Raw genomic sequence first — 53994 nt, 5'->3', positions numbered from 1 at the left:
ACGGATTTTGATATCATCGTGCTGGATCTGGTTCTGGAAACCGGAAGCGCATTGGCTGTGGCAGATTTTGCCAGCTATCGCCGCCCCGAGGCGCGGGTGATTTTTGTCACCAACACCACCTTCTTTTCCGACGGGTCGATTTTTGCGCACAGTCCCAATGCCTGTGCCTATGTTCAAAGCGAAACGCCGCCAGAGGATCTGGCGGCGATGGTCGAACATTACGCTGCGGGGCGCTGACCGCGTCCATGCGGCTCCATGTAATCCAGTACCGGGTTCACCGGAATGATCCGGTGCGGATTGATGCTGTCATGGCTGTAGTGATAGTGGCGCACAATGTGGGCCATGTTCACGGTCTCGGCGACACCGGGCCATTGATACAGCTCACGCGTATAGGCCCATAGGTTCGGGTAATCGACCAGGCGCCGCCGGTTGCACTTGAAATGCAGGTGATAGACCGGGTCGAAGCGGATCAGGGTTGTGAACAACCGCCAATCGGCTTCGGTGATCCGATCCCCCATCAGGTAACGGTTCCGGGCCAGACGCTCCTCCAGCCAGTCCAGCGTGTCGAACAATGGGTGTACGGCAGCGTCATAGGCGTCCTGCGTGGTGGCAAAGCCCGACTTGTAGACGCCGTTGTTGACGTCTGAATAGATGCGCGCGTTGACCTCTTCGATCTCGTCCCGCATCGCCTCGGGCCAGTAATCGTCCGTATTGCCAGTGATATCGTTGAAGGCCGAATTGAACATGCGGATGATTTCCGAACTTTCGTTCGAAACGATGGTCTCCTGCGCCTTGTCCCACAGGATCGGAACCGTGACGCGACCGGAATAGGACGGATCCGCCTTGGTATAGATCTGATGTGCGTGGCTCAGCCCGTAAAGACGGTCACCCGTGGCACCGTGATCATCCGCCTCAAAAGTCCAGCCGTGATCCAGCATGTCGGGATGCACGACCGAAACCGAAACCAGATCGCTCAGCCCCTTCAACGCGCGAAAGATCAAGGTGCGATGCGCCCAGGGGCAGGCGTGGCTGACATACAGGTGATACCGCCCGGCTTCGGCCCGGAACCCGCTTTTGCCCGACGGTCCCGCGCGGCCATCGGCGGTCAGCCAGTTGCGAAACTGCGCCGCGCTGCGTTTGAATGCGCCACCCGTGGATTTGGTATCATACCACGTGTCTTGCCATTTTCCATCGACCAGCAGGCCCATATCTCATCCTCCGCACAGGCGTTTGGCCAAAGATAGGTCCAAGCCCCGCCTGTTCCTATGCATTTGCCCGCGCACAAGACCTGCATGCGCGCACAGGCAATGATGGGATTTCTGTGCAACAAACCGCAGGCACAGCCCGTTGCGTGAACGCGTTCACTGGATTTTTACAACAGTTCCCGCACAATAGAGGTCATTAGCGGGGGAATGATTTAATGAGTACTTATGTTTCAAAGGAAATACGCGCCGAGTTGGACGCCGCCCGAATCGCCACATTGAAAAAGGCCAGTCGCCTTCGTGTCCAGATGGGCGACAATACCTATAAAATTCTCAAATTGTGGAAAGATGGTTTCACGGTTGAGGCGGAAACAACACCGCGCCTGCGCGGGTTGGTCGATATCTATGACGGGGCCAACCTTCTGTATCAATGCCTGATCATTGCCGATCAGGATGAAGGCGGCGAGATGCGGTATGAATTCAAACGCAGCACCGCTGCCCATGACAAGGCGCCGCTGGATTTCTACCGCGCCCCGGATGCGCCCATCGCGTTGCTGGGCTACGAAGACTAAGCTCGGAGTTCTATCGTAGTACCGGGTTAGGTCAGGGTAACGCCCAACAGGCCGTTAGGCTGGCTATCGCTATGGATTTCGCCATTCAGGTCCAAGCCCGGCCAACAGGCGCGGTCCATCGTAGGGTCAGCCACCCCAGCCACCGCCTGGATTATTGCAGGTCACCAAAGGCCCGTTTCAGTCGCGCGCAGGCGTCCTCGACCCGCGCCCGTTGTGTGGCCAGGTTGAACCGTTCAAACGTTTCTCCGCCAGTGCCAAAACCCGGACCTGACGAGGTTGCAATCCGCGCGTCCTCGCGCAATCGGCGGACAAACTCGGTGTGATCCATGCCGGTGCCGGAAAAGTCGACCCAGGCCAGATAGGTCGCCTGCAAGGGCATCGACCACAGGCCCGGAATCTCGGCGATGGTCTGGTCGAACAGACGCCTGTTTCCATCCAGATGCGCGATCTGGGCATCTGCCCATTCCGCGCCGGTCGGGCTGTAGGCGGCGGTGATCATCGCCACACCCAACGCACTGGGGCCATAATCCAGCGTTGTCAGCCGATGCTTCATCGCCTCGCGCAGTTTGGGGTCGGGAATGATCATGTTGCCGGTGCGCTGCCCGGCAATGTTAAAGGTCTTCGAAGCCGCGGTCAGCGTCACCGTCCATGGCCGCGCATCCGGGGCTGCCACATCCATCGGCACAAATTTGGCACCGGGATAGACCAGATCGTGGTGGATCTCGTCCGAGACAAGGATCAACCCGTTGCGCTCGGCAAATGCGGCCACAGCGCGCAGTTCCTCTGGCGTCCAGACCCGGCCCGACGGGTTCTGCGGCGAACACCACAGCAACATCTTCTCGGACCCGTCCAGCCGCGACTGCGCGTCTTCCAGATCAAGCCCATAGCTGTCGCCGTCACGCACCAGCGGGCATTCCACAATCCGGCGGCCCGCCTTGTTCACCTTATGGGCAAACTCATGGTAGACAGGGGTGAAGGTCACGATGCGATCGCCCGGCTCGGTCCAGACATCCAGCGACAGGGCGATTGCATTGCCCAAGCCCTGGGTGGTCAGAATCCAATCCGTGTCGATTTCCCAATCGTGGCGGGTTTTCATCCACCACTGGACCGAGGCCAGATACTTCGGGTGCGCCCAGGAATACCCGAACACGCCGTGATCTGCGGCCTTGCGCAACGCGTCAATCACGCAGGGGGCCGTCGGGTAATCTGAATCGGCTGTCCACATGGCCAGCCCGTCCTCGGGCGAGACACCGTACAGCATCTCCATCTTGTCCCATTTGGTACTGTTGGTGCCCCGGCGGTCGATCTGGTCGTTGAAAGTCATGTCAGCTCCATTCTGATGGTCGAAAGCTAACCGCAATTCAGGCAGGTGCAAGGGGGGCGTTGCGGCGCGGGTCACGATGCCCTAAATCAGCCTCATGAAACGTAACATCCTGATCTATCCCGACCCCCGTCTCAAGAAGGTCTGCGCGCCCGTGGCCGACCTTACGGACGACCTGCGCGCGCTGGCCGATGACATGCTGGAAACGATGTATGACGCCCCCGGTGTTGGCCTTGCCGCGCCACAGATCGGCGTGCTGGATCGCTTGATCGTGCTGGATTGCGTCAAGGAAGAAGGCGAGGCGCCGCGCCCGCTGATCATGTTCAACCCGCAGGTCATCGCGTCCTCGGAAGAAACCAATGTCTACGAGGAAGGCTGCCTGTCGATCCCTGATCAATACGCCGAGGTGACGCGCCCCAAAGTGGTCGATGTGACTTGGATGGACCGCGACGGAAACCTGCAACAGGAAACCTTTGACGGGCTTTGGGCCACCTGCGTTCAGCACGAGATCGATCATTTGGACGGCAAGCTGTTCATCGACTATCTCAAGCCGCTGAAACGGCAGATGATCACCCGCAAGATGCAAAAGCTCAAACGCGAACGGGCCCGTGCATGACCGTTCGTACCTGCCTGCCATGGCCTGACAAACGCCTGCGCACCAAGGCGGATGATGTGCCCGAGATCACCGATGAGATCCGCGCCATCTGGGACGACATGATCGACACGATGGAGGCGATGCCCGGCGTCGGTCTTGCCGCGCCACAGATCGGGGTGATGCTGCGCCTGGCCGTTGTTGACGGCTCAGCCGAACGGGGCCGGGCCGTGCGTCTGGCAAACCCGGAAATCCTGCACAGTTCGATCGAGCTGCGCGAACATGAAGAGGCCAGCCCGAACCTGCCCGGCGTCTCGGCCACAATCAAACGCCCGCGCGCGGTGACCGTGAAGTTCCTGAACGAACATGGCATGCTGGACCGCCGCGATTTCGTCGGGATCGACGCGACAAGCGTGCAGCATCAGATCGACCACCTGAACGGGCGGATGTATTTCGACCGGCTCAGCAAGGTCAAACGTGACATGCTGCTGCGCAAGGCACGCAAACAAACCTGACGTCTGTAGGCCGGGCTTCAGCCCCGCACCCGTCCCAACTGCCGGAGCCAACGATGCGCATCATCTTCATGGGAACCCCTGATTTTTCGGTCCCGGTGCTGGACGCACTCGTCAGGGCCGGGCACGACATAGCCGCCGTCTACTGTCAGCCCCCGCGCCCCGCCGGGCGTGGCAAGAAAGACCGCCCGACGCCGGTTCACGCCCGGGCCGAGGCGCTGGGCCTGTCCGTTCGCCACCCAACCTCTCTGAAATCCGCTGACGAACAGACCGCATTTGCCGCGCTGAACGCCGATATCGCCGTCGTCGTCGCGTATGGCCTGATCCTGCCGCAACCCATTCTGGACGCGCCGCGACACGGCTGCCTGAACATCCACGCCAGCCTGCTGCCGCGCTGGCGCGGTGCCGCCCCGATCCACCGGGCGATCATGTCCGGCGATGCCGAAACCGGGATCTGTATCATGCAGATGGAGGCCGGTCTGGACACCGGCCCGGTCCTGCTGCGACAGGCAACCGCGATTGAGGCTGAAGAAACCACCGCGCACCTGCATGACCGGCTCTCGGCCATGGGGGCCGCGCTGATCGTCGAGGCGCTGGCCAAGCTGCCGGATCTCACACCGGAACCGCAGCCCGAGGATGGCGTGACCTATGCCGCCAAGATCGACAAGTCCGAGGCCCGCATCGACTGGACGCGCCCGGCGGTTGAGGTCGACAGGCAAATTCGCGGGCTGTCACCCTTTCCCGGCGCGTGGACCGAAATGAATGGCGAACGCATCAAGCTGCTGGCATCGCGGCTGGCAGACGGGCAGGGCGCAGCGGGTGAGGTTCTGAACGACGACCTGCACGTGGCCTGCGGTCGGGGCGCGGTCGAACTGCTGCGCTTGCAACGGGCGGGTAAAGGCGCGCAGGATAGGGAAACCTTCCTGCGGGGCTGGCCCATTCCCACCGGCACCCGCCTGACCTAGGAGAAGCCCGATGTTCATGGTGATGATGGGGACCGTCGTGATTGCCGGGATCGTCGGATATCTGTCCGAACAGACCGGGTTCACCCATAACGGCTATCTTCAGTCGATCATCATCTGCGTGGGTGGGGCGTTCCTGTTCTACTTCATCCGCATCATGTTCGGTATCAGCTTTGGCCCTCCGGGTTTGGATGCGGTGATCTCGTCTATCGGCGCGCTGATCATCGTGCCGACCCATTGGCGAAAATGACATGCCCGTCGTCGCCCTGATCATCATCGGCGCTGCCGCGGGGTTCCTCGCCACCCGCCTGATGCGGATCGAGGCGGACATTCCAACCACCATGCTGATCGGTGTTTTCGGGGCCCTGATCGGAGGGTTCGTTCTGCGGTTTCTGATAACCGTCATGGGCTGGATGTCGGGCTTTGTGGGCGCGGTTCTGGGCGCATTGCTGGTGATCTGGATCTGGCAGACCTACCTGCGCCGCTAGCATATTCCTTGGCCGCGCATTCCGTCCTGGAAACCTTCACTCGACAAGATAGTGCAGCAGATCAGCGCTCGTCGCACTCCAGCGCTGAACCAAGCGCCGGGGCGGCTTTCGTCGTCATATCGAACCGGTTCGCCTCGGCGGCGGTCATCCAGTGGATGCTGTCGGCCGGGGCCGCATACAGCGTGTACCAGTAAAACGCCTCATCCACACCAATGTCCCTGAAATAATCCAGATAGCGGTCATGTTCCGGGTCATCTTTGGGCAACTCCGTCGCCACCAGCCCCGATCCGGCCCAGCTGTGAACACCGACACAGGCCCCCGGTTGCAAAACGCGGCGATGTCCGGCCAGAAACAGATCTGTGCCGCCGCTGGCAACCAGACCGTCCGATGGCACAACGGTATCGAACCCGGCCTTGCGCACCTCTCGGCTGAAGATGACATTGGCGTCGTCATCCACCGACCCCTCGATATATTGCAGCACCAGCGTGCGCGCTTTGGGGTTTTCGGCGGTGACGTCTTCGAAAGCGGACAGCGTTGTTTCGTCAATCGTGCCCGAGGCGATGATCCGGTCACCCTCAGCAACAAAGCGGACGGGTGCATAATATGCGCCGCATGAGGCCAGCAAAGCCAGTGAGACCGCAATCGATGTAAGTCTGAACGGCATTTGGCCTCCGGGCTGCGCGTTCCAAACAGCTATCAGCCCGCCCCGGTCGCGTCCACCGACAGGTTCAGTTTCGGGGCGGGCGGCTTTTGTAGACGGGCAACTGCCATCCAAACACCAGCGACCCGGCCCGCAAGGCCCAGCACACAAGGGCGCACAGACCCAGCACAAAGGCGGGCTCCAGCCCCAGCCTGACCGCAAGTACCGCCGTCAACGCCCCCACAAATGCGCACGAGACGTAAAGTTCGCCCTGTTTCAGCACCAGCGGCACCTCGTTGCAGACCACGTCGCGCATCAGCCCGCCCAGACACCCGGTCGTCACTCCCATCAGCACGACGATGATACCGGGCTGATCCAGTGACAACGCGGCTCCGGTTCCGGCCGCAACGGCGACTGACAGCGCGAAACTGTCCAGCCAGACCAGCCAGTTATAGCGGCTTTCCACCAGATGCGCGGTAAAGAACACAAACACCGCCGCCGCGACGGCGATCAGGATGTAATCTGGCTGGCCGACCCAGAAGATCGGGTGCCGGTCCAGCAACAGGTCGCGTACCGTGCCGCCGCCAACTGCGGTCAAGCAGGCCATGAAGGCAAAACCCACCAGATCCAGCTGCGCCCGGCTGGCCACCAGCGCCCCGGTCAGCGCAAAGATCAGAACCGAGGCATAATCCAGCAGCGTCAGCGCGCTCACGCCTGCGCCTTTTTCGGCTTGAAGGGCGCCATGCCTGCGCGGGCCAGTTCATCGGCCTTTTCGTTTTCGGGATGGCCCGCATGGCCCTTGACCCATTCCCATGTCACATCATGTCGTTCCTGCGCCTCGTCCAGACGCTGCCACAGATCGACATTCTTGACCGGCTTCTTGTTCGAGGTTTTCCAGCCATTCCGCTTCCAGCCGAATATCCAGCCGGTGACGCCGTTCTTCACATAGGCGCTGTCGGTGACAATGGTGATCTTCGACGGGCGCTCCAGCGTCTCAAGCGCGCTGATGGCAGCCAGCAACTCCATCCGGTTGTTGGTCGTCTCGGCCTCGCCCCCGTTCAGTTCCCGCTCTTTCAGAACCCTGTCCCCGTTCTTCGCGCGCAGCAGCACGCCCCAGCCTCCGGGGCCGGGATTGCCGGAACAGGCGCCATCTGTATAGGCAAACAACTCAGGCATGGGCGAACACCAGAATAAACCCGTCGTACGACCCGGCCAGACCCTTGCCCATTCCTTCGACCGCGCGGTCAACCGTGAACCCGGCCTGGGTCAGCGCCTCTCGGATTTCGGCTTCCGAGTAATAGGTGTAATAGCGGTCCAGATCGTCACGATGCTCGCCCGAGCCCAGCTTCATGCCCAGAAACAGCTGGCCTCCGGGCTTCAGGGCCGTGTGGATCGCTTTCAGGTGACGCGGAAAATCCGCACGCGGCGCGTGCAGCAGGGAAAAACTGGCGTAGACGCCATCATATTCGGCGGTTTCGGTAACGTCGTCGAACGTGCCCAGATGCGCGTCCACCCCGTTCCGGCGGGCATGTTCGACAAAGGCGGGGGTGGCATCCAGCGCCCGCACCTTCAGCCCCTGACGCATCAGGAAACCGCTGTCCGATCCGGGTCCTGACCCCAGATCCAGCACATAGCCGCCCGCACCGACCGCATCGGCAAAATCCTGACGGGTCTTGAGCTGTTCGGCTGGCAAAGGAATGGCCAGATATTCGTTTACTCTCTTCGTATAGGCATCAATTGTGCGTTTGTCGCTCACAAGTACACTCCGACGGCTAGGCTGGCCAGAACGACTGCGGTCAGCAGGATACGCAGCTGCATCCACCAGACCGGCGTCAGCCGCCAGTATGAAAACAGGGCGTCCAGCAGCAGCAAGCCGGTGAACCCGTAGATCAGATTGGTGCCCGCAGTGACCGGCCCGCCGCCCGTCATGGCAAAGGCCCACAGCGCAGGCAGGACCGACAGCGCATAACACAGCGCCGCCTTGCTGCCCGAGGTTTTGGTGGCAAACCCCCACAGCACACCTGACATAAAGCTCAGGATGACCGAGCCATAAAACAGCTGCACATAAGGCCCGACAAAGCGCGGGCCAAATGTATGCGTGCCCCAGTCGTTCAGATCACCGTTCAGATATGTCAGCGCGCCCCAGACAAACGGGACCAGTCCCGCCAACCCCAGATAAAGCGGCGCCTTCGGCACGCCGGTCACGCCGGTTGCCTCAACACGCGCGGTACTTTGAACTCGACGTTTTCGGTTGCGGTCTCGACCGGCTCGACAGTGACATCGTAATGGTCGCGGAAGGCGTCGATCACCTCGTTCACCAGCAATTCCGGGGCCGATGCGCCTGCGGTCACCGCAACGCTTTCGATGCCCTGCAAAGCGCGCCAGTCGATCTCGGTCGCACGCTGGACCAGCTGCGCGTATTTGCACCCCTCGCGTGAGGCAACCTCGACCAGACGGCGGGAGTTTGACGAGTTCGGAGCTCCCACAACCAGCAGCGCATCGGCCTTGGGGGCCACGGCCTTCACGGCCTCCTGCCGGTTGGTGGTGGCATAACAGATGTCTTCCTTATGCGGCCCGACAATGGCCGGGAACCGGTCCTGAAGGGCTGCGATGATGTCCTTGGTATCATCCACCGACAGGGTGGTCTGGGTGACAAAGGCCAGCTTGTCGGGGTCGCGCACCTGCACGGTGCTCACATCCTCGACCGTTTCGACCAGCAGCACATCACCCTTTGGCAGCTGTCCCATCGTGCCAACGGTTTCGGGATGGCCCTTGTGGCCGATCATGATCATCTGCAATCCCGCATCCGCATGACGCTGCGCCTCGACATGAACCTTCGACACCAGGGGACAGGTGGCATCCACATAGATCATCTCACGTTGCGCGGCTTCGGCGGGTACCGATTTCGGAACACCATGGGCGGAAAAGATCACCGGGCGGTCATCGGGGCATTCATGCAGTTCTTCGACAAACACAGCCCCTTTGGCCCGCAACCCGTCGACCACGAATTTGTTATGCACGATCTCGTGGCGCACATAGACCGGCGGCCCCCATTTCTGCAGGGCCATTTCAACGATCTTGATGGCGCGGTCCACACCGGCGCAGAACCCGCGGGGGGCGGCCAGGTAAAGTGTCAGTGGCGGCTTGGTCATTCGGCTGTCTCCTTAGGGCACAGGTAAGTCTTTTCCCGGCCTTGGTCCAGACAGGACATTGTCATTCATCTGACACGAATCGTTGTTAGTCAGAGGATGTTTCAGCACCAATCCTTAGTTAAAGAAGCGCGGCCAGGACCCCGGTCCTGACCGCGCGAATTTTTCCCATCAACAGGCAGTGGTGCCGGATCAGCTGCCGCCTGCAACCGCGACGCTGCGATGCTCTGCCGGCATTTCACGCGGCGGGCGACCGATTACGTCGCGCAGGTCTTCCAACTCGATGAAGTTGTCGGCCTGGCGGCGCAGTTCGTCCGAAATCATCGGCGGCTGACTGCGGATGGTCGACACGACTGATACGCGAACGCCCTGACGTTGCAGGCTGGCGATCAGCGGGCGGAAATCCCCGTCACCCGAGAACAGCACGATATGATCCACACGCGGTGCCAGTTCCATGGCATCGACCGTCAGCTCGATATCCATGTTTCCTTTGACTTTCCGACGCCCCATGCTGTCGGTGTATTCCTTGGCCGGTTTTGTGACCATGGTGAAGCCGTTGTAATGAAGCCAGTCAACCAATGGGCGGATCGGTGAATACTCGTCGTTTTCAAGCAGCGCTGTATAGTAGAAAGCCCGAAGCAACTTGCCACGGCGCATGAATTCCTGCCGCAGAAGTTTGTAGTCTATGTCAAAACCGAGTGCTTTTGCCGCGGCATAAAGATTCGAGCCGTCGATGAACAGCGCTAGCCGTTCGTCCTTATAAAACATAAATAGGTCCTTCCGGTATAATCCAGATTGCGCCGCGTTACGTGAGTGAGTGGGTGTGTGAGTTATAATATGGCGCACTCTGGTGGGCTTATAATTAGAACTTTTGTCGGTTATCGCAAGTATGCAATGTGTCGAATATAGGGTAGCATATGTACAATTCTTTGCCAAATGCGGTTGTGGCATTGGGCGCAAATCTCGATCTGAGAGGAAATGGGCCCGCTGTAACGCTACAGCGCGCAATTGACGCACTTTCGCAGCAGGGCGTAGTGATTCGCTCTGTCAGCCGGTTTTTTGCGACACCCTGCTTCCCCGCTGGCGCTGGTCCGGACTACGTGAATGCGGCTGTGCTGATCGAAACTGACAAATCCCCGGCCGAGCTTTTGCGCCTGCTGCACGAGGTCGAGCACCAGTTCGGCCGTGAACGGGTGCAGCGCTGGGGAATGCGGACGCTGGATCTGGATCTTGTGTGCTATAGCGATCAGATTCTGCCCGACCGCGCCCTGTTCGACCGCTGGCTGACCCTGCCGCCCGAGGCACAGCGACAAGAAGCACCGCAACAGCTGATCCTGCCGCATCCGCGCCTTCAGGACCGCGCTTTTGTACTTGTGCCGATGGCGGATATTGTGCCCGACTGGCGCCACCCCGTGCTTGATCGCACGGTTTTCCAGATGGTCGCCGACCTGCCCCCATCCGAGGTTGCAGCGGTTACGCCGCTGTGATCCCTGCAAATGCAGCATTTCCTGCTTGTCAAGGCGCGGAATCGCGCTTAGATAAACCTCTTCCTGACATGGACTCAGAAACGGAGAGCGCCCAATGGCCCGCGTGACGGTTGAAGATTGCGTAGACAAGGTTCCAAACCGGTTCGAACTGGTGATGCTGGCCGCCCATCGGGCGCGCGAGATTTCTGCCGGTGCCGCGATTACCGTTGACCGCGACAACGACAAGAACCCTGTCGTGTCCTTGCGCGAAATCGCCGACGAGACCCAAGGCGCGGACGCCCTGCGCGAACGCCTGATCGAGGCCAACCAGACCCAGATCGAGGTTGATGAGCCGGAAGAAGATCAGATGGCGCTGCTGATGGGTGCCGAGTCGGACAAGCCTGCGATGGACGACATGTCCGAAGAAAAGCTCCTGCGCGCTCTGATGGAGGCTCAAGGGCAGGGGTAAGCTCCAAAGACGAAGGTGCGGACCGGATGATTTCTGCTGACGATCTGATTGCGCTGGTCCGCAACTACAATCCCAAGACTAATGCCGAACGTCTCGCGCTGGCCTATGAGTTTGGCCAGCAGATGCACGCAGGGCAATTCCGCCACTCTGGCGAACCCTATTTTACCCACCCTGTTGCCGTTGCCGCCATCCTGACCGAACAGCGTCTGGATGATGCGACGATCATTACGGCTTTGCTGCATGACACGATAGAAGACACCAAGGCCAATTACGGCAAGGTGTCCGACCTGTTCGGTGATGAGGTCGCCAAGCTGGTCGATGGCGTCACCAAGCTGACCAACCTGCAACTGTCCAGCCGCGAAACCAAGCAGGCCGAGAATTTCCGCAAGCTATTCATGGCCATGTCCAAGGACCTGCGGGTCATTCTGGTCAAGCTGGCCGACCGTCTGCACAACATGCGCACCATCAAGGCGATGCGGCCCGAAAAGCAGGTTCAGAAAGCGCGCGAGACGATGGATATCTACGCGCCGCTTGCGGGCCGCATGGGGATGCAATGGATGCGCGAGGAGCTTGAAGACCTCGCGTTCCGCGTCCTGAACCCCGAAGGCCGCCAGTCGATCATCCGTCGCTTTATCACGCTGCAACGCGAAACCGGCGATGTGATCCACCGCATCACCGGCGACATGCGTCACGAGCTGGAAAAGGCAGGCATTGAGGCCGAAGTCTTCGGCCGCGCCAAGAAACCCTATTCGATCTGGCGCAAGATGCAGGAAAAGGATCAGGGCTTCTCGCGCCTCTCGGATATCTACGGGTTCCGCATCATCACGCAGACGGAAGAAGACTGCTATCGCACGCTTGGGGCCATCCATCAGCGCTGGCGCGCGGTGCCGGGGCGGTTCAAGGACTATATCAGCCAGCCGAAATCGAACGGCTACCGTTCAATCCATACCACGGTTTCAGGGCGCGACGGCAAACGGGTCGAGGTTCAGATCCGCACCCGCCAGATGCACGATGTGGCCGAAACCGGCGTTGCGGCGCACTGGTCCTACCGGGACGGGGTGCGCACGGAAAACCCCTTTGCCGTCGACCCGGCGAAATGGATATCCAACCTGACCGAGCAATTCGACAACGAGGATGATCACGAGGATTTTCTCGAAGCCGTCAAGCTCGAGATGTATTCGGACCAGGTCTTCTGCTTCACCCCCAAGGGCGACGTGGTGAAACTGCCGCGGGGTGCGACCCCGATCGATTTCGCCTATGCCATCCACACGCGGATCGGCCATGCCTGTGTGGGGGCCAAGGTCGATGGCATTCGCGTGCCGCTCTGGACGCGGATGAAGAACGGCCAGTCGGTCGATATCATCACCGCTGACGGGCAGACACCGCAGGTCACATGGCTTGAGATCGCTGTCACCGGCAAGGCCCGCACCGCCATCCGCCGCGCCCTGCGCGAGGTGGATCGCGAACGGTTCATCAAGCTGGGCAAGGAACTGGCGCGCTCGGGCTTTGACCATGTGGGGCGCAAGGCCACCGACAAGGCGCTTGATACCGCCGCCAAGCACCTGCGCCTGAAAGACCGGCATGAATTGCTGGCCCGTCTGGGCAGTGCCGAATTGACCGCTCATGAGGTGGTTCAGGCCGTTTATCCCGAACTGGCTCAGGATGACGGCGACGCCATTCCGCTGCGGCGCGCCGTGATCGGTCTTGAACCCGGCCAGAAATTCGACCGCGCGCCCTGCTGTCAGCCGCTGCCGGGCGAACGGATCGTCGGCATCACCTACCGGGGCAAGGGTGTTGTGGTGCACGCCATCGACTGCGACAAGCTCAGCCAATATGAAAGCGAACCGGAACGCTGGGTCGATCTGCACTGGCATTCGGGTACGCACCCGGCCGTCTATGGGGCGACACTGGATCTGACCATCGGCAACGATGCCGGGGTTCTGGGGCGCATTTGCACATTGATCGGCGAGAAAAAGGCCAATATCTCGAACCTGGAATTTGTGGACCGCAAACCGGATTTTTACCGCCTGCTGATCAATGTCGAACTGCGCGACCTTGAACAGTTGCATTCGCTGATGCTGATGCTTGAGGCTGAAAGCGACGTTGCGGCGGTCGAGCGTTATCGGGACCGGACCAAAACCGCGACCGCGGCTGGCTGAGAAGGGGTGATCACGGGTGGTATTCAAGCGCCGAGACCGACGCTCTCCTGTTCAGGTCGCTTCGGAACTCGTCTATCCGCGTGGCGGATGGACCCGCGCCTTCCACTATGTCAAACACCGTGTCCGCCGCCTGCCGGATTCCCCTGACCGGATTGCCCGCGGCATCGGGGCGGGCGTTTTCGCATCCTTTACGCCGTTTTATGGGCTGCACTTTCTGGTCGCCGCAATTGGTGCGCGGCTGATCAAGGGCAATATTCTGGCCGCGCTCAGCGGTACGTTCTTCGGCAACCCCCTGACCTATGTCCCGATTGGGGTGATCTGCCTGCAAACCGGGCATTTCTTGCTGGGCACCGAATATGAAGAAGGCGACACGCAGGGGCTGATGGGCAAGTTTGCCGACGCCATCGGCGACCTCAAGGACAATCTTCTTGCCCTGTTCACGGACCGCGTGGCCGACTGGCACGGGCTGGGTCAGTTCTACGATGACGTTTTCTATCCCTACATGATTGGCGGCATCATTCCCGGTATCGTGGCGGGCATCATCTGCTACTACCTCAGCCTGCCGCTGATCCTGACCTACCAGCTGCGCCGCCGCGCCAAGATCAAGGCAAAGTTTGAAGAAATCAAACGCCGGGCCGAAGAAACACCTGCCGGTCCCGCGCCAAGATCGCTAAGGTCGGGGCGAAAATCTGCAAAAGGAACCAAATGATGTCCGAAAGCCGTCTGCGTCTGGGTGTGAATATCGATCATGTCGCCACCGTGCGCAACGCGCGCGGCGGGGCCTATCCTGACCCGCTGCGCGCCGCCAAGCTGGCAGAGGAGGCCGGCGCCGACGGCATCACCGCGCATCTGCGCGAAGACCGCCGCCATATCTCGGACGCCGATATCGACGGGCTGATGGAGGTTCTGTCGGTGCCTCTGAACTTTGAAATGGCCGCCACCGAAGAGATGCAGAAAATCGCCCTGCGCCACAAACCGCACGCCGTCTGTATCGTTCCCGAAAAGCGCGAGGAACGCACCACCGAAGGCGGGCTCGAAGTCGCGCGCGAGGAAAACAAGCTGGCCCATTTCATCGCCCCCCTGCGCGAGGCCGGGTGCCGCGTGTCGATCTTCATCGCCGCGGATCAGCGTCAGATCGAGGCCGCGCACCGCATCGGTGCCGAGGTGATCGAACTGCACACCGGTGCCTATTGCGACGCCCATGCCGAAGGACGTATGGACGCCGCCGCGCGCGAGCTTGAATCGCTGCGCCAGATGTCCACCTTTGCCCATTCGCTGGGGCTCGAGGTCCATGCAGGCCATGGCCTGACCTATGACTCCGTAAAGCCGGTTGCCGCTTTCCCCGAGGTCATGGAATTGAACATCGGGCATTTCCTGATTGGTGAGGCGATCTTCCTGGGTCTCACCCCCGCCATTCGGGAGATGCGCCGCCTGATGGACGAGGCGCGCGCGTGATCACCTCCGGCTTTATCGCCATCTGGTTCGCCTGGCTCATGGCCGGGGGATCTCCGGGCCCGGCCACGATGGGCATTGCCGGAACCGCCATGACCGAAGGCCGCACCGCCGGGCTGGCCTTTGCCCTTGGCATCTGCGCTGGATCGGCCGCCTGGGGCATTGCCGCGGCGCTGGGCTTGTCGGCGGTCATGCTGGCCAATGTCTGGCTGTTCGAGGTGATCCGCTATGTCGGCGTGGCCTATCTGGGCTGGCTGGCGCTGAAGGCCCTGAAACGCGCGATGACCTCGGATGATGAGGTCGCCCTTGGTAAACCGGTCACCGGCACGCTGCCCACGGTTTTTGCCAAAGGCGCGGCGATCCACCTGACCAACCCCAAGGCAATCCTCAGCTGGGGGTCGATCTATGCCATCGTCGCGCCAAGCGATGCCAACCTGCCGATGCTGCTGGGCTATTTCGCCATGCTGTACGCAGGATCGCTGCTGATCTTCATCGGCTATGCGTTTTTGTTCTCATCCGCCCGCATGGTCCGCACCTACCGCCGCGCCCGCCGCTGGTTCGATTTCGCCTTTGCCGGGTTTTTTGGCCTGGCGAGTTACAAGATTTTGACGGTGCGGTTGTCGTAAAGCAGGCAAGTTGATTTCGGCAAATGCCGGTGGAGGCGCTAGGGCGCGCTCGAGATTTCCAGAAACCATTCCGCAACAGCATTTGCCCAACCGGGTTGCCTGCCGTGACCATGTGGCCCCAGCGACAGGGTGACAGAGCCGTCCAGACACTCGGTCCACTTCTTTCGCCAGGTTGCACCTTCTGTTGAAACGCTGTTCGCCATCTGCCCGCATCCATTGGTTCTGGTCAGAATTTCAATGGATTTCAAAACGCTACCCTGTTCGAAATCATAGTCCCCAAAGGTCACAAAACGCCCTTCCAGCGGGACGGTCCGGTCTGCAAATCCGTGGGAATGATGCATGTGAACTGGGCCGCTGCACCGCCGCCACATCGGCTCCCAAAAGGCCCCTGATGCCGAGGCATAGGCAAAGGCAAAGGAATGATCCGTGCAGGCCTTGTCCCAAACCAGTGATCCGCCGCGTGAATACCCCGCCAGCATAATGCGATCTGCGTTCAGGTCGAAACGGGCAATGGCGTCTTCCTTGATCTGCTCCAGCGCGGCCAGATCATCCCGCGGCCAGCGATAGCCATCATGCACCCCCCAATCCAGCGCCTTGGGATTTCCAATGTCGACCTGACCGTTCGGCGCGATAAAGGCGATGCCGCGGTCGGTAAAGGCCGCCGCGAGGCCGGAAAGATTTACGGCTGAATTCGCCGTTGCCCCATAGCCATGCAGATAGATAACAGCTGGCGGCTTGGGCGCGGCATCCGGCAGAACCACCCGATAGGACACCTCTCCAACCTGACAGGGGGTTTCCCCGGTTCCGCAATCCTGTGCAAAAGCGTGTAAAACGGTGCTTACGACAATGCCAGCCACCGCAATCGCCATGAACGGAATTTTCGACATTGCGTCCCCCGCACAAACGTAAAAATTGAACATTCCGGTAAAGTATATCACGGAATGCGGCAACCAACCGCTTGCGTGTGGTCATCAATTGCCGTTGATTGGCCCGACCAGAGAAATGAGAGCCATATGATCCTCGGCATCGGCACAGACCTTGCAAACATCGACCGCATTCAGGGTACGCTCGACCGGTTCGGCGACCGGTTCCGCAACCGTGTCTTTACTGACACCGAACAGCGCAAGGCCGAACGCCGCGCGGATACCGCAGGCACTTATGCCAAACGCTGGGCCGCGAAAGAGGCATGTTCCAAGGCGCTCGGCACCGGCCTGCGCATGGGCATTTCGTGGAAAGACATGGCCGTCACCAACCTGCGCACCGGGCAGCCGGTGATGCATGTCACCGGCTGGGCCGCCGAACGCCTGAACGAACTGACCCCCGCAGGTCACGAGGCGATCATCCACGTCACCCTGACCGATGACCACCCCTGGGCACAGGCCTTTGTCGTGATCGAGGCGCGCCCCCTGCAAGATCACGTCACACAGCCTTGACTTGACCCCATCCCCCCCGCATGTAGCAGCGAAGCCAAGCACAGAGAACTGGAGAGAGCAGTATGGCCGAGGAAGCCAAAACCGGAAGCGGCGTCTGGGAAACGATCAAGACCATCGTCTATGCCCTGCTGATCGCGGGCGTGTTCCGGACCCTCTTCTTTCAACCGTTCTGGATTCCGTCCGGTTCGATGAAGCAGACGCTGCTGATCGGCGATTTCCTCTTCGTCAACAAGATGGCCTACGGCTATTCCTACGCCTCATGTCCCAGCCTGATCATCCCCAGTGTCGGCCTGAATATCGACGCCGAAGATCTCTGTGGCTGGATGCAGGGCGACGACGGAAGCCGCATCTGGGGCGGCGATCCCGTGCGCGGCGACGTCATTGTCTTCCGCCACCCGGTCAGCGGGCGTGACTATATCAAGCGCCTGATCGGCCTGCCGGGTGACCGCATTCAGGTCCGCGAGGGGCAGATCATCCTCAACGGCACACCGGTTCCGCAACAGCCTGACGGCATATTCACCGAAATCGCCGAACCACAGGGCCCGCAACGACTGCGCCCACGCTGTGAAAACGGCCCCGTCGGTGTTGGCGGCGCCTGTGAAAAGTCGCGCCTGATCGAAACCCTGCCCAACGGCGTCACCTATTACGTGCTGAATATCGGCAATCAGGGCTCGGACAATACCGGCATCTATACAGTGCCCGAGGGCCACTATTTCTTCATGGGCGACAACCGCGACAACTCTGCTGACAGCCGCCTGCCGCAATCCGCTGGCGGGGTTGGCTATGTGCCCTACGAAAACCTGATCGGCCGTGCCGACCGGATCATGTTCTCGTCCGCCGGGCGGTCCATGCTGTTCTTCTGGACCTGGCGTGGGGATCGGTTCTTCAAGGCTGTGAATTGAAGCTCTCAGCCGAGATAAAGGCCTTCCAGCAGCGTTTGGGGTATGAATTTGCCAACCCCGAGCTGCTGGTGCGTGCGCTGACCCACGGCTCGGTCTCATCGTCGACCCGGCCCGACAATCAGCGGCTTGAATTTCTGGGCGACCGGGTGCTGGGTCTTGTCATGGCCACCGCGCTGCTTGAGGCCGACAAGAAAGCCTCCGAAGGCCAGCTTGCGCCCCGGTTCAACGCTCTGGTCCGCAAAGAGGCCTGCGCAGATGTCGCCCGCCAGATCGATCTGGGGGCGGTGCTGAAACTGGGCCGGTCCGAGATGCTCTCGGGTGGGCGCCGCAAACAGGCGCTGCTGGGCGACGCGATGGAGGCGGTGATTGCCGCCATCTACCGCGACGCCGGGTTCGAAGCCGCCCGCGATGTCATCCTCGCCCTCTGGGGCGACCGCATCCACAAGGTCGAGGCCGACGCCCGCGACGCCAAAACCGCGCTTCAGGAATGGGCGCAGGCGCGCGGCCAGAAACCACCCAGCTATGTCGAGGTCAAACGCAGCGGCCCCGACCACGCCCCCGTCTTCACAATCGCCGCCCGCCTTCAGGACGGAACCGAGGCACAAGCCACCGCAGGCTCCAAGCGCCAGGCCGAACAGGCGGCCGCCAAGGCGTTGCTGGATCGGGTCAGCTGATCGGTGCTGCCGCCCGGCCTGTCACAAGTTTCAATCAAACTTGAAGACTATAGCCGCCACGACCCGAGATATGTATCTGGGTGTTAACTGCTTTGGCATCAGTCTGACTGCGACAGGTCAAAGCACTTGAGAAACAACGGATAAAGGCAATCCAATGCAACGTGCAAAACTCTCGCTCGTCAATATCGGCTTTCTGTTCATTGCCGGGTTTGTGGCAACCATGGCCTTCGATTTCTGGGGGCAGGTCGTCAGCCCAGGCATCGGCTGGGCCAACCTGTCACCCGAAGGTCTGGCGCAGAGTTTGCTGTCCAGTCTGGGCCTTCCCAGCAACGCTTTTCTGGGTTTCTTCGTGCATTTCTACATTGTCGGCCTGATTGCCTATCCTTTGGGCTGGTTCCTTGTTTTCCAGCCAATCTGGGTCAAGGTTCTGGGCCCGGTCCACATGTTTGTTGCCTCGGCAATCTATGGTTTCGGTCTGTGGGTATTTGCTATCGGAGGTGTCACGACCTTTGCAGGTCTGCCGCCGTTCCTGAACTTTGTCGGCATCACATGGGTCGCGCTGATCGGACACGTTTTGTACGGCATCGTGTTTGTGGCCGTGCTGAACCCCATCCTGCGCCGTCACCCGTGATCTGATCCGTTCAACCCGCCGGTCCGGTGTCGGGCCGACGGGTTTCATCGTTCAAACCACCCGGATGAACCCGGTCAGCCCGGTTTTCTGATGTTCGATCACATGGCAATGAAACGCCCAGTCGCCGGGGTTGTCCGCCACCAGCGCTATATCCGCCACCTCATCCTTCAACAGCAGCATCGTGTCCGTCATCAGTGGTGGCAGGGTGCGCAGGTTGGATCGCAGCGGCACGAAGGCCAGCCCGTGCAGGTGGATCGGATGCAGGTTGGGCGACTCGTTGCGCAACCGCAGGACATAGCTTTTGCCCTGTTCCAATACCGCCAGCGGCCCGGTGCCCTGCGCCGCATCGCCCGGCCAGGGTTTGCGGTTGATCGACCAGAAACTATACCCCAGCGTGCCGCAGAACCCGTCATTCGGGGCACCGCCCTCCGGCGTCCAGCCAAAGACGAACTCATGCAAATCCGCACGGTCCGGATCGGGGCGCGCAACGGGATTTGCACGCAGCGGGCGCAGCTCTCTCAGATCGCGCGCCGCTGATGTGCCAGTCGCCCGCAAGCGCGCCATGGCGCGGTGCGGCTGGCCGGGAAACTTGGCCATCAGGTCCGCCGTCTGCCCTTCGCCCTCGGGCATCCGGACGGCAAAATCCACCCGCTGACCGGGGCCCAGCAACAGCGGTTCATCCGCCGTTGGCACCGGCAGGTCGATCTCGACCGGATGCCCGTCCCACGCGATGATCCGGGTCTCGGCCCCCTCGGGATGCAGCTTATAGATGCGGGTCGTGTCCGTGTTGACCACCCGCAGCCGCACCAGACTGCCCGCCGCATGCTCATAGACCGCCGCGCTCTGCCAGTTGGCGGTCTGCACTGTACCAAACGTGCCCGCCCGCGCCGCACCCCGCGCCGTATAGGCAGGCAGGAACGCGTCATCCTCGTCCAGACGGAAATCCCGCAGATTGATCACCTGTTCGCTGTCGAACCCCTGCTCTTCCGGCTCGGCAATCACCATCACGCCGGTCAGCCCGCGCGCCATCTGCTCCATCGTCATGCAATGGGGGTGGTACCAGTAGGTCCCCGCATCCGGTGGCGTGAACTCATAGGTAAAGCGCTCACCCTCGCCGATGGGCATCTGGGTCAGGTAAGGCACCCCGTCCATCTCGTTGCGAATGCGCAGCCCGTGCCAGTGCATCGAAGTGTAATCCGGCAGCGTATTGCGCACACTCAGCCGCATAGGCTCGCCCTGTCGCCCAAACAGAACCGGCGGCGGCGCATCGGGCGAGAGGCTGACCATCCCCGCGGTAAGCTGTTCTCGCAGCCGGTAACTGGCGGGTTGCAGCACCAGTTCCTGTGCTGCATCACCTGCCGCCAGCGACCATCCGCCCAACCCAAACGCACCTGCGGCGGCGCCGCTTCCAAGAAGAAACTCGCGACGTTTCATGACAACCTCATTGAAAGGATTTGCGGCCGGGCTGGAACTGGCTGGGCACCTGCGCCTGTCCTGCCACCGCAGACGCAGGGCTGCAATGCGACAAATCCCTCTGGCCCGCCGCCCCTTTCTGCTATAGGGGGGCGCAGTTGCAGACAGGATTGCCAGACACATGACCACACGCGCCGGATTTATCGCCCTGATCGGAGAGCCCAACGCAGGCAAATCCACCCTCCTGAACCGCATGGTCGGGGCCAAGGTCTCGATCGTGACCCATAAGGTGCAGACCACACGCGCCCGTATCCGGGGCGTTGCGATGGAAGGCGATGCGCAACTGGTGTTTGTGGACACGCCGGGTCTGTTCAAACCGCGTCGCCGTCTGGACCGTGCCATGGTCGCCGCCGCCTGGGGCGGGGCCGCCGATGCCGATATCGTCGTGCTGATGGTCGAGGCCCATCGCGGCATCACCGAAGGGGTTGAACGCATCCTCGAAGGGCTGGCCGAGATCGGGCAGGGCCGCACCATCGCGCTCGCCATCAACAAGATCGACAAGGTGCCGTCCGAGAAACTGCTGGCCCTGACCAGCGACCTGAACGCGCGCTACCCCTTTGCCGAAACTTTCATGATCTCGGCCGAAAAAGGCCACGGCGTCGACGACCTGCGCAAATGGCTGGCGGGCGAATTGCCCGAAGGCCCGTGGTTGTATCCCGAAGATCAGATCGCCGATCTGCCCCTGCGCATGATCGCCGCTGAAATGACGCGCGAGAAGCTGACCCTGCGCCTGCATCAGGAACTGCCCTACCAACTGACGGTCGAGACCGAAAACTGGGAAGAACGCAAGGACGGCTCGGCCAGAATCGATCAGGTCATCTATGTCATGCGCGACGGTCACAAGGGCATCGTTCTGGGCAAGAAGGGCGAGACGATCAAGGCGGTCAGTCAGGCCGCGCGGGCGGAACTGGAAGAATTCCTCGACCGCAAGATCCACCTGTTCCTGCAAGTGAAAGTCCGGCCCAACTGGCTTGAGGAATCCGAGCGCTATTCGGAAATGGGTCTGGATTTCAAAGACGGCAACGCATGACCCGCCTGACCGCCGATTTCTGGGTTCACGCCTATCTGGCGCGGCTCCGGTTTCAGGAAATCCCCGCCTTTGTTGTGGCCCATGGCGACGACACCGCGGGCGCGGTTCTGGTCAAGCTCAACACGCTCGACGGGCAGGCCACCGCCTTTCAACGCAGCTTTGATCTGATGAGCGGCGAACGCACATGGGTCGAACTTTCCTCTGGCCCCGAGGGCGACGTGGATCATGCCATCCAGCGCCAGCGCAGCTTTGACCCCGACCTCTGGGTGATCGAGGTTGAAGACCGGCAAGGCCGACACCTGCTGGGCGAAGAGGGGCTGGAGTAGCGGGCCAGACGCATGTCGGCTTTGAGGCCAGAGCGGACTTAAGCGACGGCATGTGCTATACTATCGTGGTTGAATCAGGGGAGGGCGAATGTGAATAGACTGCTGCCCGCTATCGCGAAAATTACTGTTATTCTGACACTTGGCACGTCGGTAACTTCAGCGCAGGACACTTCTGGTGAGCGCGCCGAAATGATACGGACTCAAAATGCGCTCCGGCTTTTTCGCGAAGCGGAACATGATAGTCGTCACCTGCATTTCTTGATGACAACGGCAATAATTTCATTTGAAGGCGGATGGATGGCCAGAGAAATCGCAGTGGGCCTGTCATACGCTGAAAACCTCAGAGAGGTTGCCAAAAACCAGTATTTGCCGAAGGCAAACCGGCTTCTCGCACGACTTCAATCGAACAAAGACCTTAGCGACGAGGAAAAGGCAAGGATGGCCGATAACGCGCAGCAGATGCTGGGTCTTATTGCCTTGTCCAAGGCCATAGCGGATCTACTTGACGACGGTGACGGTGGCGCTGCCCACACGCTGTTCCACGAAGAGGCGTTTCCTGTTTTCAAATCAATCTGGGCAACAAACCATACGCTAATAAGCAATGCCGAAAGGCGGTTTCCCCGTCGGTGAAACGCTGTTGACTCAGGTGACAAATCCCATCGTGTCGCATTTAACGGTGTCCGGGTTGTCCGCATAAATGCCCAGTCCCCTGCCGTCGGACCAAGCGTTTCACCTATCTTTCCGCGTTTGATGCGCAAAACCATTGCAGAACGGAACCCTTCACGATTTTCTGGGAACACCACAACTTATCACGGACAGGACCCCGAATTGGACTGGCGCGATCACGGCATCCTACTGACCTCTCGCCGCCACGGCGAAACCTCGGCGATTATCGAGGTCTTTACCGAATCCCACGGGCGTCATGCCGGTGTGGTGCGGGGCGGGACCAGCCGCAAGATCGCACCCATCCTGCAACCCGGCGCGCAGCTGGACGTGCTGTGGCGCGCGCGGCTGGAAGAACATATCGGCACCTTTCAGGTCGAACCCCTGCGCTCGCGCGCGGCGGCGGCGTTTTCCGGGCGGCTGGCCCTGTCCGGGCTGAACGCCGTCGTGTCGCTTTTGTCCTTCTGCCTGCCCGAACGGGAGGCGCACCCGGCGCTCTATACCCGGACCGAGCGGTTGATGGACCTGTTGGGACAGGATGAGATCTGGCCGCTGGCCTACCTGCGATGGGAACTGGCGCTGCTGGACGAGCTTGGCTTTGGCCTTGATCTGACCGCCTGCGCCGCGACCGGCACGACCGAGGGGCTGGTCTATGTGTCGCCCAAGACCGGGCGCGCTGTCAGTGTCAAAGGAGCGGGGGAATGGGCAGACAAGCTGTTGCCGCTGCCGCCCTGCCTGCGGGGTGAAGGCACCGCGCCGGATGCCGAGATTGCCGAAGCTTTGCGCACAACCGGATATTTCCTGAACCACCGCGTCGCCCCCGCGCTGGGGCATAACCCACTGCCCGAGGCGCGCGCGCGGTTCGTGGATCAGGTCACTCGGCGGCTGTGAACACCATCTCGTGCCCGTCCTCATTGCGCAAGATCAGCACATCACCCGACACTTCGGATTGGGTCATGGCCAAAAGGGCGGCGAAATAGACCCCTTCGGCCTCAAGCCCGGCGCAGGCGGCCCGCGTTGCTCTCAGGTCCTGAATTTCGAACCACGGGTAGGGCGCGTTCAGCGTGCCGTCATAGCTGTTGCAGGGGGCATTTCCGGTTATCCTGCCCTCTTCTGGGAACCGCAGCAGGGCGCTGGCGGCAAAGGGCTGTCCGTCGATTTCCTGCAGCGCCCATGTCCGGTCTGCTGCGCCATAGGCGGCAACGGATTCATCCCTGTCGCATTGAAACAGGGCCATCAAAGGCAGGGTCAGGATCAGGCGTGTCATGGCAGGGTTCTAGCGTATCAGCCGTATCTGCGGAACCGGGTCAGTAGGGCAAAGACCCGTTCAGAAGCCGCTCGCGCACTTCCAGCCGGGGTGCCCAGTTGTATCGCGTATCCTCGCGCACCGGCGCCCAGAACAAGGCACCGCTGTTGCGCCAGGGGTCCAGGATAATGCCATCATACATCGTGTCCCCCTTGGCGCTGATCGATGCCGAATGGTGGATGATGCGAAACGGGGTCGGCGGTGACGTGGCCCAGTGCAGATCCAGCGTCCGGAAATTCTCCTGCCGCAGGCGTTTGGTCATCGCTTCGGCCCAGTCATTGCACAGGCCCTTTTCGCGGAACCCGTTGATGATCTTGGCGTTGTGGATGATCGCCGGGTCGGTGACATTCCAGTCCTGCTTCAGCTGCTGCGAATAGGCATAGGCAATCGTGGCCGCTTGCTGTGCCTCGGCCGGATCGACCTCCGCCCCAAGCCCCCGGATCGATTGCGCCAGCGCGTCCACATCACTCCGGCTCACCGTCGGCTGCGAGGTGGTGCAAGCCGCCAGAGCAAGAGCCGCAAGAACAGCACACATAGCAAGGAAAGGTCGGGTCATGCGTTATCCCAAAAGTTAATTGCGACGTCTCGTGTTCGGCTGATGCTCTACCGGTGAAAGGGGTGGGATCAAAGGGGGAAGTTTTGAAACACGTGGGTCATTTGTGACCGTCACGCGGGCCACGAGGGGCGATGGTTTGCTTTGTACAAAACGTACTCTGCATGGTTCGGACCGCGTACAGATTGTACAAAACAGGAAAAAGACCCGGCGCAAGCGCCGGGCCAGTCGGGGAAACAGGACTGCCGGAATGGGTCACCCGAGCAGACGTCGTGCGATGACCTGTGCCTGAATTTCAGCAGCCCCTTCGAAAATGTTAAGGATACGCGCGTCACACAGAACGCGGCTGATCTTGTATTCCAGCGCAAAGCCGTTGCCGCCATGAATCTGCAACCCGTTGTCCGCCGCAGCCCAGGCCACACGCGCACCAAGCAGCTTGGCCATACCGGCCTCAAGGTCACAGCGCTGGCCGTGATCTTTTTCCCATGCGCTGAAATAGGTCAGCTGACGCGCGATCATGATCTCGACCGCCATCATCGCCAGCTTGCCGGCCACGCGCGGGAAATTGATCAGGGATTTTCCGAACTGCTTGCGGTCGATCGCATATTGCATGGCGATGTCCAGCGCACACTGTGCAACGCCGATGGCGCGGGCGGCGGTCTGGATGCGCGCACTTTCGAAGGTTTCCATCAACTGCTTGAAACCTTTACCTTCTTCTCCGCCCAGCAGGTTCTCACCCTTGACATGGAAGCCGTCAAAACCCAGCTCGTATTCCTTCATGCCGCGATAGCCCAGAACCTCGATCTCGCCACCGGTCATGCCGGGGGTGGGAAAGGGATTCTCGTCAGTGCCCGGTGTCTTTTCCGCCAGGAACATGGACAGGCCGCGGTGGTCGGTGCTGTCGGGGTTGGTCCGAGCCAGCAGGGTCATCACATGGGTCCGCGCGGCGTGGGTGATCCAGGTCTTGTTGCCGGTTATCTTGTAATCGCCATTCGCGTCCTTGACCGCGCGCGTGCGCAGGCTGCCAAGGTCTGAACCGGTGTTAGGTTCCGTGAAAACGGCAGTCGGCAGGATCTCGGCACTGGCAATCTTTGGCAGCCACTGTGCCTTTTGCGCGTCGGTGCCGCCTGCGATGATCAACTCGGCCGCAATCTCGGATCGGGTACCCAGCGAACCAACGCCGATATAGCCGCGCGACAGTTCCTCGGACACCACGCACATTGATGCTTTGGACAGACCGAACCCACCGAATTCCTCGGGGATGGTCAGGCCGAAAACACCCATTTCCGCCAGTTCTTCAATGATTTCCAGCGGAATCAGTTCATCCTTCAGGTGCCAGTCATGCGCGTTTGGTTCAACCTTTTCCTGCGCGTAGCGGCGGAACTGGTCCCGGATCATCTCAAGCTCTTCATCCAGACCAGACGCGCCGAACATCGTAGCTCCGGCCTGATCCTGCATCAGCGCAACCAGACGGCTGCGTGCGGCCTGAGAATTGGCCCGTGCCATCAGGGTCTGCACTTCGGTTGACTGAAAGCCCGACAGCGCGTCCCAGCCAAGGCCCATATCCTGAAGACGCACCACCTCGCCCTGGTTCATCGGAATACCGCCCGCTACCTGGTGCAGATATTCGCCAAACGCGATCTGGTGCAGCAACTGCTCGATCTCACCAAATTTGCCATCGGCTTGCAGCGCTTCTGCCCAGCGCTGCATCTGTTGCAGCGACTGCGAATATGTCGCCAGCCAGGCCAGACCATGCGCAGCGGTCTGATTTGCTTCGATCAATGCGCCAGAGACCCGGCCTTCAGCGGTCACCATGCCACGCACGGATGCGCGGGCTTTTTCAAAAACGGCGTCCACAGCAGGCACGGCGGCTCGCGTCAAATCCAGAAGATCGGGCAATACTGCATCAGTTGTCATTTGGGTCATATCCTGTCCGTCATGGGCCATGAATCGCGTCCTTTCCTCGGTCGTCTGGTCATATCATGCTGCACGTGCAGCGCAACAAAAATACTAATTATGCCGTTAAAAAGTTCAAAAATTACCTGAACATTTTTGCAATGCAGAAGAAAATCCAGATGATATCTAGAGGGCATGGACCTGTTTTCCCTTCTGTCGCCGCAAGAGCTGTTACTTGCCATCGCCGTTGCCTTTGCCGCCGGGTGGGTCAAGGGCATGGTTGGATTTGCCATGCCCATGGTGTTTGTATCTGGCCTGAATTCGTTTCTGCCGCCGGATCTGACCTTGGCGGGGCTGATCCTGCCGACCCTTGTCACCAATGGCGTTCAGGCTTTTCGCGGGGGCGCCAGCGCCGCACTCAGCTCTATTCGCCGGTTTCGGGTGTTCCTGGTGGTTGGCGGTATTTTCCTGGTGCTGAGCGCACAGCTGGTCAAGCTGGTGCCCGGCTCGGTCTTCCTGCTGCTGATCGGCGCGTTCGTGTCCTTCTTCGCCCTTGTGCAGGTTCTGGGCGTCAGGCTGGTGCTAAATCATCCATCAACCGGTGTTGAGGCCGTTGTTGGCGGTGTCGCCGGGTTCGTGGGTGGCATGTCGGGCATTTGGGGTCCCCCCACAGTTGCATATCTGACGGCCTTGAATACCCCGAAGAAAGAGCAGATCCGAATTCAGGGTGTCATCTATGGATTGGGGGCGGTCATGCTGCTGGCCGCGCATGTCTGGTCCGGTTTTCTGCGCGTGCAAACGGTTCCGTTTTCAGTAATCCTGATCGTTCCTGCCATGCTAGGGATGTGGGTCGGATTGAAACTGCAGGATCGCATCGATCAGGCCAGCTTTCGCAAGGCCACGCTGTTCGTTTTGCTGTTGGCGGGCTTGAACCTGCTGCGGCGTGGCCTGATGGGCTGAAGCTCTAGTCCGGTCGCCTGTCTGCAAACCGGAACGCGAAATACAGACCCAGCATCAGAAAGAACAGGCCCGAAATGTCGCCGATCAGGAACGCGATGTACTCAACCGTTGCACTGCCAAAGACCAGATTGGTCAGGCCAGAGACCAGAAAGGATGTGGCTATGCCCACGCCCATAACGCAAACCCAGCAGGGTTTGCGGTTCGGGTTGGGGAACAGGTCCCATCCGACAGCCTTCAGCAGATAGAAAACCGCAGGAACCGTCAGGACGGCGATAGCAATTGCCAGCAGGCGGGTGGGCAGGAAAACATCCGTTCCCGCCAGATAGGCAAAGACGATGAACACACCCGGCAGCATTGCAAATATTGCGCGCCACCCCAACAGCCAGGCCGACAGAACCCGTACGCCATGCGGCAAAAACAGCAGGCTCGCCCGGCTTGGGTATTCCGGAAAAAACACGTTCTGCATTGGCATCAGCACAGCGAAGGTCAGTATCGACGCCAGAACATAAGCCAGTGAAGCCGCAAGGGTGTCAGTCGCCCAGCCGCGCATCGCGATCACATCACCGTGCACGCACGGGGCGCGTCATCTGGGGGCATGAACGATGTACCGCCCGCGATTGGCGCTGCCACTTTGTGAAAGATAGCCTTTTTCGACCAGCGATTTCAGCGCGCGAAAAAACGTTGGGCGCGAAATGCTTTGGACCAGCGTATGCTCGATCAACCCGAACGTACGCACTTCCTGAGTGGATTTTGAAAGCTCTTCCGCGGCGTAATAGATGTCGCGCTCAACAGGAGATAGTTTTTCCAGCCCAAGCGTCCGCTCCATGCTTTGCATCAATTTGCGTAGTTCGGTGAGTTTCGAGATTTCCGTCATGGTGTTACCTGTAGTTTTCTGTGCCAACCGCCGCCTGTCCGCGACCATTTGAACCACACTGATCGCAATACCAACCAGCCAGTCCCATGTTGACACTCATCCCCGTTTACTTAGACTGGAAGCCTGATTAGGTTGCTCAATCCAGCGTTGTGAGTGTGCGCATATGAGCTTCCACAAAGTCCTTTCAGTCAGTGCCCGGCGCGAATGTGCCGGGCTTTTTCGTCTCAACAGTAACTAGGCCTAGCGCAGATCGCACTTTGAAACAACGCACTTGTATGTGCATTTAATGACATACAGCTATAAGATGAGTATTTAGCGGACGGCTAAAGAAGCTGCGGATTGGCAAAAAGAAAGGGGCTCAGCGGCCCCTTTTTTCGTTTATCCGATTGCGACGGCTTTGATGTCGTCATCAATGAATGGCAGATACTGCTCGAAGTTTTCGGCAAACATCTGCACCAGTTTCTCGGCCTGCTTGTCGAATGCGGCCTGATCATCCCAGGTCCGACGTGGGTCAAGCAGAACTTCGGGGACACCCGGGACAGAGACGGGAACGTCAAAGCCGAAATTGGCGTCCTTGCGGAACTCGGCGTCGCGCAGCGAACCATCCAGCGCTGCGGTCAGCAGGGCACGGGTGGCCTTGATCGGCATCCGGCTGCCGATACCATAGGCGCCACCGGTCCAGCCTGTGTTGACCAGCCAACAGGTCGCGCCGTGTTGGGCGATCTTGTCGCGCAGCAGGTTTCCGTAGACTTCCGGGCGGCGCGGCATGAACGGCGCACCAAAGCAGGTCGAGAAGGTGGGTTGCGGTTCGGTAACGCCACGCTCGGTCCCGGCCACCTTTGACGTGAAGCCCGACAGGAAGTGATACATTGCCTGCGCAGGCGTCAGCCGCGCGATCGGAGGCAGTACACCAAAGGCATCGCAGGTCAGCATAATGATGTTTTTCGGATGCCCACCCAGCGCGCTTTTGGATGCGTTCGAAATATACTCAAGCGGATAGGCGCAACGCATGTTCGCGGTCAGGGAGTCGTCGTCGAAATCCAGTTCCTTGGTCTCAGGGTCAAAGACCATGTTTTCGATCACGGTGCCGAATTTCGAGGTGGTCGCGTAAATCTCCGGCTCGGCTTCGGCGTTCAGGTTGATGGTCTTGGCATAGCAGCCGCCCTCGAAGTTGAAGGTGCCCCGATCCGACCAGCCGTGCTCGTCATCCCCGATCAGCGTGCGCGACGGATCGGCGGACAGGGTTGTCTTGCCAGTGCCGGACAGGCCAAAGAACACGGCGGTGTCGACCGCGTTGCCGACAGCATGGTTGGCCGAGCAGTGCATCGGCATCACACCCTTTTCGGGCAGCATGTAGTTCAGCAGGGTGAATACGGATTTCTTATTTTCACCTGCATATTCGGTGCCGCCGATCAGGATCAGCTTGCGGTCGAAGTTCAGCGCGATCACCGTTTCGCCGCGGCAGTTATGTTTGGCCGGGTCAGCCTTGAAGCTAGGGCAGTTGATGATGGTGAAGTCTGCGGTGAACTCGTCCAGATCCTCGCGGTCGGGACGGCGCAACAGGTGGCGGATGAACAGGTTGTGCCAGGCAAGCTCGGTCACCATGCGCACGTTGATTGCGTAGGTTGGATCGGCGCCCCCGACGAGGTCCTGCACGAAATAGTCACGGCCTTTCATATGCGCCAGCATGTCTTGGTAGAGGGCGTCAAATCCCTCGGAGCTCATCTCGGCATTGTTTTCCCACCAGATGGTGTCGGCCACGCTGCTGGTTTTAACGACATGCTTGTCCTTGGGCGAGCGACCGGTGAACTTGCCAGTGGTGACCAGAAAGGCACCGCCATTTCCAAGTGTACCTTCGCCGCGCTTCAACGCTTCTTCGATCAGCGCCGGTTCCATGAAGTTATAATAGACATTGCCCAGACCCTCGATGCCCTGATCCTCGAGGCGGAATTGCGGGTTAACCCGTCCAGATGTCATGTGTGTCTTCTCCTGTGGCGGCGCCGGGGCTTTGGGCCCTGAGGCGCCTTTGGGGCAGTGTACCGGGAAAACCGGCGGCTGAGCGCGTCTTATCATGGTCGTTCAGGACATGAACAGGCGGGTTTGACGCAGTTAGCGCAACCAAGCTCGGGTTTAGCGCCATCACAAATTCAATGACCGAGAACCGGGCATATTTTTGCGGGCATAAAGGCAAATTTGCCGCAGACCTGCCGCAACAAAGGCACGATTCGCAGTTACGGATTGATTCGGCGTCTTAAAACCGCCAACAATGCCTTACAAATAAGCGAATTATTGCGCGAGTGAGCAGGAATAGGGGTGAGCCCGATGTCAAAGATTGCACTTGTGGATGACGATAGAAACATTCTGACGTCTGTATCCATGACACTCGAAGCCGAAGGTTTCGAGGTTGAAACTTATAATGATGGCCAGGCCGCGTTGGATGCGTTCAACAAGAAGTTGCCGGACATGGCCGTGCTCGATATAAAGATGCCGCGTATGGATGGCATGGATCTGCTACAGCGGCTGCGTCAGAAAACGCAGATGCCGGTGATCTTTCTGACCTCGAAAGATGATGAAATCGACGAGGTTCTGGGTCTGCGCATGGGCGCGGATGACTATGTAAAAAAGCCCTTCTCGCAACGGTTGCTGGTTGAGCGCATCCGCGCGCTGCTGCGCCGGCAAGAAGCAACAAGCGGCGATGCGATCGCTGCCAATAGCAATGACACAAAGGTTATGGAACGCGGCGACTTGCGGATGGACCCGCTGCGCCATGCAGTCAGCTGGAAAGGGAATGATGTATCCCTGACCGTGACCGAATTTCTGCTTCTTCAGGCACTTGCCCAGCGTCCGGGTTTCGTCAAAAGCCGCGACCAGCTGATGGATGTGGCCTATGATGATCAGGTTTATGTGGATGACCGGACGATCGACAGCCACATCAAGCGTCTGCGCAAGAAGATGCGCGCGGCTGATCCCGAGTTTTCGGCGATCGAAACCCTTTATGGTATCGGTTACCGGTACAACGAAGAATAGGCGCCACGCCAGCAAGGGGTAATGGGCTCTCGTGCGCGACACCGAAGCAGCAAGCGAACTACGTGACGGTGACGTCGTACTCGGGGATGACTGGGTCATTCCCGACGATTCCGAGTCAGCGGAACTGAGGGAAAAACGTTCTCAGAGAAACCTGTTTTCTCTGCGAGGCTCGCCTTTGGCGCGCAAGATCATCACCTTTAACCTGATCGCGCTGGTGATCCTGGTTACGGGGCTGCTGTATCTGGACGATTCGCGGAAAGAGACGGTTCAGCAAACAGCGCGCAATCTGCTTGGCGATGCGCAGCTGGTCAGCAACGTCTTTGAAACCCAGCTGCGACAGGGTGCGCAACACACCGCACAGGATGCTGGGAACCTCGACGTAAGAGATACGCTGTCTGGGTTGACACTTCCCGAAGGCGGCGAAGTCTTTGTCTATGACGCCAGTGGCACCCTGATTGGCTGGACACGCGGCGCCCCGCAAGTGTCGGCCATGCCGGTTCTTCTGCAAACCAATTCCGAGCTGCAAACCGGCAGCACAGTAATCAGCGACACGCTGAACGCGGTGTGGATCGGTGTGTCGAACCTTCTCAACTGGTCGACCGAGGTCGAGGCACCGACGCTGGCACAACGGGTGCAGGGAATAATCCCGCAGGCGCTGGCAGGCCAAAGTCAGGTGCAGGCTGTTCAGGACGCCGCAGGTGAGACCGTGATCGTGGCCGCTGCGCCGATCCTCTACGAAGATACCCCGGCCGGAGCGGTCGCCATCACCGGCCCAGCAGGCGAGATTGACGCATTGGCCCGTCGCGAGCAGGAACGCATCCTGCAAATGTTCGTGGTGGCTTTGCTGGTTTCGGTGGGTCTGAGCCTTGTGCTGGCTTCGACCATTGCCAACCCGCTGGCAGATCTGGCCGCAGCGGCGGAAATGGGTAAGGACCGGGGCACAGGGGTAAATCCGGGGCGCATTCGCATCCCTGATCTTAGCGCCCGTCCCGATGAAATCGGCCGCCTTAGCCGCGCTTTGCGGGGCATGGTAAATGCTCTGTATAATCGGATTGACGCAAACGAACAGTTCGCAGCTGATGTCGCCCACGAAATCAAGAACCCCCTGGCCAGCTTGCAATCCGCTGTCGGTACATTTCGCATGGTCAAGCGCGAAGATCAGCGCGACAAGCTGCTGGCTGTGATCGAGCATGACGTTCGGCGTCTGGACCGGCTGGTCAGCGACATCTCGAACGCATCGCGTCTTGACGCGGAACTGGTCAAGGAAGAAGAGCAACCCTTTGATCTGCTCAAACTGATTGGCAATTTAGGTCAATATCTGGGTGAGGATGCGCGATCGAAGGGGATCGACTATATCACCGATCTGCCATCCGATCCGATTGTCATCAACGGGCTTGAGGCCCGGCTGGCGCAGGTTTTCGTCAATCTGATCACCAATGCCATTTCCTTCTGTGAAGAAAATGACGCGATCAGGGTCTGGGTGCGTCAGCGCGACAACCGTGTTCTTGTCGTGGTCGAAGACACCGGGCCGGGTATACCGGAACAGGCCTTGACCAAAGTGTTCAAGCGATTCTATTCGCAACGCCCACCCGAGCATTTCGGCAACAATTCGGGGCTCGGTTTGGCCATCTCGAAACAGATTGTCGAAGCCCATGGCGGCGTAATCTGGGCTGAGAATATCCGCCCGACAGAGGCTGATATCACGTCAGACCCGCTGGGCGCGCGTTTTGTGGTGGGGTTGCCCGTATAAACCATGCAAGCAAGTTCTCTGTCAGACGCCAAAGACCGGGACAGCGCTTGTGTTCATGCCTCATGTATAACAGTGGCCGGGCGCGGGCTGTTGATTGTCGGTGCCTCGGGCGCGGGAAAATCGGCATTGGCATTGCAGATGATGACCTATGGGGCAGGGCTGGTTGCGGATGATCGGGTCGAACTGTCAAGGCGGGGCCATCAGGTCATTGCCGCCGCCGTGCCGCAGATACAGGGTTTGATCGAGGCCCGTCACATTGGTTTGATCAAAGCGGATGCATTCGGACCGGTCCCTTTGGACTATGTTATGGACCTGGATCAAAACGAGCCGCAGAGGTTGCCTGCCGAGGCGACAATCGTGCTGCTGGGGCAAACTGTTCCCTTGCTTCGCGGGGCAGGCGTGCCCAACTTGGCCGCAGCGTTGATGCAGCTTCTGAAATATGGGCGTGTACACCCGGAATGGCCGAACAAATGACAGAGCAACGGCGGATCGTGTTGGTTACAGGCCCATCAGGGGCCGGAAGATCCACAGCCATTCATGTCCTGGAAGACCTGGGCTTTGAGGCTATCGACAACTTGCCGATGGGCCTGTTGCTGCGCCTGCTGGACAGTGCGGACAGCGACCGCCCAATGGCGCTGGGCATTGACGCCCGCAATCGCGATTTCTCGACAATCGGGTTTATCGAACTGGCCGAAAGCCTGGGTCGCATGGCGCGGGTGGATTTGACCGTTCTGTATCTGGATTGCAGCGACGACGTGTTGGTGCGCCGGTTTTCGGAAACTCGCAGGCGGCACCCCGTTGCCAAGAATGCCAGCCCTGAGACCGGCGTTCAGCGTGAAAAAGAGCTGCTGGCCCCCATACGCGAGATTGCAGATACCCTGATCGATACAAGCCATCTGAACGTGCATCAGCTGCGGGAAGAAGTTGAAAACTGGTTTGCGCCCCAAGGGGGGCGACATCTGGCAGTTTCAATCGAGTCGTTTTCGTACAAGCGGGGCCTTCCGCGCGGGCTGGACATGGTCTTTGATTGCCGGTTTCTGGCAAACCCCTATTGGCGCCCCGAGTTGCGGGCGGCGGACGGGCGGCACTCGGACGTTGCGCGCTTTGTTCAATCGGATATGAATTACGCACCCTTTCTTGAACGTGTTATGGATTTGCTTACTTTGTTGCTGCCGGCCTTTCGGGCCGAAGGAAAAGCACATCTGTCGGTGGCTTTTGGATGCACGGGTGGGCAACACAGATCCGTCGCAATGGCAGAAGCTGTTGCAAAGGCCCTTGCAGAGGACGGGCAGCAGGTGGCAATTAGACATCGCGAGATGGAACGTCGGTCGTTGAGTGTGAGGTCGGATTGATCGGAATAGTGATCGTTGCGCATGGCGGTTTGGCCCAGGAATACCTGGCCGCCACACAGCATGTGGTCGGACCGCAGCCCGGCCTTGTAGCCATTGCGATCGAACCCGACCACGATAGGGATGAAAAACAGGCGGAAATCTGTCGTGCGGCTGACGAAGTGGATATGGGCGACGGTGTTGTCGTTGTAACCGACCTGTTCGGTGGCAGCCCTTCAAATCTCAGCCTGCGGGCCTGTGCGCCTCAGGATCGGCGGATATTGTATGGGGCAAACCTGCCAATGCTCATTAAATTGGCCAAAAGCCGCCACTTACCCGTTGGTGATGCTGTCCGCCAGGCAATGGAAGCTGGACGGAAATACATCAATGCGCAAAATGTGACTTTGGACTAAAACCGGATTGATGAATATGACCACCCGAAGCCTGAAAATTATCAATGAAAAAGGTCTGCATGCCCGCGCCTCGGCAAAACTGGTCGAGGTTGTGGAAGGTTTCGACGCGCATGCCGAGGTGTCGAAGGACGGAATTTCTGCGTCAGGTGACAGTATTATGGGCCTTTTGATGTTGGCAGCCTCTCGCGGAACAACTATTGACGTCGAGACCTCCGGGCCGGATGCTGAAGCATTGGCAGAAGCTCTGGAAGCGCTTGTGAACGACAAGTTCGGAGAGGGGTTCTAAGCTGCCCTTGCCGGGACAGGAAGAACGGGAAGACCAGGAATTGGCGGAAACGACGCACGAGACCAAGACAAGCCCGGTGGTGGATGGGACCGCAGATCAGGGCGAGATCTACGACCGTAGAACTCTGACCTATGCAAACTCGTTCGATGACGCCTGGACTTCAACGGCCATTCGCGCCATCGAATGGTGCACGGGCAAGCTGACCATTCTGCGGATGGTCAACAAATTCGAGAAAAAGAACGAATTTTATCGTGGGCAGCGGTTCTGGGGTGGCGCGCTTGAGGTGATGGGGATCGACCTGACCACGCCGCTAGAGCAGATCGCCCGTATTCCAAAAACCGGCCCTGTGGTTGTCGTTGCCAACCACCCCCACGGAATGGTGGATGGTATGATTCTGGCCGAGTTGATCGGGCGGGTTCGCAGTGATTATCGCATTCTGACCCGCTCGGTCCTGACGGGTCTTGATGAGGCCGCGACGTCTTTCATGATCCCGGTTCCATTTCCGCATGACCCCGAGGCGCAGGCCAAGATGCTGGAAATGCGTGGCAAGGCGATGGACCATCTGAAAGACGGCGGCGTCGTGGCGCTGTTCCCGTCCGGTGTCGTCATGTCCTCGGATGACTGGTTCGGCCCCGCGGTCGAGCGCGAGTGGAATGTGTTCACCGCAAAAATGATCCGCCGTTCAGGTGCGCGCGTGGTGCCTATTTTCTTTCCCGGCAGCAACTCTCGATGGTACCAGATCGCCAACAAACTGTCGCCGATCCTGCGGCAAGGCTTGCTGCTGCATGAAATCGTCCGCTCGTGCAAAAAACCGCAATCGCCAGTCATCGGCGATCCGATCTCGGATCAGGACATGGAACAGTTGGAGCGTGACCCGCGTGGTTTCATGACATGGCTCAGAAACCATACAATGTCGCTGGGCAAGTCAGGCCAATCCTGATCCGTGTCTTCATCTGACCGACACCGTGCTTGGCAAGGGCGGTTTTGTTAACGTGTCGGAACCGGCACCTCGCCGCGATAATCATAGAAACCGCGCTGCGTCTTGCGCCCCAGCCATCCGGCCTCGACGTATTTCGTCAAAAGCGGGCAGGGGCGATACTTGGTATCGGCCAGACCATCATGCAAGACGTTCATGATGGCGAGACAGGTGTCCAGCCCGATGAAATCCGCCAATTCCAAAGGCCCCATAGGGTGATTCGCACCCAGCTTCATCGATTGGTCGATGGACTGGACGCTTCCGACACCTTCATACAGCGTATAAACGGCCTCGTTGATCATCGGCATCAGGATGCGGTTAACGATGAAAGCCGGGAAATCTTCGGCGCTGGCAGCCGTTTTGCCCAGCCGGTCCACGACCGCCTTGCAGGCTTTGAAGGTTTCCTCATCCGTTGCGATACCGCGGATCAGTTCCACCAATTGCATGATCGGAACCGGGTTCATGAAGTGAAAACCCATGAAACGTTCGGGCCGGTCGGTACGGCTGGCCAGACGCGTGATGGAAATGGACGACGTATTCGACGTCAGGATCGTATGCGGCAGAAGATGAGGTTGCAGATCTTCGAAAATGGCTTGTTTGACCGTTTCCCGCTCGGTCGCGGCTTCGATCACCAGATCGGTCTGTCCCAGCTGCGGCAATTCAAGGGTGGTTGTAATACGCTTCAGGGCCGCCTGCATCGCATCGTCAGTGATCTTGCCACGTGATGCCTGACGCGCCATGTTGCCTTCGATCGTGGCCATTGCGCTGTTCAACGCATCCTGACTGACATCATTCAGCAAGACATCGTATTCCGCCAAAGCCAGAACATGGGCAATGCCGTTGCCCATCTGACCCGCGCCAATCACCCCGACCGATTTAACTTCCATGTTCAGCTGCCTTTGCCCTGGAGGATACCGGGACAGTATCGGCAGACCGGGGCAGGCGGCAAGGGGATCGAACCGGTCAATTTTGCTTCAAATGCGCGCATTAGGAGATTCTCAATACCTAAGGCCGCAAATTGGCAATTGGGTGAAAATGTGGGGGGGTTGGTATGAGCTTTCATCGGGTCAGCGACAGCACAGAGGCCGCGTGCCAATATGCCGGATCAAACCTTTGGTTTCGGGCGCCGCCCGGAAATCTTGAGACGCCTTACGTGGCCTGTCTGGGTGGAGAAGAGACGTTTGGCCGGTTCGTGGAATATCCGTACCCGGCATTGCTTGCAAAAAGATTGCCGCAGCCTTGTATCAATTTTGGCAGTCTTTTTTGCGGGGCTGAGGCATTGCTTGCTGATCCGGGGGTCTTAAATCTTGTCAACGGATCGGACCTTTGTGTGCTGCAAGTGCTGGACGTGCCTTACCAGTCGAATAGGTTTTATCGCGTGCATTCGCGTCGGAATGATCGGTTTCTTGAACCCTCGTGCGACCTGCTGGACCTTTATCCCGAGGTCGATTTCACGGATATCCACTTTGTCAGGCATTTGCTGGAACGGTTGCGGGCCATTAAGGATGCGCGCTTTGAGGTTGTAGCACAGGAGTTGCGAGAGACTTGGTTGCGCAACACATCCGAGCTGATACGCCGGATCAAGCCGGGGGTTGTTCTTCTCTGGCTGCATATACAGCGACAGGAAGACCGGCATCGCGACCTTGTCCTGCCCGACGCTGACATGATCGAACAGGTTCGACCGCTATGTGCCGATGTCGTGGAATGCTCGGTCAGTGTGTCCTCCTTGTCAGACGAGATCGAGGACGTGTTGTTCGGGACGCTGCAACAGCCTGTGGCCGAGCATATGCTCGGCCCCTCTGCGCATAGAGAGATTGCCTTGAAGCTTGAGGCGGCTTTGAGGGGATTGAATTGAAAAAGGCCCGCTTGGTGGCGGACCTTTGGTGATTGTGGGGCTAAGATCCCGGGCTGTGTTCAGCCGAGTTTTTCGGTCAGTTCCGGGACCGCCTGGAACAGGTCGGCGACCAGTCCGAAGTCGGCGACCTGGAAGATCGGTGCTTCTTCGTCCTTGTTGATCGCAACGATGACCTTTGAATCCTTCATGCCCGCAAGGTGCTGGATTGCGCCCGAGATTCCGACCGCGACATACAGATCAGGCGCAACAACCTTGCCGGTCTGACCCACCTGCCAGTCGTTCGGGGCATAGCCCGAGTCCACAGCGGCGCGCGATGCGCCAACCGCTGCACCCAGCTTGTCAGCCAGAGCTTCGATCAGCTTGAAGTCGTCTTGCGAGCCGACACCACGGCCGCCCGAGACAACAACGCCTGCCGAGGTCAGTTCCGGACGGTCGCTTGCAGCCACCTTGTCTTCGACCCACGACGACAGGCCGGGATTGTCGCCGACCGAGATGGTCTCGACCGCAGCCGAGCCGCCGGTCCCCGCCGCATCGAAGGACGCGGTGCGGATGGTGACGACCTTCTTGGCGTCGTTCGACTTCACGGTCTGGATCGCATTGCCCGCATAGATCGGGCGCTCAAACGTCGAGCCGTCAACCACGCCCGAGGCATCCGAGATCACCATCACGTCCAGCAGGGCTGCGACGCGCGGCATCACGTTCTTGGCGTCGGTGGTCGCGGGGGCCACGATATGCTCGTACCCATCGGCCAGACCCACGATCAGCGCGGCGGTCGATTCCGCCAGGCGATGACCCAGCGACGCGTCTTCGGCCACCAGCACCTTGGACACGCCGTCGATCTTGGCGGCAGCCTCGCCGGCAGCGGCGGCCGAGCCGCCTGCGGCCAGAACGGTCACTTCACCCAGCACCTTAGCGGCGTTGACGGCCTTGGCGGTGGCGTCCAGCGCCAGTTCGCCATTGTTGACTTCGGCAAGCAGAAGTACAGCCATTACACAGCCCCCACTTCTTTGAGTTTCGAAACCAGCTCATCCACCGAGCCAACGATGATACCTGCGGCCCGTGCCGGCGGTTCTTCGGTCTTGACGATTTCTAGGCGCGGCGTGACGTCGACGCCGTAATCGGCGGCGGTTTTCTCGTCCAGCGGCTTTTTCTTCGCCTTCATGATGTTGGGCAGCGACGCATAACGCGGCTCGTTCAGGCGCAGGTCAACGGTCACGATGGTCGGCATCTTGACGCTGATGGTCTGCAACCCGCCATCCACCTCGCGGGTGATCTTGGCGCTGTCGCCTTCGATATCCAGTTCCGAGGCAAAGGTGCCCTGCGACCAGCCCAACAGGGCCGACAGCATCTGGCCGGTGGCGTTCATGTCGTTGTCGATCGCCTGCTTGCCCGCCAGAACGATACCGGGCTGCTCTTCCTCGACCACTTTGGCCAGGATCTTGGCAACCGCCAGCGGCTCGATATCGGTGTGCACATCATCCGTCGCAACAACCAGAATCGCGCGATCAGCCCCCATGGCCAGCGCGGTCCGCAGCGTCTCCTGCGCCTGCTTCACACCAATCGAAACGGCAACAACTTCGTCTGCCTTGCCAGCCTCTTTCAGGCGAATGGCCTCTTCAACCGCAATCTCGTCGAACGGGTTCATCGACATTTTGACATTGGCGAGATCAACACCGCTACCGTCCGCTTTCACGCGGACCTTCACATTGTAGTCAATCACGCGTTTGACAGGTACCAGTACCTTCATTGTAGCGCTTTCTCCTCAAAAAAACGGCAAGCCGCGAAGGCGACTCCACCAATGCTCTCGTCGGACTTGATAACGTCTGCTGCACCCGCAAAACAGAGCAAAATCGTCACGTCGTCGCGTCGGGACGTCGCGTTTTGCAGTTTTTTACCTTGAGGCACGCAAGATTGTTGCCCGCATTGTGCCTATTTTCTGGGAAATATTCAGCGGTTCGCGCCAGGAACCCACAGCACGTCGTCCTTGCCATCATTGTTTGCGCAACGGGCCGCGACGAAAAACCAGTCACTTAGCCGGTTGAGGTATTTGACGGCCACGTCGTTAACCGGTTCCATATTTGTCAACTCGACTGCCAATCGCTCGGCGCGACGCGATACGGTGCGGCACACGTGCAAATGCGCGGCCAGCCGCGACCCCCCCGGCAGGATAAAGCTGCGCAGCGGTTCCAATGTTTCGTTCATGATGTCAATTTCGGCTTCCAGCCGGTCGATCTGAGCGGATACGATTCGCAGCGGTGGATAGTCCGCTTCGGCATCCTTCTCCATTTCAGGGCGGCAGAAATCTGCGCCAAGATCAAACAGGTCGTTCTGAATCCGCGACAGGGCGGCATCGACTTCGCCTTCAGCCTCGGTGCGGGCCACGCCAACAAAAGAATTCAACTCGTCCACTGTTCCGTAGGCGGCAACGCGTCCCGAATACTTTGCCACACGCTCGCCATTTCCCAGTGCGGTTTTGCCATCGTCGCCGGTGCGTGTGTAGATTTTGTTCAGCACAACCATTACTGCACTCCTTGCCCGCGTAGATAGACGTAAAGCACGATTAAAACTACGGCGATGAACTGAAAGAGGATGCGCAGGCGCATCATCTTGTTGCTTTTCTTAGCTGCTTCCATGCCGCCTTTGCCGAAATTCGCGATGCCCAGGGCTAACACAACGACAACCGCCGCCATGGCCAGAAGCAGAATGACCATTAAAGGGTCCATTTAAAGTCACCGTCCGGTTTTTTCGATTATCACCCATCTAGCGTCAAGGCACCGAAAAGCGAACGGGAAATAACGTCTCAGATATCCGAAAGGATGCGGTCCGTGGCTTTTGTTGGCAGAATCCGGCGCAGAACCCCTGCGATATATGTCGGGGTGGTCACATAGTAGCGTGGTTTGGGGCGGCGCGCCTCGACCGCATGGGCCAGCTTGTCGGTGACGGCGGAGGCGGGCAGTTCGAACCGGTCCGGTGCACTGTTTTCGTATAACCGCTTCAGCAGCGAACCTTCGTATTTTTCCCGCAGGGCCGAGTTCTCCCAGTCGATGTACTTTTCGAACACCGGGATTGCCTTTTCCCTGAGCTTCGAGGTGATCGGGCCGGGCTCGATCAAAACGACCTGAATGCCGGTATCCCGCAGCTCCAGCCGCAAGGTGTCGGTCAGTCCTTCGATGGCGTATTTGGTGGCGACATATGCGCCGCGCCAGGGGAAGGCGACAAGGCCCAGTACCGAGGAACATTGCACGATCCGGCCGTGGCCCTGCTCGCGCATGACGGGAATAACCTGTCGGGTCAGCTCGTGCCATCCAAAGACATTTGTTTCAAAGATATGGCGCAGAGCGTCTGTCGGGACGTCTTCAACCGCACCGGGCAGTCCATGCGCGCCGTTGTTGAACAGCGCGTCCAGCGTACCGCCCGTTGCTTCAAGTACGTGTGACAATCCCGAGGAAATGGTGTCTTGGTCAGTATAGTCGATTCTTGGGCTTTCAAACCCTTGCGCGCGCAGGCGATCACAGTCGCGCTGCTGTCGGCAGGATGCAAACACACGCCAGCCTCGTGCACGCATTCCGTGTGCTGCGTCCAGCCCAATGCCCGACGAGCATCCCGTAATAAGAATCGATTTCTGCATGTGCCTTCCGAAGTTGAACCCCGCCAAAAGCTAGGGTGGGGTTTGCGGCAGGGCAATGACGTCCGGGCGTCAGTTTGATGTTTTCCGGACAAGTGATGCTGAAATCCACCCAACCTGTTGCGCGGGCAACACCCGCAGGCGCAGCCAGCCGGTGCCGGAGTCACTCAGGACCTCGACCCGTTGGCCAAGCGCGGCCTTGCCGATGATGGGATAGATCGTGCCGGGGCCATCGCGCAGATTAACCCGGGTGCCCGAAATTTCGCGGATGTCGGTCTGGGCCTCGGCAGGCGTGGGCAGTTCGACGACGGGCAACTCAGCGTCGGTGACCACCTGCTCCAGCGCGCTTACGCCCTGCTCCAATGATGCCAGGGTCAGGGTCACGCTTTCGTCTTTAAACAGCGAGGGATTGGCTTTCAGGCCAGCCGCGACCTGCGAGAGGAGGGCCTTTGTTTCGTTCTCACCCAACTGGGCTACGGCCTCGGCAACAGGTGGATCCGCCAGAGCGGGTTTGACGGCGGTCCGGGTGACCAAATCTTCAACAGGTGCAGGTTCAACGACCGGTGCAACCGGTTCGGCCACGACAACCACGCGTTCCGGTTTGGCAGGGCGTACGCCGCGCGGTTCAAAATCGGGGCCGCCGCTCATCACATAAAAGGTCCAACCGAGCGCGGCAAAGGTAACAAGTATCAGGCGCGTCATGGCGCATCCCCCAAGGCAATCGTAACATCAACAAATGGCAGTATCTCAATTGATGAAAGCTTAGCATATTTCGGGGGACGAGTCGAAAAATGGGGGAAAACAACATGGTGTCTCCCCCTGTTGCAAAAAGCACGACTTTTCCCCAGCAATTTATGTGTTGCTCGCTTTACCAGGGCGCACTTGCGTCGTATCACATCATATATGAACGATACGATCGATGACCCCAACATGGAGGCCCCTGCAGGTGGGGGCGAGGTGGCGGAACCGCTGCGCCGCGCGATTGGTGAGCGGTATCTGACCTATGCGCTGTCCACCATCATGCACCGGGCGCTGCCCGATGCGCGGGACGGGTTGAAGCCGGTTCACCGCCGAATCCTCTATGCGATGAGAGAGTTGCGACTCAGTGCAACCGGAGGTTTCCGGAAGTCTGCCAAGATTTCCGGCGACGTGATGGGCAACTATCACCCGCATGGCGATGCTGCAATTTACGATGCGATGGCGCGCCTGGCGCAGGATTTCAACGTCCGCTATCCGCTGGTCGACGGGCAGGGCAATTTCGGCAATATCGACGGCGATAACCCGGCGGCCTCGCGATACACCGAGGCGCGGATGACCATCGTGGCCGAGGCGCTGCTGGAAGGGTTGAACGAAGACGCCGTTGATTTCCGCGACAATTACGACGGCACCCTGACCGAACCGGTCGTGCTGCCTGCACAGTTCCCGAACCTGCTGGCCAATGGCGCAAGTGGTATCGCGGTGGGGATGGCGACGAATATCCCGCCGCACAACATCTCGGAACTCTGCGATGCCTGTCTGCATCTGATCAAGACACCGGAGGCGCGCGACGACACGTTGCTGAACTACGTGCCCGGCCCTGACTTCCCGACCGGTGGCGTGATTGTCGAGCCGCCCGAGAATATCGCGCAAGCCTATCGCACCGGGCGCGGTTCGTTCCGTTTGCGCTGCAAGTACGAGGTCGAGGATTTGGGGCGCGGACAGTGGCAGATCATCGTCACCGAGATTCCTTATCAGGTTCAAAAGTCCAAGCTGATCGAGAAGATCGCCGAGCTGATCCAGACCAAGAAAATCCCGATCCTTGCCGATGTGCGCGACGAATCCGCCGATGACATCCGTCTGATCCTCGAGCCGCGCTCCAAGAATGTGGACCCTGAGGTGCTGATGGGCATGCTTTATCGCAACTCGGACCTTGAGGTGCGGTTCAGCCTGAACATGAACGTGCTGATCGACGGGGTGACGCCCAAGGTCTGCTCGATGAAGGAAGTGCTGCGCGCGTTTCTAGATCACCGACAAGAGGTGCTGCTGCGCCGCTCGCGCCACCGCATGGCCAAGATCGACCACCGGCTGGAAGTGTTGGAGGGCTTTATCGTTGCCTTCCTGAACCTCGACCGTGTGATAGACATCATCCGCTACGACGAAGACCCCAAAGCCGCGCTGATGCGCGAGGATTGGGGGATCGCCCACATCCGCGCCACCAGCGAGGCCGACTATGTCTCACCCAAACCGGGCGAGGGCGAGTTGTCCGAGGTTCAGGTTGACGCGATCCTCAACATGCGCCTGCGCAGCCTGCGCCGTCTGGAAGAGATGGAGCTGGTTCGCGAACGCGATGAGTTGATGCTGGAACGTGCCAACCTCGAAGACTTGTTGGCCGACGAAGGCCTGCAATGGGCCAAGATTTCCGAGCAGTTGAAAGAGACAAAAAAGACCTTCGGCAAAGATTACGAAGGCGGCGCGCGCCGCACGCGGTTCGCCGAAGCGGGTGAGGTCGAAGAAGTGCCGCTTGAGGCGATGATCGACCGCGAACCGATCACGGTCGTCTGCTCTCAGATGGGTTGGATTCGCGCCATGACCGGTCATATCGACCTGACCCGTGAATTGAAGTTCAAGGATGGCGATGGGCCGCGCTTTATCTTCCATGCGGAAACGACCGATCGGTTGCTGGTCTTCGCTTCGAACGGGCGGTTCTATACAGTCAGCGCGGCCAACCTGCCCGGCGGGCGGGGCATGGGCGAACCCCTGCGCCTCATGGTCGATTTGCCGAACGAGGCACGGATCATCGATATCCTGATCCACAAACCGGGGCGCAAGCTGCTGGTGGCCTCGGATGCGGGCAACGGGTTCATGGTGCCCGAAGATGACGTGCTGGCCCAGACGCGAAACGGCAAGCAGGTGCTGAACGTCAAGGACGACGAAACAGCAGTGATCTGCAAACCGGTCGAGGGCGACCACGTTGCAATCGTGTCCCAGAACGGCAAGTTCCTTGTCTTCCCGACAGAAGAATTGCCCGAAATGACTCGCGGCAAGGGCGTGCGCCTGCAAAAATACAATATGGCACGCGGGCGGCAGGGGACGCTTGAGCTGGACGGCGGTCTGTCTGACATCACCACCTTCAACTGGGAGGAGGGCCTGAAATGGTCCATGGGAGGCGACAAGACCCGGCATGAGGCAGATATGTCCCAATGGCTGTCCAAGCGCGCCAGCGTAGGGAAAAAAGCGCCTTACGGCTTCCCGCGGGACTATAAGTTTTCGTGATCCGACCCCGGTTGCGGTAGAAATCCACCGATACGGCTTGGCACAACCCGCATCGGTGCGCTACACCCAATAAAAACAGGCCTATCGAGACAGAGAGACATGTTGCGCATTCTGACCCTAATCACCGGATTGGCCCTGATGGCCGCTTGCACGCAGACGCAGGTTTATGAGCCGCCTGAATCGCTGGGTGAATTCAAGCTGCGGGTCAACTACGCGTTCGCTGACAAGGCCGTGCAAGGGCCAGTATCCCGCGATGCAACACCCGACGAATGGACGAAGGCCATCCAGAATGCAGTCGATATTCGTCTGGGCCGTTATGAAGGTACGCAGGAATATGACATCGGAATCAGCCTGGAAGGCTACATGCTGGCGCCCCCGGGAATCCCGATCATCTACAATCCCAAAAGCACTGCGATTGTGCTGGTCAACGTTTATGACGTGAAGAAAGAAAAGTTTCTGGCAAAGGGAAAGCAGTTCCAGGTGCTGGAAGACACGACCGGAGGCAGTGCGCTGAAAGGGTCGGGGCACGAGCGTACCAAAAACGAACAGATGGCCGGTCTGTCACTGAAAGTAGCCGACCGGGTCGAAGAGTGGCTGGCTGAAGAACATGAAGAGAATGGCTGGTTCGAAAAACGGCCAGACCTGATCCAGCCCCTCGATTCCACCGAGGTTACGCAAAATCCGGCGGGATAACCGCATTTCCCTCAGGATGTGCTTGATTTTCCCCTTTGAACCAAATATCTCGCGCGCGCAGATAGTAACCCGGGACCAAGGGTCCCCCAAATCGCAAAAGGGCGCCTGAGGAATGGCAAAGGAAAAGTTTGAGCGTACAAAACCGCACGTCAACATCGGCACGATTGGGCATGTTGACCATGGTAAGACGACGCTGACCGCAGCGATCACCAAGTATTTTGGTGACTTCAAGGCGTATGACCAGATTGACGGCGCGCCGGAAGAGAAAGCCCGCGGCATCACCATCTCGACTGCGCATGTGGAATACGAGACCGACGCGCGCCACTATGCGCATGTCGACTGCCCCGGCCACGCCGACTACGTCAAGAACATGATCACCGGTGCTGCTCAGATGGACGGCGCGATCCTGGTTGTGAACGCCGCGGACGGCCCGATGCCGCAGACCCGCGAGCACATCCTGCTGGGCCGCCAGGTTGGCATCCCGAAGATGGTCGTGTTCATGAACAAGGTTGACCAGGTTGACGACGAAGAGCTGCTGGAACTGGTGGAAATGGAAATCCGCGAGCTGCTGTCTTCGTATGAATACCCCGGCGACGATATTCCGATCATCGCAGGTTCGGCTCTGGCCGCGATGGAAGGCCGTGACCCTGAAATCGGCGAGAACAAGATCCGCGAGCTGATGGCGGCTGTTGACGAATATATCGACACGCCCGAGCGTGCTGTTGACCAGCCGTTCCTGATGCCGATCGAAGACGTGTTCTCGATCTCGGGCCGTGGTACCGTTGTGACCGGCCGTATCGAGCGTGGCGTGATCAACGTTGGCGACGAGATTGAAATCGTCGGCATCCGCGACACCAGCAAAACCACCTGCACCGGCGTTGAAATGTTCCGCAAGCTGCTGGACCGCGGTGAAGCAGGCGACAACATCGGCGCCCTGCTGCGTGGTGTGGACCGTGAAGGCGTTGAGCGTGGTCAGGTTCTGTGTAAGCCGGGTTCGGTTACACCGCACACCAAGTTCGAAGCCGAAGCCTATATCCTGACCAAGGAAGAAGGCGGCCGTCACACCCCGTTCTTCGCGAACTACCGTCCGCAGTTCTACTTCCGTACGACTGACGTGACCGGCACCGTGACCCTGGCGGAAGGCACCGAGATGGTCATGCCCGGCGACAACGTGTCGTTCGGCGTTGAACTGATCGCACCGATCGCGATGGAGCAGGGCCTGCGCTTCGCCATCCGCGAAGGCGGCCGCACCGTCGGCGCCGGCGTCGTGTCGAAGATTACTGAATAATTCGCTCAAGCGAATGTTTAGACGGAAAGGGCGCCCTTCGGGGCGCCCTTTTTCTGTCGCTATGCGCTTGTTGTCCCTAAGAGTGTGATGAATGCAATAGATCGTAGGGTTTTCTCAGGTTCGGATAAAATCGTTTATACTTTTCATCATTCTGGAAAAGTCCGGTTCGGTCTCAAAAAGTAAATGGTTCGGACTGCTTAGTTGGACACATGACGCGTTTGGGATTTCTGAGGCCAGCAGCTTCCCCTCAGAAAGTGGTGCCACAGCGTCCATATCACTGTGGAGCACCAGAGTCGGTACTGTGACATCCGGCAACATATCGATTACGTTAATATCGTCAAACATCGCGCGAAATTGGGCAATATTTTCAGCTGGCCCGCAAAGCTTCTGAAATTCGTTGAACCATTGTGTTTCTTCTTTGGTGGCATCCGGCATGAACATCGTTGTCAAAATTTGGCGGATTGCCGGGTTATCGTTACCCCAACTGGTACGGATCAGTTTTACGAGGGCTTCGCTTTCTTCAAATTCAACTTCATTTCCACGTTGTCTGCGTCCCCGCGGATACCCCCCGCTGAGGATAAGGTGGGAAATGCGTTCGGAATGTCGAAGAGCATATGCCACCGAAACGGACGCACCCTGTGACAATCCCAAAACTGCCACGTTTTTAAAGCCGTAGGCGTCGACGACAACTTCCATGTCATCGACCATGCGGTCAAAGCTGATGTCGACATCTTTCCATTGAGACATCCCATTTCCGCGCTGATCATAACGGATGACAGAGAAATGTTGTGAAAGGTGTCGAATATAGTCGCCAAAAGCTGGGCTTTGCCAGTCTTGCTCTAGATGTGTCATCCAGCTTCCTGAGATCAGCAAAGGATAACCTTCACCAGAAACGGTATGAGCTATGGATGTTCCGTCATAGGAACGACAGAACTTTACTGGCGGCAAAGAGGACGGTTGACCATTTGGAACTCCGTTGCCTGAGCTTGGCTCTTCATCCGGTTTTATGGATATCGCGCCCAATAGGCGGAAGCCACGTCGCCCCACGGTCTCTAGATAGAGCGGATTTTTGGCGCTATCGCCGAGCGCTTTTCGGATTTCAAAGATGTATTCCCGTACCAGATCCGGGTTCACGTTCAAATCCTGCCAGACCGCCGCTAGAATTTCTTCCTTGGACAGAACGACGCCTGTCTGAGAAATCATAAAGGCCAGAACTTCGGATGCTTTGGGTGACACTGAGGAATTACCCTGGTCCGATGAAAGTGTGCCATCGTCTGGATTTAATTCCCATTGCCTCATGCAGGCCTCCATCGTTGTGTTAAAATTCAACGATATAACAACGATAAGTCAACGGTGCCGTTGTTCGTGAACGGGTAAGCTCAATCGCGAGGCTAACCGGGACTGAAGATAATGCCACAGATGTCGACAAATAATTTGCACCCGAAAACTGCTATCGGCCAACCCGAAACTGCCACTGAAGCTGCCCTTTTGTTGCTACGTATCGCAGATGAGTTGGAGGGAGAGATTTGCCGCGCGCTTTTGGATGGGGATGTTGATTTGGCTCAGCGTTTGGCATTGCCGCAAGCGCGGTTGAAAAAGCTCAGCCCGTTTCTGCGTTAGTCGAAACCGGCTGAGCTTTAAAATAAGTGAATTCCAGCGTGCTAATAAACGGACGCCAGTTTTAGCCCAGAGAGGTTTCCGCCGCTGCCCGAACGGCCCGGATGTTCTGACCGTATACCTCGGGTTGATCCACCGAACCGCCCTTGAAGACAGCCGACCCTGCGACCAGCACATCAGCCCCCACTGCGGCAACAAGGGGTGCTGTCTGGGGATCAACACCGCCGTCGATCTCGATATGCACCGGGCGGTCACCGATCATCTGGCGCAATTTGCGGATCTTGCTGGTCATGTCGATGAACTTCTGGCCGCCAAAGCCGGGGTTCACGGTCATGACGCAGACCAGATCGGTGAGGTCCAGCAGGTGTTCGACCGCCTCAGCCGGGGTGCCCGGGTTCAAGGCGACGCCTGCCTTCATGCCTGCGGCGCGGATTGCTTGCAGCGTGCGGTGGGTGTGGGCCCCCGCCTCGACATGCGCGGTCAGAATGTCAGCGCCTGCATCAGCGTAGGCCTGAATGTATGGATCGACCGGCGTGATCATCAGGTGCACGTCCATGACCGTCTTTACATGCGGGCGGAAGGCTTTGACGGCTGGCGGGCCAAAGGTCAGGTTCGGGACGAAATGGCCGTCCATTACGTCAACATGGACCCAATCCGCGCCCTGCGCTTCGATGGCCTGAATTTCCTGCCCGAAATTGGCAAAGTCGGCGGACAGAATGGACGGCGCGATCTTGATGGTGCGGTCAAAGCTCATATTGGCCTCGTGTCAGCTGAAGAGTCGCGGATGCGTATACCCGTGAGGCGGAGCGATGGATACCCCCCGCGCGCCGGGGCGTTACAAAACTTTCACTACGCTGACACATATCCTTTGAACGGCATCTGTAGCAGTCCGCCAACACGAATTGGGGGTGGCACGTGCTGCGTATCAAGAAACTGACCAAACGCTTTGGTGACAATGTTGCCGTGAATGCCGCGACGCTGGATGTGGACAGGCCGTGCATGATCGGGATCATCGGACGGTCGGGCGCGGGTAAGTCCAGCCTGCTGCGGATGATTAACCGCCTGACGGATGCCAGCGAAGGCGAAATCCTGTTTGAGGGTCGGGACATCACCCAACTGAAAGGCCGTGAGAAACGCGCCTGGCAGGCTGATTGCGCGATGATCTTCCAACAGTTCAACCTGGTGCCGCGCATGGATGTGGTTTCGAACGTGCTGCATGGCACGCTCAACCGTCATTCGACGCTGGCCGCTATGTTCAACCTGTTCCCGATGGATGAAATTCACCGTGCCATCGACATTCTGGACCGGTTGGGAATTGCGGAACACGCTCCGAAACGGGCCGAGGCCTTGTCGGGCGGCCAGCAACAGCGCGTGGCGATTGCGCGGGCGCTGATGCAGGACCCGAGGATTATTCTGGCGGATGAACCAATTGCCTCGCTGGACCCGATGAATGCACAGGTGGTGATGCAGGCGCTGCGCCGCATCCACGAAGAAGATGGCCGTACCGTCATCGCCAACCTGCACACGCTGGACACAGCACGTCGCTATTGCGACCGCGTGGTTGGGATGCGCGACGGGCGCATCGTCTTCGATGGGCTGCCCGAGCAACTGACCACAGGCGTCGCCCGCGAGATCTATGGCGCCGATGCCAGCTTCTCGGAAGAAGCGACATCAACGGAAATCGAAACGCTCGACGCCACGCGAAAGGCGCTGATGGAAGCAGAAGCAACCATCTGAGCCATCCCAACCCCTTTCATCGCCCGGCCCGGTGAGAGGCCGGGGTTATCAAACTGGAGAGAGACAGATGAAAAAACTGATTGCTGCCTTGGTCGCATCCACAACACTGGCTGCACCGGTCATGGCCGAAGAAATCAGCGAATTCCGCATCGGCATTCTGGGTGGCGAGAACGCTCAGGACCGGATGAGCAAAAACGAGTGTCTGCGCGAATACACCGAAGAACTGTTGGGCGTTCCGACCAAACTGTTTGCCCCTGCCGACTATAACGGAGTGATTCAGGGGCTGCTGGGCGGCACGATTGATGTCGCCTGGCTGGGTGCGTCGGGCTATGCCAAAACCTATCTGAGCGACCCCGACGCGGTTGAGCCGGTACTGGTCAAGGTGAACACCGATGGCGGCTACGGCTATTACTCGGTTGGGTTTGCACACAAGGACAGCGGCATCACCTCACTTGAGGACATGAAGGGCAAGGTTTTCGGCTTTGGCGACCCGAATTCGACCTCGGGTTATCTGATCCCGTCGATTGAGATTCCCCAGGCCACCGGAGCAACCATGGAGTCGGGTGACTATTTTGCTGAGGTGAAATTCACCGGCGGTCACGAGCAGACCATCGTTGCGGTGAACAACGGTGACGTAGATGGCGGTGTGACCTGGGCCGATGGTCTCGGCGAGTGGGAAGACGGCTATCAGTCGGGCGCACTGCGCCGCGCTGTGGATGCTGGTCTGGTCGACATGAACGATCTGGTCGAGATCTGGAAATCGGCACCGATCCCGGAAGGTCCGGTTGTACTGCGCAAGGCTCTGCCCGAGGATGTCAAAGCTCAGGTTACCGAACTGTGGAACACGCTGGATGAAAAAGACCGCGAATGTTTCTACGGCGTGGCCGCGGGTGAGGCCAAGAGCTTTGATCCTATCACGCATGAGGCCTACGAGGTCATCATCGAAGCGCGCAAGCTGAAGTCCAACTAAGACTGCATATCCAATGATCGGGGTCTGGCGATGTACCGGACCCCGTTTTCCCTTCAGGAGCATTCCATGACAGACCTTACCGCAGGGTCCTTATCCGTCGATCAGATCCGCAACGACTATACAGCGATGACACGGCGCAAGCGGGTCTATGGTGGTATCCTCCTGATCCTGTTCCTGTCGTTGATGGCGGCAGGGTTTCGCACAGCCGACAATCGGAATGCCGGCAGCTTTGTCGATGGCTGGCACCGTATCCTTGATTACCCCACAGAGGTTCTGTCCGAAGCGGCGGAAAAGATTGCCGAAATGCCAGCCAATCTGGTCTCGTTCTTCCCAGCCCTGGTCGAGACAATCAACATCGCGGCGGCGGCGACGCTTGTCGGCACAATTTTCGGAACGTTTTTCGCCCTGATGTCGACACGCGGCATGGCGCTGTGGCCGTCATTGATCCCGCTGTTTCGCCGAATATCAGACATCTGCCGCGCCATTCCCGAGATCGTAATTGCGTTGGTTCTGATCTTCATTCTGGGCGGTGGCCCGGTTCCCGCGATGATCGCCATCGCTATTCACACTGCTGGCGCATTGGGCAAGCTGTTTTCCGAGGTGAACGAGAACGCCTCCCTGAAACCGGTAGAAGGGCTGCATTCCGTGGGCGCCAATTGGTCACAGCGGATGTATCTGGGGGTGATCCCGCAGGTCGGGCCGAACTATGTCAGCTACGCGCTGCTGCGGTTCGAGATCAACATCCGTGCCTCGGCCATTCTTGGATTTGTTGGGGCGGGCGGTTTGGGTTACGAGCTGCGCAATGCCATGTCCTGGGGGCAGGGGCGTTATGACGAAGCCGCGGCCATCTTCATCCTTCTGTTCGTGACAATCGTGGTCGTCGACCAGCTGTCTGGCTACCTGCGCGACCGTCTGACCCACGGCTCGGAAAAAGGAGCTTTGGCATGAGCACCTTCGCAACCAATCTGACTGTCGATGACCTCAAAGCCGAAGCAGATCGCTTGTTCAACCGCAAGAGGCTGATGAACTTCGGGTTGCCTGCTCTGGTTTTCGTCTATTTGGTCTATGTCTTTTTTGCTTTTGACGTGTCGGGCCTTGTGGGGCGCGCAAACTGGGCAAATGGCAAGACGCTGGTGGCTGACAGCTATAGCTACAAAACGCATGTCGCGCGGGATAATCGCACCGGTGAAGTCTCTGCCGCCATCGAAGGTGAGCGCAAGGGCGCTTATCCTGATGGTCAGGCCCCGGAGTGGGTGGCACTGGGCGAGACGACTGTGATCGACCTTGAAAAGGGTCATGTCGTGCGTTTCGGCGCGCAGACGGTGGAATATGACATTCCCGGCTATGGCACCATTCGCGCGACACCCACGCGTTCGGCCGGTGTACAGGCGGAGTTGCCGGAGGGCGAAGTTCCTGAGTGGATCAACGTCTCCAAGAACCGGCTGTCTGTGTCCACGGACGCAGGTCGTTTGACTGTCACCCGCAACCGGTCCGAGGTGTTCCGCTATTTCACAGGGTGGGAATTGTTCTGGTTCACGCTGGACAGTCCTTATTTTGGCAAGTCCTTCCCGGTACTGGCCGGACGCGCGGTGTCGGGCGAGGCGGGTGCGATCTTTAATGATTTCTGGACCAACAAGATGTGGCGCCATCAGGATGTGGCCTGGGCCATCTTCGAGACGATGCTGATGGCATTTCTGGGCACGTTTGGCGCGGCGATTGTGGCCCTGCCATTGGCCTTCCTTGCGACGCGCAATTTCAACCGGATAACATCCATCCGCTTTGCTACGCGCCGTGTATTCGACTTTGTGCGCGGCGTGGATGCGTTGATCTGGACTGTGGTTCTGGCTCGCGCCTTTGGTCCCGGCCCGTTGACCGGTGCGCTTGCCATTCTGGTGACGGACACCGGAACATTCGGCAAGATCTTCTCGGAAGCGTTGGAAAATGTGGGTCAGAAGCAGATCGAAGGTGTGCAGTCCACGGGTGCAAACGCCCCGCAACGGTATCGGTTTGGCGTTATCCCTCAGGTTACGCCCGTTTTGCTGAGCCAGCTTTTGTATTTCCTCGAATCCAACACCCGCAGTGCGACGGTGATCGGTGCAATCACGGGCGGCGGCATTGGGTTACTGCTGACGCAGGCAATCATCACGCAGAAAGACTGGGAAGAGGTCGCCTATTACATCATCCTGATCATTCTGATGGTGATGCTGATGGATTGGTTTTCGGGCTGGCTGCGCCGTCGTCTGATCGAGGGTAAGGCGGGTAAAAAGCGCTGGCCGCGCACGCCCGACCCCAAACCGTTCCTGTTGCCCTGAACCGGGTTTGGAGTGACAAGAAAACAGCTCGGTTCAGTGCGGCGCAACCGTTTGAAGAAGCGTCACAGAGCTTATTCCATTACCGTTCATCCCATATTCAGAATAATGCTGACCCGAAAGGCAGCTGAACCGATTTTCGCACCATGCCCAACGGGATGCGACCCCCGGCAGGAGGTCGAGGTCGAGCGGCAGGGGTTGTGGTTTACTCTTCGTTCAGCGTCAGCGTGACACGCTCACCAGCAAATACGGTTCGGCCATATTCGACGGGTCTGCCGTCCGGGTCCGCGTTGATGCCGACCGAAAACAGCACCGGGGCACCTTCGGACAGTTGCAGGTGAAGGGCTTGCGTTGCTGTCGCGCCGCGCGCGGTCAATCGGGTCGAGATGCGGGTGTAGTCCGCGATACCGCTGCGTTGCAGGGCTTTTGTTACTGACTGGGTCTCGGTCAGCGCCTGTAACAGGTTTGGAAAGCGTTCTGCCGGGAAGACGCTTTGAAAAACGGCTATGGGCTGCCCATCCGCCAGCGATAACCCGT

The 53994-nt window shown here is 59.1% G+C and carries 65 protein-coding genes (2 of these 65 cut by a window edge); 38 read left to right on the top strand and 27 right to left on the bottom strand.

Annotated features, from left to right (window positions below):
* On the top strand, positions 1 to 237 hold the 3' portion of the coding sequence (locus tag ACR0BF_RS01735; protein ID WP_209506176.1) for a response regulator transcription factor. Its footprint begins 126 nt before the window's first position; 237 of the gene's 363 nt are visible here — the last part of the coding sequence; the start codon falls outside the window, past its left edge; its stop codon occupies positions 235 to 237.
* Here the strand turns inward: ACR0BF_RS01735 and ACR0BF_RS01730 are convergent.
* Positions 219 to 1208: a glutathione S-transferase family protein gene (locus tag ACR0BF_RS01730; protein WP_480624144.1), complete on the bottom strand. Its 990-nt coding sequence runs from the start codon at positions 1206 to 1208 to the stop codon at positions 219 to 221. The genes ACR0BF_RS01735 and ACR0BF_RS01730 overlap by 19 nt on opposite strands.
* 212 nt (positions 1209 to 1420) lie before the next feature.
* On the opposite strand from ACR0BF_RS01730, the gene ACR0BF_RS01725 reads away from it, so the two are divergent.
* Positions 1421 to 1774: a hypothetical protein gene (locus tag ACR0BF_RS01725; protein WP_209506181.1), complete on the top strand. Its 354-nt coding sequence runs from the start codon at positions 1421 to 1423 to the stop codon at positions 1772 to 1774.
* A gap of 151 nt (positions 1775 to 1925) precedes the next feature.
* Here ACR0BF_RS01725 and ACR0BF_RS01720 read toward each other — a convergent pair whose 3' ends face one another.
* Positions 1926 to 3098 (bottom strand): MalY/PatB family protein, encoded by a 1173-nt coding sequence (locus tag ACR0BF_RS01720; RefSeq protein ID WP_480624143.1) that lies wholly within the window; start codon positions 3096 to 3098, stop codon positions 1926 to 1928.
* 94 nt (positions 3099 to 3192) lie between these two features.
* Between ACR0BF_RS01720 and def (ACR0BF_RS01715) the strand changes: the two genes are divergently transcribed.
* Genes def (ACR0BF_RS01715) through ACR0BF_RS01695 form a run of 5 tightly spaced genes read left to right on the top strand, consistent with a single transcriptional unit; the run spans position 3193 to position 5649 of the window.
* Positions 3193 to 3711 (top strand): peptide deformylase, encoded by a 519-nt coding sequence (def, locus tag ACR0BF_RS01715; protein WP_267364061.1) that lies wholly within the window; start codon positions 3193 to 3195, stop codon positions 3709 to 3711.
* Positions 3708 to 4202, top strand: coding sequence for a peptide deformylase (gene def, locus ACR0BF_RS01710; RefSeq protein WP_480507379.1), 495 nt, complete (start codon positions 3708 to 3710; stop codon positions 4200 to 4202). The genes def (ACR0BF_RS01715) and def (ACR0BF_RS01710) overlap by 4 nt, the downstream gene beginning before the upstream one ends.
* A gap of 53 nt (positions 4203 to 4255) precedes the next feature.
* Positions 4256 to 5164: a methionyl-tRNA formyltransferase gene (gene fmt, locus ACR0BF_RS01705; RefSeq protein WP_480624142.1), complete on the top strand. Its 909-nt coding sequence runs from the start codon at positions 4256 to 4258 to the stop codon at positions 5162 to 5164.
* A 10-nt stretch (positions 5165 to 5174) separates the two neighbouring features.
* On the top strand, positions 5175 to 5411 hold the full coding sequence (locus tag ACR0BF_RS01700) for a hypothetical protein (protein ID WP_267364066.1): 237 nt from the start codon (positions 5175 to 5177) through the stop codon (positions 5409 to 5411).
* 1 nt (position 5412) lies between these two features.
* Positions 5413 to 5649, top strand: coding sequence for a GlsB/YeaQ/YmgE family stress response membrane protein (locus ACR0BF_RS01695; protein ID WP_480473887.1), 237 nt, complete (start codon positions 5413 to 5415; stop codon positions 5647 to 5649).
* 61 nt (positions 5650 to 5710) lie between these two features.
* On the opposite strand, the gene ACR0BF_RS01690 is transcribed toward ACR0BF_RS01695, so the two are convergent.
* The 7 genes from ACR0BF_RS01690 to ACR0BF_RS01660 form a co-directional block, all read right to left on the bottom strand.
* Entirely contained in the window at positions 5711 to 6313 is a 603-nt protein-coding gene (locus ACR0BF_RS01690; protein ID WP_480519463.1) for a COG3904 family protein, read from the bottom strand.
* Between the two features lie 64 nt (positions 6314 to 6377).
* The gene (locus ACR0BF_RS01685) at positions 6378 to 7001 is read right to left on the bottom strand and encodes a trimeric intracellular cation channel family protein (protein WP_267364069.1); all 624 of its coding nucleotides are present in this window, start codon (positions 6999 to 7001) and stop codon (positions 6378 to 6380) included.
* Positions 6998 to 7465 (bottom strand): ribonuclease HI, encoded by a 468-nt coding sequence (gene rnhA, locus ACR0BF_RS01680; protein WP_480519465.1) that lies wholly within the window; start codon positions 7463 to 7465, stop codon positions 6998 to 7000. Before rnhA ends, ACR0BF_RS01685 begins: the two co-directional genes overlap by 4 nt.
* Positions 7458 to 8045: a class I SAM-dependent methyltransferase gene (locus ACR0BF_RS01675; protein ID WP_480494645.1), complete on the bottom strand. Its 588-nt coding sequence runs from the start codon at positions 8043 to 8045 to the stop codon at positions 7458 to 7460. The genes rnhA and ACR0BF_RS01675 overlap by 8 nt, the downstream gene beginning before the upstream one ends.
* Positions 8042 to 8494 carry a DUF3429 domain-containing protein gene (locus ACR0BF_RS01670; RefSeq protein ID WP_480473882.1) on the bottom strand — a complete coding sequence of 151 codons (453 nt, stop codon included), beginning with the start codon at positions 8492 to 8494 and terminating at the stop codon, positions 8042 to 8044. The genes ACR0BF_RS01675 and ACR0BF_RS01670 overlap by 4 nt, the downstream gene beginning before the upstream one ends.
* On the bottom strand, positions 8491 to 9441 hold the full coding sequence (gene ispH, locus ACR0BF_RS01665; RefSeq protein ID WP_480605991.1) for a 4-hydroxy-3-methylbut-2-enyl diphosphate reductase: 951 nt from the start codon (positions 9439 to 9441) through the stop codon (positions 8491 to 8493). Before ispH ends, ACR0BF_RS01670 begins: the two co-directional genes overlap by 4 nt.
* Before the next feature lie 189 nt (positions 9442 to 9630).
* Complete coding sequence (locus tag ACR0BF_RS01660; RefSeq protein WP_209506211.1) at positions 9631 to 10206, bottom strand: LabA-like NYN domain-containing protein; 576 nt, start codon at positions 10204 to 10206, stop codon at positions 9631 to 9633.
* A gap of 149 nt (positions 10207 to 10355) precedes the next feature.
* Here ACR0BF_RS01660 and folK point away from each other — a divergent pair, with 149 nt between their 5' ends.
* The 6 genes from folK (at position 10356) to ACR0BF_RS01630 (ending at position 15610) form a co-directional block, all read left to right on the top strand.
* A complete protein-coding gene (folK, locus tag ACR0BF_RS01655) occupies positions 10356 to 10925 on the top strand; it encodes a 2-amino-4-hydroxy-6-hydroxymethyldihydropteridine diphosphokinase (protein WP_480554727.1) in 570 nt (189 codons plus the stop codon).
* Between the two features lie 94 nt (positions 10926 to 11019).
* Positions 11020 to 11373, top strand: a complete 354-nt coding sequence (gene rpoZ, locus ACR0BF_RS01650; RefSeq protein WP_209506215.1) for a DNA-directed RNA polymerase subunit omega — start codon at positions 11020 to 11022, stop codon at positions 11371 to 11373.
* 26 nt (positions 11374 to 11399) lie between these two features.
* Positions 11400 to 13532, top strand: coding sequence for a RelA/SpoT family protein (locus tag ACR0BF_RS01645; RefSeq protein ID WP_480473878.1), 2133 nt, complete (start codon positions 11400 to 11402; stop codon positions 13530 to 13532).
* Between the two features lie 16 nt (positions 13533 to 13548).
* A complete protein-coding gene (locus ACR0BF_RS01640) occupies positions 13549 to 14241 on the top strand; it encodes a DUF2062 domain-containing protein (protein ID WP_480473877.1) in 693 nt (230 codons plus the stop codon).
* Entirely contained in the window at positions 14241 to 14987 is a 747-nt protein-coding gene (locus ACR0BF_RS01635) for a pyridoxine 5'-phosphate synthase (protein WP_480483761.1), read from the top strand. The genes ACR0BF_RS01640 and ACR0BF_RS01635 overlap by 1 nt, the downstream gene beginning before the upstream one ends.
* The gene (locus ACR0BF_RS01630) at positions 14984 to 15610 is read left to right on the top strand and encodes a LysE family translocator (protein ID WP_480519473.1); all 627 of its coding nucleotides are present in this window, start codon (positions 14984 to 14986) and stop codon (positions 15608 to 15610) included. Before ACR0BF_RS01635 ends, ACR0BF_RS01630 begins: the two co-directional genes overlap by 4 nt.
* 38 nt (positions 15611 to 15648) lie before the next feature.
* Here the strand turns inward: ACR0BF_RS01630 and ACR0BF_RS01625 are convergent, their stop codons facing one another.
* The gene (locus ACR0BF_RS01625) at positions 15649 to 16497 is read right to left on the bottom strand and encodes a CE1 family esterase (RefSeq protein ID WP_480624141.1); all 849 of its coding nucleotides are present in this window, start codon (positions 16495 to 16497) and stop codon (positions 15649 to 15651) included.
* Between the two features lie 126 nt (positions 16498 to 16623).
* Between ACR0BF_RS01625 and acpS the strand changes: the two genes are divergently transcribed.
* The 4 genes from acpS to ACR0BF_RS01605 all read left to right on the top strand — a co-directional run bounded on the left by acpS (position 16624) and on the right by ACR0BF_RS01605 (position 19250).
* Positions 16624 to 17043 carry a holo-ACP synthase gene (gene acpS, locus ACR0BF_RS01620; RefSeq protein WP_209506227.1) on the top strand — a complete coding sequence of 140 codons (420 nt, stop codon included), beginning with the start codon at positions 16624 to 16626 and terminating at the stop codon, positions 17041 to 17043.
* Between the two features lie 62 nt (positions 17044 to 17105).
* Positions 17106 to 17945 (top strand): signal peptidase I, encoded by an 840-nt coding sequence (gene lepB, locus ACR0BF_RS01615; RefSeq protein WP_480624140.1) that lies wholly within the window; start codon positions 17106 to 17108, stop codon positions 17943 to 17945.
* Positions 17942 to 18619 (top strand): ribonuclease III, encoded by a 678-nt coding sequence (gene rnc, locus ACR0BF_RS01610; RefSeq protein WP_480473871.1) that lies wholly within the window; start codon positions 17942 to 17944, stop codon positions 18617 to 18619. The genes lepB and rnc overlap by 4 nt, the downstream gene beginning before the upstream one ends.
* 154 nt (positions 18620 to 18773) lie before the next feature.
* Positions 18774 to 19250, top strand: coding sequence for a hypothetical protein (locus ACR0BF_RS01605; protein WP_480473869.1), 477 nt, complete (start codon positions 18774 to 18776; stop codon positions 19248 to 19250).
* 51 nt (positions 19251 to 19301) lie between these two features.
* Here ACR0BF_RS01605 and ACR0BF_RS01600 read toward each other — a convergent pair whose 3' ends face one another.
* Positions 19302 to 20684 (bottom strand): multicopper oxidase family protein, encoded by a 1383-nt coding sequence (locus tag ACR0BF_RS01600; RefSeq protein WP_480624139.1) that lies wholly within the window; start codon positions 20682 to 20684, stop codon positions 19302 to 19304.
* Positions 20685 to 20844: 160 nt separating this feature from the next.
* Between ACR0BF_RS01600 and era the strand changes: the two genes are divergently transcribed.
* The 4 genes from era (at position 20845) to recO (ending at position 23633) form a co-directional block, all read left to right on the top strand.
* Entirely contained in the window at positions 20845 to 21753 is a 909-nt protein-coding gene (gene era, locus ACR0BF_RS01595) for a GTPase Era (protein ID WP_480473866.1), read from the top strand.
* Positions 21750 to 22079, top strand: a complete 330-nt coding sequence (locus ACR0BF_RS01590; RefSeq protein ID WP_209598772.1) for a DUF1491 family protein — start codon at positions 21750 to 21752, stop codon at positions 22077 to 22079. Before era ends, ACR0BF_RS01590 begins: the two co-directional genes overlap by 4 nt.
* A 90-nt stretch (positions 22080 to 22169) precedes the next feature.
* Entirely contained in the window at positions 22170 to 22709 is a 540-nt protein-coding gene (locus tag ACR0BF_RS01585) for a hypothetical protein (protein WP_480624138.1), read from the top strand.
* Positions 22710 to 22907: 198 nt separating this feature from the next.
* Positions 22908 to 23633, top strand: a complete 726-nt coding sequence (gene recO / locus ACR0BF_RS01580; RefSeq protein ID WP_267366372.1) for a DNA repair protein RecO — start codon at positions 22908 to 22910, stop codon at positions 23631 to 23633.
* On the opposite strand, the gene ACR0BF_RS01575 is transcribed toward recO, so the two are convergent.
* From ACR0BF_RS01575 to ACR0BF_RS01565, 3 genes are all read right to left on the bottom strand, one after another.
* On the bottom strand, positions 23617 to 24009 hold the full coding sequence (locus ACR0BF_RS01575) for an META domain-containing protein (protein WP_480507408.1): 393 nt from the start codon (positions 24007 to 24009) through the stop codon (positions 23617 to 23619). The two genes, recO and ACR0BF_RS01575, sit on opposite strands and share 17 nt — an antisense overlap.
* A 40-nt stretch (positions 24010 to 24049) precedes the next feature.
* On the bottom strand, positions 24050 to 24604 hold the full coding sequence (locus ACR0BF_RS01570; RefSeq protein ID WP_480624137.1) for a hypothetical protein: 555 nt from the start codon (positions 24602 to 24604) through the stop codon (positions 24050 to 24052).
* 252 nt (positions 24605 to 24856) lie between these two features.
* The gene (locus ACR0BF_RS01565) at positions 24857 to 26548 is read right to left on the bottom strand and encodes an acyl-CoA dehydrogenase family protein (RefSeq protein ID WP_480519489.1); all 1692 of its coding nucleotides are present in this window, start codon (positions 26546 to 26548) and stop codon (positions 24857 to 24859) included.
* A gap of 144 nt (positions 26549 to 26692) precedes the next feature.
* Between ACR0BF_RS01565 and ACR0BF_RS01560 the strand changes: the two genes are divergently transcribed.
* The gene (locus ACR0BF_RS01560; RefSeq protein ID WP_480624136.1) at positions 26693 to 27457 is read left to right on the top strand and encodes a sulfite exporter TauE/SafE family protein; all 765 of its coding nucleotides are present in this window, start codon (positions 26693 to 26695) and stop codon (positions 27455 to 27457) included.
* A 4-nt stretch (positions 27458 to 27461) separates the two neighbouring features.
* Here the strand turns inward: ACR0BF_RS01560 and ACR0BF_RS01555 are convergent, their stop codons facing one another.
* From ACR0BF_RS01555 to ACR0BF_RS01545, 3 genes are all read right to left on the bottom strand, one after another.
* Positions 27462 to 28007 carry a hypothetical protein gene (locus ACR0BF_RS01555; protein WP_480607897.1) on the bottom strand — a complete coding sequence of 182 codons (546 nt, stop codon included), beginning with the start codon at positions 28005 to 28007 and terminating at the stop codon, positions 27462 to 27464.
* A 33-nt stretch (positions 28008 to 28040) separates the two neighbouring features.
* A complete protein-coding gene (locus tag ACR0BF_RS01550) occupies positions 28041 to 28427 on the bottom strand; it encodes a hypothetical protein (RefSeq protein ID WP_480473858.1) in 387 nt (128 codons plus the stop codon).
* Between the two features lie 282 nt (positions 28428 to 28709).
* The gene (locus ACR0BF_RS01545) at positions 28710 to 30308 is read right to left on the bottom strand and encodes a phosphoenolpyruvate carboxykinase (RefSeq protein WP_480624135.1); all 1599 of its coding nucleotides are present in this window, start codon (positions 30306 to 30308) and stop codon (positions 28710 to 28712) included.
* A gap of 345 nt (positions 30309 to 30653) precedes the next feature.
* Between ACR0BF_RS01545 and ACR0BF_RS01540 the strand changes: the two genes are divergently transcribed.
* From ACR0BF_RS01540 to ACR0BF_RS01510, 7 genes are read left to right on the top strand one after another with little or no spacing between them, the layout of a single operon-like run.
* On the top strand, positions 30654 to 31358 hold the full coding sequence (locus ACR0BF_RS01540; RefSeq protein WP_267364197.1) for a response regulator transcription factor: 705 nt from the start codon (positions 30654 to 30656) through the stop codon (positions 31356 to 31358).
* Positions 31359 to 31389: 31 nt separating this feature from the next.
* A complete protein-coding gene (locus tag ACR0BF_RS01535; protein WP_480623490.1) occupies positions 31390 to 33108 on the top strand; it encodes an ATP-binding protein in 1719 nt (572 codons plus the stop codon).
* Between the two features lie 3 nt (positions 33109 to 33111).
* A complete protein-coding gene (locus ACR0BF_RS01530) occupies positions 33112 to 33582 on the top strand; it encodes an HPr kinase/phosphorylase (RefSeq protein WP_480607892.1) in 471 nt (156 codons plus the stop codon).
* Complete coding sequence (rapZ, locus tag ACR0BF_RS01525; RefSeq protein ID WP_480473854.1) at positions 33579 to 34460, top strand: RNase adapter RapZ; 882 nt, start codon at positions 33579 to 33581, stop codon at positions 34458 to 34460. Before ACR0BF_RS01530 ends, rapZ begins: the two co-directional genes overlap by 4 nt.
* Positions 34457 to 34849 carry a PTS sugar transporter subunit IIA gene (locus tag ACR0BF_RS01520; RefSeq protein ID WP_209506320.1) on the top strand — a complete coding sequence of 131 codons (393 nt, stop codon included), beginning with the start codon at positions 34457 to 34459 and terminating at the stop codon, positions 34847 to 34849. Before rapZ ends, ACR0BF_RS01520 begins: the two co-directional genes overlap by 4 nt.
* Positions 34850 to 34865: 16 nt before the next feature.
* Entirely contained in the window at positions 34866 to 35135 is a 270-nt protein-coding gene (locus ACR0BF_RS01515; protein WP_209506323.1) for an HPr family phosphocarrier protein, read from the top strand.
* 40 nt (positions 35136 to 35175) lie between these two features.
* Entirely contained in the window at positions 35176 to 36075 is a 900-nt protein-coding gene (locus ACR0BF_RS01510) for a lysophospholipid acyltransferase family protein (protein WP_480473853.1), read from the top strand.
* A gap of 47 nt (positions 36076 to 36122) precedes the next feature.
* Here the strand turns inward: ACR0BF_RS01510 and ACR0BF_RS01505 are convergent, their stop codons facing one another.
* Positions 36123 to 36998 carry a 3-hydroxybutyryl-CoA dehydrogenase gene (locus ACR0BF_RS01505; protein ID WP_209506328.1) on the bottom strand — a complete coding sequence of 292 codons (876 nt, stop codon included), beginning with the start codon at positions 36996 to 36998 and terminating at the stop codon, positions 36123 to 36125.
* A gap of 164 nt (positions 36999 to 37162) precedes the next feature.
* On the opposite strand from ACR0BF_RS01505, the gene ACR0BF_RS01500 reads away from it, so the two are divergent.
* Positions 37163 to 37966 (top strand): DUF6473 family protein, encoded by an 804-nt coding sequence (locus tag ACR0BF_RS01500; RefSeq protein WP_480624134.1) that lies wholly within the window; start codon positions 37163 to 37165, stop codon positions 37964 to 37966.
* A 59-nt stretch (positions 37967 to 38025) separates the two neighbouring features.
* Here the strand turns inward: ACR0BF_RS01500 and ACR0BF_RS01495 are convergent, their stop codons facing one another.
* The 6 genes from ACR0BF_RS01495 to ACR0BF_RS01470 all read right to left on the bottom strand — a co-directional run bounded on the left by ACR0BF_RS01495 (position 38026) and on the right by ACR0BF_RS01470 (position 42293).
* A complete protein-coding gene (locus ACR0BF_RS01495) occupies positions 38026 to 38955 on the bottom strand; it encodes an electron transfer flavoprotein subunit alpha/FixB family protein (protein WP_480624133.1) in 930 nt (309 codons plus the stop codon).
* Positions 38955 to 39713, bottom strand: a complete 759-nt coding sequence (locus ACR0BF_RS01490; protein WP_209506332.1) for an electron transfer flavoprotein subunit beta/FixA family protein — start codon at positions 39711 to 39713, stop codon at positions 38955 to 38957. The genes ACR0BF_RS01495 and ACR0BF_RS01490 overlap by 1 nt, the downstream gene beginning before the upstream one ends.
* Positions 39714 to 39913: 200 nt before the next feature.
* Positions 39914 to 40486 (bottom strand): cob(I)yrinic acid a,c-diamide adenosyltransferase, encoded by a 573-nt coding sequence (locus tag ACR0BF_RS01485; protein ID WP_267364209.1) that lies wholly within the window; start codon positions 40484 to 40486, stop codon positions 39914 to 39916.
* A complete protein-coding gene (locus tag ACR0BF_RS01480) occupies positions 40486 to 40689 on the bottom strand; it encodes a twin transmembrane helix small protein (protein WP_480519502.1) in 204 nt (67 codons plus the stop codon). Before ACR0BF_RS01480 ends, ACR0BF_RS01485 begins: the two co-directional genes overlap by 1 nt.
* A gap of 77 nt (positions 40690 to 40766) precedes the next feature.
* On the bottom strand, positions 40767 to 41594 hold the full coding sequence (locus ACR0BF_RS01475; protein ID WP_480624132.1) for an SDR family NAD(P)-dependent oxidoreductase: 828 nt from the start codon (positions 41592 to 41594) through the stop codon (positions 40767 to 40769).
* Positions 41595 to 41663: 69 nt separating this feature from the next.
* Complete coding sequence (locus tag ACR0BF_RS01470; RefSeq protein WP_480624131.1) at positions 41664 to 42293, bottom strand: SH3 domain-containing protein; 630 nt, start codon at positions 42291 to 42293, stop codon at positions 41664 to 41666.
* A 201-nt stretch (positions 42294 to 42494) separates the two neighbouring features.
* On the opposite strand from ACR0BF_RS01470, the gene ACR0BF_RS01465 reads away from it, so the two are divergent.
* The 3 genes from ACR0BF_RS01465 to tuf all read left to right on the top strand — a co-directional run bounded on the left by ACR0BF_RS01465 (position 42495) and on the right by tuf (position 46824).
* Positions 42495 to 44843 (top strand): DNA topoisomerase IV subunit A, encoded by a 2349-nt coding sequence (locus ACR0BF_RS01465; RefSeq protein WP_480473847.1) that lies wholly within the window; start codon positions 42495 to 42497, stop codon positions 44841 to 44843.
* A 99-nt stretch (positions 44844 to 44942) separates the two neighbouring features.
* A complete protein-coding gene (locus ACR0BF_RS01460; protein ID WP_480473846.1) occupies positions 44943 to 45536 on the top strand; it encodes a hypothetical protein in 594 nt (197 codons plus the stop codon).
* A gap of 112 nt (positions 45537 to 45648) precedes the next feature.
* Positions 45649 to 46824, top strand: coding sequence for an elongation factor Tu (gene tuf / locus ACR0BF_RS01455; protein ID WP_480624130.1), 1176 nt, complete (start codon positions 45649 to 45651; stop codon positions 46822 to 46824).
* Between the two features lie 114 nt (positions 46825 to 46938).
* Here tuf and ACR0BF_RS01450 read toward each other — a convergent pair whose 3' ends face one another.
* Positions 46939 to 48123 carry an alpha/beta hydrolase gene (locus ACR0BF_RS01450; protein ID WP_480624129.1) on the bottom strand — a complete coding sequence of 395 codons (1185 nt, stop codon included), beginning with the start codon at positions 48121 to 48123 and terminating at the stop codon, positions 46939 to 46941.
* A 120-nt stretch (positions 48124 to 48243) separates the two neighbouring features.
* On the opposite strand from ACR0BF_RS01450, the gene ACR0BF_RS01445 reads away from it, so the two are divergent.
* On the top strand, positions 48244 to 48444 hold the full coding sequence (locus ACR0BF_RS01445; RefSeq protein WP_480518643.1) for a hypothetical protein: 201 nt from the start codon (positions 48244 to 48246) through the stop codon (positions 48442 to 48444).
* A gap of 61 nt (positions 48445 to 48505) precedes the next feature.
* Here the strand turns inward: ACR0BF_RS01445 and rpe are convergent, their stop codons facing one another.
* Entirely contained in the window at positions 48506 to 49195 is a 690-nt protein-coding gene (rpe, locus tag ACR0BF_RS01440) for a ribulose-phosphate 3-epimerase (protein ID WP_480554578.1), read from the bottom strand.
* A gap of 161 nt (positions 49196 to 49356) precedes the next feature.
* Between rpe and phnC the strand changes: the two genes are divergently transcribed.
* The 4 genes from phnC (at position 49357) to phnE (ACR0BF_RS01420) (ending at position 53460) form a co-directional block, all read left to right on the top strand.
* Complete coding sequence (phnC, locus tag ACR0BF_RS01435) at positions 49357 to 50178, top strand: phosphonate ABC transporter ATP-binding protein (RefSeq protein WP_480554577.1); 822 nt, start codon at positions 49357 to 49359, stop codon at positions 50176 to 50178.
* Between the two features lie 67 nt (positions 50179 to 50245).
* Positions 50246 to 51148 (top strand): phosphonate ABC transporter substrate-binding protein, encoded by a 903-nt coding sequence (phnD, locus tag ACR0BF_RS01430; RefSeq protein ID WP_480605140.1) that lies wholly within the window; start codon positions 50246 to 50248, stop codon positions 51146 to 51148.
* Between the two features lie 66 nt (positions 51149 to 51214).
* On the top strand, positions 51215 to 52096 hold the full coding sequence (gene phnE, locus ACR0BF_RS01425; protein ID WP_480624128.1) for a phosphonate ABC transporter, permease protein PhnE: 882 nt from the start codon (positions 51215 to 51217) through the stop codon (positions 52094 to 52096).
* The gene (phnE, locus tag ACR0BF_RS01420; protein ID WP_480624127.1) at positions 52093 to 53460 is read left to right on the top strand and encodes a phosphonate ABC transporter, permease protein PhnE; all 1368 of its coding nucleotides are present in this window, start codon (positions 52093 to 52095) and stop codon (positions 53458 to 53460) included. The genes phnE (ACR0BF_RS01425) and phnE (ACR0BF_RS01420) overlap by 4 nt, the downstream gene beginning before the upstream one ends.
* A gap of 202 nt (positions 53461 to 53662) precedes the next feature.
* On the opposite strand, the gene phnF is transcribed toward phnE (ACR0BF_RS01420), so the two are convergent.
* A protein-coding gene (gene phnF, locus ACR0BF_RS01415) for a phosphonate metabolism transcriptional regulator PhnF (RefSeq protein WP_480518651.1) crosses the window boundary here: on the bottom strand, positions 53663 to 53994 show its 3' end. It continues 379 nt past the right edge of the window; only the last 332 of its 711 coding nucleotides appear in the window; its start codon lies beyond the right edge, outside the window — the gene reads right to left on this strand; it ends in the stop codon at positions 53663 to 53665.

The sequence above is a fragment of the Ruegeria sp. AG7 genome (assembly GCF_056541545.1).
Note: the sequence above shows the minus strand (reverse complement) of the source record. Positions and strands in the feature narration are given on the sequence as shown.

Excerpts from the sequence above, each read along its gene's own strand:
- ACR0BF_RS01730 (WP_480624144.1), bottom strand. The coding sequence starts at position 1,208 with ATGGGCCTGCTGGTCGATGGAAAATGGCAAGACACGTGGTATGATACC.
- ACR0BF_RS01725 (WP_209506181.1), top strand. The coding sequence starts at position 1,421 with ATGAGTACTTATGTTTCAAAGGAAATACGCGCCGAGTTGGACGCCGCC.
- ACR0BF_RS01720 (WP_480624143.1), bottom strand. The coding sequence starts at position 3,098 with ATGACTTTCAACGACCAGATCGACCGCCGGGGCACCAACAGTACCAAA.
- def (WP_267364061.1), top strand. The coding sequence starts at position 3,193 with ATGAAACGTAACATCCTGATCTATCCCGACCCCCGTCTCAAGAAGGTC.
- def (WP_480507379.1), top strand. The coding sequence starts at position 3,708 with ATGACCGTTCGTACCTGCCTGCCATGGCCTGACAAACGCCTGCGCACC.
- fmt (WP_480624142.1), top strand. The coding sequence starts at position 4,256 with ATGCGCATCATCTTCATGGGAACCCCTGATTTTTCGGTCCCGGTGCTG.
- ACR0BF_RS01700 (WP_267364066.1), top strand. The coding sequence starts at position 5,175 with ATGTTCATGGTGATGATGGGGACCGTCGTGATTGCCGGGATCGTCGGA.
- ACR0BF_RS01695 (WP_480473887.1), top strand. The coding sequence starts at position 5,413 with ATGCCCGTCGTCGCCCTGATCATCATCGGCGCTGCCGCGGGGTTCCTC.
- ACR0BF_RS01690 (WP_480519463.1), bottom strand. The coding sequence starts at position 6,313 with ATGCCGTTCAGACTTACATCGATTGCGGTCTCACTGGCTTTGCTGGCC.
- rnhA (WP_480519465.1), bottom strand. The coding sequence starts at position 7,465 with ATGCCTGAGTTGTTTGCCTATACAGATGGCGCCTGTTCCGGCAATCCC.
- ispH (WP_480605991.1), bottom strand. The coding sequence starts at position 9,441 with ATGACCAAGCCGCCACTGACACTTTACCTGGCCGCCCCCCGCGGGTTC.
- ACR0BF_RS01660 (WP_209506211.1), bottom strand. The coding sequence starts at position 10,206 with ATGTTTTATAAGGACGAACGGCTAGCGCTGTTCATCGACGGCTCGAAT.
- folK (WP_480554727.1), top strand. The coding sequence starts at position 10,356 with ATGTACAATTCTTTGCCAAATGCGGTTGTGGCATTGGGCGCAAATCTC.
- rpoZ (WP_209506215.1), top strand. The coding sequence starts at position 11,020 with ATGGCCCGCGTGACGGTTGAAGATTGCGTAGACAAGGTTCCAAACCGG.
- ACR0BF_RS01645 (WP_480473878.1), top strand. The coding sequence starts at position 11,400 with ATGATTTCTGCTGACGATCTGATTGCGCTGGTCCGCAACTACAATCCC.
- ACR0BF_RS01635 (WP_480483761.1), top strand. The coding sequence starts at position 14,241 with ATGTCCGAAAGCCGTCTGCGTCTGGGTGTGAATATCGATCATGTCGCC.
- ACR0BF_RS01625 (WP_480624141.1), bottom strand. The coding sequence starts at position 16,497 with ATGTCGAAAATTCCGTTCATGGCGATTGCGGTGGCTGGCATTGTCGTA.
- acpS (WP_209506227.1), top strand. The coding sequence starts at position 16,624 with ATGATCCTCGGCATCGGCACAGACCTTGCAAACATCGACCGCATTCAG.
- lepB (WP_480624140.1), top strand. The coding sequence starts at position 17,106 with ATGGCCGAGGAAGCCAAAACCGGAAGCGGCGTCTGGGAAACGATCAAG.
- ACR0BF_RS01605 (WP_480473869.1), top strand. The coding sequence starts at position 18,774 with ATGCAACGTGCAAAACTCTCGCTCGTCAATATCGGCTTTCTGTTCATT.
- ACR0BF_RS01600 (WP_480624139.1), bottom strand. The coding sequence starts at position 20,684 with ATGAAACGTCGCGAGTTTCTTCTTGGAAGCGGCGCCGCCGCAGGTGCG.
- era (WP_480473866.1), top strand. The coding sequence starts at position 20,845 with ATGACCACACGCGCCGGATTTATCGCCCTGATCGGAGAGCCCAACGCA.
- ACR0BF_RS01590 (WP_209598772.1), top strand. The coding sequence starts at position 21,750 with ATGACCCGCCTGACCGCCGATTTCTGGGTTCACGCCTATCTGGCGCGG.
- ACR0BF_RS01575 (WP_480507408.1), bottom strand. The coding sequence starts at position 24,009 with ATGACACGCCTGATCCTGACCCTGCCTTTGATGGCCCTGTTTCAATGC.
- ACR0BF_RS01570 (WP_480624137.1), bottom strand. The coding sequence starts at position 24,604 with ATGACCCGACCTTTCCTTGCTATGTGTGCTGTTCTTGCGGCTCTTGCT.
- ACR0BF_RS01565 (WP_480519489.1), bottom strand. The coding sequence starts at position 26,548 with ATGGCCCATGACGGACAGGATATGACCCAAATGACAACTGATGCAGTA.
- ACR0BF_RS01560 (WP_480624136.1), top strand. The coding sequence starts at position 26,693 with ATGGACCTGTTTTCCCTTCTGTCGCCGCAAGAGCTGTTACTTGCCATC.
- ACR0BF_RS01555 (WP_480607897.1), bottom strand. The coding sequence starts at position 28,007 with ATGCGCGGCTGGGCGACTGACACCCTTGCGGCTTCACTGGCTTATGTT.
- ACR0BF_RS01545 (WP_480624135.1), bottom strand. The coding sequence starts at position 30,308 with ATGACATCTGGACGGGTTAACCCGCAATTCCGCCTCGAGGATCAGGGC.
- ACR0BF_RS01540 (WP_267364197.1), top strand. The coding sequence starts at position 30,654 with ATGTCAAAGATTGCACTTGTGGATGACGATAGAAACATTCTGACGTCT.
- ACR0BF_RS01530 (WP_480607892.1), top strand. The coding sequence starts at position 33,112 with ATGCAAGCAAGTTCTCTGTCAGACGCCAAAGACCGGGACAGCGCTTGT.
- rapZ (WP_480473854.1), top strand. The coding sequence starts at position 33,579 with ATGACAGAGCAACGGCGGATCGTGTTGGTTACAGGCCCATCAGGGGCC.
- ACR0BF_RS01515 (WP_209506323.1), top strand. The coding sequence starts at position 34,866 with ATGACCACCCGAAGCCTGAAAATTATCAATGAAAAAGGTCTGCATGCC.
- ACR0BF_RS01505 (WP_209506328.1), bottom strand. The coding sequence starts at position 36,998 with ATGGAAGTTAAATCGGTCGGGGTGATTGGCGCGGGTCAGATGGGCAAC.
- ACR0BF_RS01500 (WP_480624134.1), top strand. The coding sequence starts at position 37,163 with ATGAGCTTTCATCGGGTCAGCGACAGCACAGAGGCCGCGTGCCAATAT.
- ACR0BF_RS01495 (WP_480624133.1), bottom strand. The coding sequence starts at position 38,955 with ATGGCTGTACTTCTGCTTGCCGAAGTCAACAATGGCGAACTGGCGCTG.
- ACR0BF_RS01490 (WP_209506332.1), bottom strand. The coding sequence starts at position 39,713 with ATGAAGGTACTGGTACCTGTCAAACGCGTGATTGACTACAATGTGAAG.
- ACR0BF_RS01485 (WP_267364209.1), bottom strand. The coding sequence starts at position 40,486 with ATGGTTGTGCTGAACAAAATCTACACACGCACCGGCGACGATGGCAAA.
- ACR0BF_RS01480 (WP_480519502.1), bottom strand. The coding sequence starts at position 40,689 with ATGGACCCTTTAATGGTCATTCTGCTTCTGGCCATGGCGGCGGTTGTC.
- ACR0BF_RS01475 (WP_480624132.1), bottom strand. The coding sequence starts at position 41,594 with ATGCAGAAATCGATTCTTATTACGGGATGCTCGTCGGGCATTGGGCTG.
- ACR0BF_RS01470 (WP_480624131.1), bottom strand. The coding sequence starts at position 42,293 with ATGACGCGCCTGATACTTGTTACCTTTGCCGCGCTCGGTTGGACCTTT.
- ACR0BF_RS01465 (WP_480473847.1), top strand. The coding sequence starts at position 42,495 with ATGAACGATACGATCGATGACCCCAACATGGAGGCCCCTGCAGGTGGG.
- ACR0BF_RS01460 (WP_480473846.1), top strand. The coding sequence starts at position 44,943 with ATGTTGCGCATTCTGACCCTAATCACCGGATTGGCCCTGATGGCCGCT.
- tuf (WP_480624130.1), top strand. The coding sequence starts at position 45,649 with ATGGCAAAGGAAAAGTTTGAGCGTACAAAACCGCACGTCAACATCGGC.
- ACR0BF_RS01450 (WP_480624129.1), bottom strand. The coding sequence starts at position 48,123 with ATGAGGCAATGGGAATTAAATCCAGACGATGGCACACTTTCATCGGAC.
- ACR0BF_RS01445 (WP_480518643.1), top strand. The coding sequence starts at position 48,244 with ATGTCGACAAATAATTTGCACCCGAAAACTGCTATCGGCCAACCCGAA.
- rpe (WP_480554578.1), bottom strand. The coding sequence starts at position 49,195 with ATGAGCTTTGACCGCACCATCAAGATCGCGCCGTCCATTCTGTCCGCC.
- phnD (WP_480605140.1), top strand. The coding sequence starts at position 50,246 with ATGAAAAAACTGATTGCTGCCTTGGTCGCATCCACAACACTGGCTGCA.
- phnE (WP_480624128.1), top strand. The coding sequence starts at position 51,215 with ATGACAGACCTTACCGCAGGGTCCTTATCCGTCGATCAGATCCGCAAC.
- phnE (WP_480624127.1), top strand. The coding sequence starts at position 52,093 with ATGAGCACCTTCGCAACCAATCTGACTGTCGATGACCTCAAAGCCGAA.